We start from the raw sequence: 56,546 nt of genomic DNA, 5'->3' as shown, positions 1-56,546 counted from the left end.
CAACGCGGCCACCCGTGCGCTGAACGGGCGGATGGTCACACCGCGGGGGTATCGCCGATGAGAGTGGTCCTGTTCAGCGGCACCACCGAGGGGCGGGAGCTTTCCCGTCGGCTGGCAGAGCTTGGCCTTGAAGTCACCGTCAGCGTGGCCACCCCGCTGGGGCAGGAAGAGCAGGGGAGCGCCCCCGGCGTCACCGTCCGGTGCGGACGGCTCCTGCCCGATGAGATGGCCGCTCTCCTGAAGGGCGCTGCCCTCTGCATCGACGCCACCCACCCCTACGCAGTGGAGGCGACGAAGAACATCCGGGCGGCGGCAGAGTCGGCGGGGGTCGGGTATCTCCGCCTCCTCCGCCCGGCCAGCCCCCTGCCGGAGGGCTGTCTTGTCTTCGGGAGCGCCGGGCAGGCGGCGAAGGCGCTGGCGCAAAAGGAAGGAAACCTTCTGCTGGCCACCGGGGCCAAAGAGCTGACTCAGTTTGCGGCCATCCCGCCCCAGCGGCTCTATCCCCGCGTCCTGCCCACGCTGGAAAGCATCGCAGCCTGTGAGGCGGCGGGCATCCCTCACCGCAACATCATCGCCATGCAGGGGCCGTTCAGCTTCGCGCTCAATCAGGCGATGATGGAGCAGTTCCATATCCGCTGGCTGGTCACGAAAGACGGCGGCGCAGCGGGCGGATTCGACGAAAAAGCCGCTGCCGCTGCCGCCGCAGGGGCGCAGCTGGTGGTCATCCGCCGCCCGCCCGAGCAGGGCGAGACGGCAGAAGAGGTGCTGAAACGCTGCAAGGAGATGATAAGATGAACGTGACACTCATCGGCATGGGTTCCGGCCAGCCCGAGAGCCTGACCCTCCAGAGTCTGGCCGCGCTGCGGCAGGCCGACCTCATCCTTGGTGCGCGGCGTCTGCTGGCGGCTCTGCCCGCCGGCTGCACCGCCAACCGCGCCGCTGCCTACCGCGCCGACGAGGTGGCGGAGCTTCTGCACACCTCCGGCGCAGAGAACGCCGTGCTGGTCTACAGCGGCGATACCGGCTTTTACTCCGGCGCAGCCGCGCTGCTGGATAAGCTTTCGGCTCTCGGCATCCGCGCCCGGGTGCTGCCGGGACTTTCCAGCGTCCAGCTCCTTGCGGCGGCGCTGGGCCGCCCGTGGCAGGACTGGAACCTCGTCTCGGCCCATGGCCGCGCCTGCGACCCGGTGGCCGAGTGTATGCAGGGCAGGCCCGCCTTTTTCCTCACCGGCGGCAGTGAAGACCCTGCCACCCTCTGCGCCCAGCTGGCGGCGGAGGGCTTCGGCGAGGTGGAGGCCGTCGTGGGCCAGTGCCTCGGCACACCGGAAGAGAAGCTCTTCCGGGGCAGGGTGCAGGAGCTGGCGGCGGGCCGCTTCGACAGCCTGAGCGTCCTCCTCGTGGAGGCCGCAGAGGTGCAGCCCCGCCGTACGCCGGGCCTGCCGGATGAAGCGTTCGAGCGGGGCAGTGTCCCCATGACCAAGCAGGAGGTGCGGGCTGCTGTGCTGGCAAAGCTGGCCGTCCACCCGGAGGACATCCTGTGGGACGTGGGGGCCGGGACGGGCAGTGTCAGCGTGGAGCTGGCGCTGGCTGCGCCTCGGGGCAGGGTCTACGCGGTGGAGTGCGACCCGGAGGGCTGCGCCCTCATCCGGGCCAACCGCCAGAGATTCCTCGCCCGCAACCTGACCCTCGTGGAGGGGCTTGCCCCCGCCGCGCTGGCCGACCTGCCCGCGCCGGACGCCGTTTTTATCGGCGGCAGCAAGGGCAGCCTCGCCGCCATCGTGGACGCTGCGCTGGAAAAGAACCCCGCCGCCCGCATCTGCGCGTCGGCCATTGCCCTCGAGACCCTCTCGGCGGCGGTGGCTGCGCTGACGGCCCGGGGCCGGACGGTGCAGGTGAGCCAGATCGCCGTCAGCCGGGCCAGAGCCGTGGGCGGGCTGCACCTCATGATGGCCCAAAACCCCATCTACCTTATCACGGGAGAATGACCATGATCCAATTTCTGCTGGCGGCACCCCGCTCGGGCAGCGGCAAGACCACCATGACCTGCGCCCTCCTGATGGCGCTCAAGCGGCGGGGCTACACGCCCTGCGCCTTCAAGAGCGGGCCGGACTACATCGACCCCATGTTCCACCGGGCGGTGCTAGGGGTGGAGAGCCACAACCTCGACCTCTTTTTCTCCCCGCCCGAAACGGTGCGCGCCCTCTACGCGAAGGGAGCCTCCGGCCACGGCGCGGCGGTCTGTGAGGGGGCGATGGGCTTCTACGATGGCCTCGGCGGTGTGAGCGACAAGGCCAGCGCGTGGCATCTGGCCGACACGCTGGGCCTGCCGGTGCTGCTGGTGGTGGAGCCGAAGGGCCAGAGCCTGACGCTGGCCGCAGAGCTGCGGGGCCTCGACGGCTTCCGCACCCCCAGCCATCTTGCGGGCATCCTGCTCAACAACTGCACGGCCCGGATGCACGCCCTGCTGGCCCCCATGCTGGAAGCGGAAACGGGCCTGCCGGTGCTGGGCTTCCTGCCCAAGCTCCCGGAGGCCGTCATCGGGAGCCGCCATCTCGGCCTCTATACGGCGGCAGAGGTGGAGGACCTGCAAAAAAAGCTGGCCGCACTGGCCGCAGCGGCGGAGGAGCAGATCGACTGGCCCCGCCTGCTGGCCCTCTGCGAAAAAGAGCCGCCCGCCCTGTCCGGGCAGGCGGAGACACCCCCGGCCCGCGTCCGCATCGCTGTGGCGCAGGACGAAGCCTTCTGCTTCACCTACGCCGAGACGCTGGAAGCGCTCCGGGACGCCGGGGCAGAGCCGGTCTTTTTTAGCCCTCTCCGGGACGCAAGCCTGCCGGAGAAGGTCGGCGGGCTGTATCTGCCCGGCGGCTACCCGGAGCTTCACGCCAGAGCACTGAGCGAAAATACCGCGCTTCTGCGCGAGATAAAAAAGAGGGTCGAAGCCGGTCTGCCCACAGTGGCCGAGTGCGGCGGCTTCCTCTATCTGGGGCAGCGACTCACCGACACCGCCGGGCAGAGCTGGCCGATGGCCGGGGTCCTGCCGGGGACGGCGCAGGACGCCGGGCGGCTCATCCGGTTCGGCTATGCCGAGCTGAGGGCCGAAGAGGACAGTATGCTCTTCCGGGCCGGAGAGCATTTTCCCATCCATGAGTTCCATCACTGGGACTCCACCGCCAACGGCACGGCCCTCACGGCCCGCAAGCCGGTGGGGGGCACGGAATGGCGGTGCGGATTTGCAAACGAGCATTTCTATGCGGGTTTCCCGCATTTATACTGGGCGGGCACGCCCCTGCCGCAGCGTTTTGCCGCTGCGGCGGAAGCATATAGGAGAGACCATGACTGAGACAGAACTTGCCGCCCTCTGCGCGGCCATCACGCCGCCGGACGAAGCCGCCCGGGCGGCGGCACACGCCCACTGGGCCAGCCTCGCAAAACCGCTGGGCGGGCTGGGGGCACTGGAAACTGTGCTCGAAGACGCTGCGGCCCTTACCGGCAGCGCGAAGCTGGAGTTTTCCCACCGCGCGGTGCTGGTGCTCTGCGCCGACAACGGCGTGGTGGCGCAGGGCGTCAGCCAGACCGACAGCAGCGTGACCCGCGCCGTGGCCGAGAACCTCGCCGCCCGCCGCACCAGCGTCTGCCGGATGGCCCAGACAGCCCGGTGCGAGGTGGTGCCGGTGGATATGGGCATCGCGGGCGAGCCTGTGGCAGGCGTCCTCGACTGCCGCATCGCCCCGGGCACGGCGGACTTTACCCTCGGCCCGGCCATGAGCCGGGCGCAGGCTGTGGAAGCGGTCGGACGGGGCATCCGGCTGGTGCAGGAGCAGAAGAAAGCGGGCGTCGGCCTGCTGGCCACCGGGGAGATGGGCATTGGCAACACGACAACGTCCAGCGCCGTGGCCGCTGTCCTGCTGGGGCAGCCGGTGGAGCGGATGACGGGACGGGGGGCAGGCCTCTCGGATGCAGGCCTTACCCGGAAGGTCGATGCCATCCATCGCGGCATCGTCCGGAATCAGCCCGACCCCGCCGACCCGCTGGACGTGATGGCGAAGCTGGGCGGCTTTGACATCGCGGGGCTTTGCGGCATCTTTCTCGGCGGGGCCTTGGAAAGGGTCCCTGTGCTGGCCGACGGCTTCATCAGCGGAGTGGCGGCGCTCTGCGCCGTCCGGCTCTGCCCGGCGGCGGAAAAGGCGGTCTTTGCCAGCCATTGCTCTACCGAGCCGGCCGCGAAGCTGGTGCTGGATGCACTGAACAAAAAAGCCCTCATCACGGCAGGCCTCCATCTGGGCGAGGGCACCGGGGCGGTGGCCGCCATCCCGCTGTGGGACATGGCGCTGGCCGTCTACGATGACTGCTATTCCTTCGCAGAGGGCGGCATCGATGCCTACACGCCGCAGGGAGGCGCGGGATGCTGACGCTGGTCATCGGCGGCGCAGCCAGCGGAAAGAGCGCCTACGCCGAGAGCCTTGTCTTAAAGACCGGCCTGCCCCGGTACTACCTCGCCACCATGCAGGTCTGGGACGCCGAGTGCGCCGCCCGGGTGGAAAAGCACCGGAAGATGCGGGCCGAAAAGCAGTTCGAGACGCTGGAGTGCCCGCTCCACCTCGACCATCTGGCTCTGCCCGGCCGGGGGACCGTCCTCTTGGAAGACCTCGGCAACCTTGTGGCCAATGAGCTTTACGACCCCGGCGGGGCGGGAGAGCACACCGCAAAGGCCGTCCTGACCGGGCTGGAGCGCCTCGCCGCCGGGTGCAGCGACCTCATCGTCGTGTCGAACGAGGTGTTCAGCGGCGGGGCCGACTATGTAGGCGATACCGCGCAGTATCTGCGGGCGCTGGCGCAGGTAAACAACGCCTTCGCCGCCCGGGCGGACAACGTCTGCCGGGTGGTCTGCGGCCTGCCGGTGTATTACAAGGGGGGAGAGAAGCTGTGACCATTTTGCAGACCATCGCGGTAGCCTTTGCGATGTTTTCGGCCCTGCCGGTGCCGCAGTTTGGGTGGAACGAGAAGAATATGCGGTACGCCATGTGTGCCTTCCCCCTCATCGGGCTGGTGTGCGGCGGGCTGTGGTGCCTCTGCGGCGTCCTGCCCCTGCCGGATATGGCCCGGGCGGCGGCGTTCTGCCTCGTGCCGGTGGCTGTCACCGGCGGCATCCATCTGGACGGCTATGCCGACACCTCAGATGCCCTCTCGAGCTACGGCGACCGCGAAAAAAAGCTCGAGATCCTGAAGGATTCTCACTGCGGTGCCTTTGCCGTCATCCGGCTGTGCAGTTATTTTGTCGCCTACTTTGGCCTCTGCGGCAGTGTGCGGTTCACCCCTCGTGTGGGGCTGTGCTGGACGCTGGCGCTGGTGCTGGAACGGGCGCTGTCCGGCTTTGCCGTGGCGGCGTTCCCGCTGGCGAAGGATACCGGCCTTGCCCACACCTTCGCCACGGCGGCGGACAGGCAGACCGTCCGCCGTTTCCTCTGCGGGGCGTCGGCCCTGCTGGTGCTGGCGCTGACGGTGCTGGGGGGTGGTGCTCTGGCGGCAGCGGCGCTTCTGGCGATGAGCCGCTATTATTTTGTGGCGAAAAAGCAGTTTGGCGGCATCACCGGCGATCTGGCCGGGTGGTTTTTGCAGCGGGCCGAGCTGTGGATGCTGGCGGCGTTGGCTGTCAGCCAGTGGGGAGGAGTGCTGTAAATGATGTTCATTACAGGGCCGCTCTACAGCGGCAAGCGCACCTTTGCGCGGAAGTTCCGGGGCAGCGTCATCGCCGATGTGCAGGACGCCGCTGCGGAAATCCAGACCCCGGAGCAGCTCGAAGCGCTGGCCCGGGAGCTGGCGGAATACGATATTGTCATCGCCACCGAGGTCGGCGGCGGTGTTGTCCCGATGGATGCCGGAGCGCGTGCCGGGCGGGAGGCCGCCGGGCGGCTGGCCTGCCTGCTGGCCGCCCGCGCCGACTGCGTGGTGCAGATGTTCTGCGGCATCCCGACGGTATTGAAAGGAGAATTGCCCTCATGTTGATCTATTTACTGCGTCATGGCCTGACCGAATACAACGCCCAGAAGCGCTATCAGGGCCAGCGCGACATCCCGCTCTCGGCGGAGGGCCTGCGCCAGCTGCGCCGGGCCGACATCGACCCGAAGGTGGTCTATATCACCCCGCTGCAGCGGACGGCCCAGACGGCCCGGGTGCTCTTCCCGGACGCAAAACTCGTGGTCGTCAAAGACCTGCAGGAGATGTGCTTTGGCAGCTTCGAGGGGAAGAACTACGTCGAGATGGAGCACGACGCCGACTATCAGGCGTGGGTGAAGGCCAACTGCGAGAGCAAGTGCCCCGACGGCGAGCGGAAGGACGATTTCTCCGCCCGCATTTGCAATGCATTCTCCGGTTTGGTGGACAAGGCACTGGCCGACGGCGAGGAGCTGCTGGTCATCCTCGCCCACGGCGGCACCCAGATGGCGGCGATGGAGCGGTATGTCCTGCCCCGGCGCGGCTATTATGAGTGGTGCGGCCCCAACGCGGGCGGCTATGTGTTGGACGCCGCCGACTGGGCGGAAAAGCGCCAGCTCCGCCTTGTCAGGACCGTGCAGTACACGAAGGACGCGGAGGCGGACGCATGATGACCGTCTGGGCTGTGCTGGGGGGCTTCGTGCTGGACGCCATCTTCGGCGACCCGGCGTGGCTGCCCCACCCGGTGGTGTACATGGGCAAGGCCATCTCCCGGCTGGAAAAATTTCTCCGCGCCCGTCTGCCGAAGACGCCGCAGGGCGAGCTGCTGGGCGGTGCGGTGCTGGCGTTCTGCCTGCCGGTGGGGACGCTGCTGCTCACGGGCCTTGTCTGCTGGGGTGCGGCACGGCTCCACCCTCTGCTGGGGCTTGCCGTGCAGATGTTCTGGTGCGGGCAGGCGCTGGCCGCAAAGGGACTGGTGCAGGAGAGCACGAATGTCTATGCCGAGCTGAAAAAAGGCAGCCTGCCCGCCGCCCGGAAGGCCGTGAGCCGCATCGTGGGCCGTGACACGGAAGCGCTGACCGCCGAGGGTGTGACCCGAGCGGCGGTGGAGACCGTGGCCGAAAACGCCAGCGACGGCGTCATCGCGCCGCTGCTCTATATGCTGCTGGGCGGTGCGCCGCTGGCCCTGACCTACAAGGCCATCAACACGATGGACAGCATGGTGGGCTACAAGAACGAGAAATATCTCTATTTTGGCCGTGCGGCGGCAAAGCTGGACGATGTGGCGAACTATATCCCGAGCCGTCTGGCGGCGCTGCTCTGGATCATGGCGGCGGCGTTCACCCGCAATGACGCCAAGGGCGCGTGGCGTATCTGGCGGCGGGACCGCCGCAATCACGCCAGCCCCAACAGCGCCCAGACTGAGAGCGCCTGCGCCGGTGCGCTGGGCGTCCAGCTGGCCGGGCCGGCCTATTATTTCGGGGAATATTATCCGAAGCCCACCATCGGCGACCCGCTGCGGCCCATCGAGCCGGAGGATATTCTGCGGGCAGATCAGATGATGTATGCAGCCAGCGGGCTTGCGCTGGCGTTTGGATCTGCGATACGGGGGTTCTTGGGATGAAACAACTGGTCCACGGCGGTGACTGGATGGGCTACCGCGAACGCTTTGGCCGCGATGCGCTGGATTTTTCAGCGAACGTCAGCCCCCTCGGCCTGCCCGAGGGGGTGGCGCAGGCCATCCGGGAGGCTCTGGCAGAGGCCGACCGCTATCCCGACCCCCTCTGCCGCACCCTGCGCGCGGCGCTGAGCCGGGCCGAGGGCGTGCCGCCGGAGCAGATCCTCTGCGGCAACGGCGCGGCGGACCTCATCTTCCGGCTGGTCTGGGCCGCAAAGCCCCGCCGTGCGCTCGTGACGGCCCCTACCTTTGCCGAGTATGCCGCCGCGCTGGATACGGCGGGCTGTGAGGTAAAACGCTTTTTCCTCGGGGAAGCAGAGGACTTCGCGGTGACGGACGCCCTTGTGGACGCCGTGGACGAGAGCACCGACATGGTGTTCCTCTGCCAGCCCAACAACCCCACCGGACAGCTTGCTTCGCCCGGGCTGGTCGAAAAGCTGCTGCGTCGGTGCGAGGCGTGTGGCGCGATCCTTGCGGTGGACGAATGCTTCCTCGATTTCCTGCCCGACGCCGACCGGTGGACGGCGAAGCCTCTGCTGGAAAGCGGCAGCCTCGTCATCTTCAAGGCCTTTACCAAGCTCTACGGCATGGCAGGCGTCCGGCTGGGCTACTGCCTCTGCGGCGACGAGGCGCTTTTGGAGAAGATGCAGGCAGCGGGTCAGCCGTGGGCCGTGTCGAGTCTGGCGCAGGCAGCGGGCATCGCGGCTTTGAAGGAGACGGCCTATGTGGATGAGGTGCGGGCGCTGATCGCGCAGCAGCGTCCGGCCATGACGGCGGGGCTGCGGGCGCTGGGCCTGCGGGTCATCGACGGAAAAGCCAACTATCTGCTCTTCCGCGCCCCTGCCGACCTGAACGAACGACTCCGCCCGCTGGGTACACAGGTGCGCAGCTGCGCGAATTATCCGGGCCTCGGGCCGGAGTGGTACCGCACAGCGGTGCGCACGGCTCCCGAGAACGCCCGGCTGCTGGAGATCATGAGGGAGGTGCTGGAATGAGCAGAGCAAAATGCATCATGGTGCAGGGCACGATGAGCGGCGCGGGCAAAAGCCTGCTCTGCGCGGCGCTCTGCCGCATCTTTGCGCAGGACGGCCTGCGCGCCGTGCCCTTCAAGAGCCAGAACATGGCCCTGAACAGCTTCGTCACCAAGGACGGCCTTGAGATGGGCCGGGCGCAGGTGGTGCAGGCACAGGCGGCCGGCGTTGAGCCGGACGTGCGGATGAACCCGATCCTCCTGAAGCCCAGCAGCGACGTGGGCAGTCAGGTCATCGTCAACGGCGAAGTGCGGGGCCAGATGGCGGCGGCGGAGTATTTCCGCATGAAAAAAAAGCTGGTGCCGGACATCATGGCCGCATATGATAGTCTGGCTGAGGAGGCTGACGTCATCGTCATCGAGGGCGCAGGCAGCCCGGCGGAGATAAACCTGAAAAGCGAGGACATCGTGAACATGGGCCTCGCCGAGATGGTGGATGCGCCGGTGCTTCTGGTGGGCGACATCGACCGGGGCGGCGTGTTCGCCCAGCTTTACGGCACGGTGGAGCTGCTGGAAGAAAAGGAGCGGGCGCGCATCAAGGGGCTTGTCATCAACAAATTCCGGGGCGATGTGGAGATCCTCCGCCCCGGCCTTGCGATGCTGGAAGAGAAGACTCATCTGCCGGTGGTGGGGGTCGTGCCGTATCTGAAGGTGGACATCGAGGACGAGGACTCCCTGAGCCAGCGCCTCGAGAGCCGGGGCGGAAAAAAGCCGCTGGATGCAGCCATCCTCCGTCTGCCGCACCTGTCCAATTTTACGGACTTTATGCCGCTGGAGCAGCACCCGCTGCTGGGAGTGCGCTATGTGGCGAACGCCCACGAGCTGGGCACGCCCGACCTCATCCTGCTGCCGGGCACCAAGAACACGGTGGACGACCTGCTCTGGCTGCGGCAGTGCGGGCTGGAGGCAGCCCTGCTCAGACTGGCTGGAAAAGGTACGCCGGTGCTGGGGGTCTGCGGCGGCTACCAGATGCTGGGCCAGACCCTCGACGACTCCGAGGGGAGCGAGAGCGGCCGTCCGCAGACGCTGCGGGGGCTGGGCCTGCTGCCCACCCGGACGGTGTTCAGCCAGCACAAGCGCCGCGCACAGGTCCGGGCCGTCGTCACTGCTGCCCCCTTTGCAGGCGCGGAGCTGGAAGCCTACGAGATCCACACCGGCGTCACCGAGGCCGGGGGCGAGCCGTTCGCCCGCTACCCGGACGGCGGGCGGGAGGGCTGCGTGCAGGGCAATGTGTTCGGCACCTATCTCCACGGCCTGTTTGACACTGGCGCCCTCACCGAGGCGCTGGCGGGCTGGCTTTGCCGCCGCAGGGGCATCGACCCCTCCGACGCGGCCCTCATCCCGATGGAGGAGTACCGCCGCCAGCAGTTCGACAAGCTGGCCGACGGCGTCCGGGCGGCGCTGGACATGGACGCGGTGTATGCCGCGATGGGAATGGAGAAGCACTGAAATGGAGCAGGGACTTTTGCACCTCTACTGGGGCGATGGAAAGGGAAAGACCACCGCCGCCATGGGCCTTGCACTCCGTGCGCTGGGAGCCGGAAAGCGGGTGGTCATCGTCCAGTTCCTGAAAGGCGGGAACAGCGGGGAGATCCCGCTTCTGGCCCGGCTGGGGGCGGAGGTCTACCGGGGCAAGGCCGGGCAGAAATTCGTGTTCCAGATGACGCCGGAGGAAAAGGCCGCGACCCGTGAACTGCAAGATCAGAACCTTGCCGCTGCAATGGCCCGCCCTGCCGACCTGCTGGTGCTGGACGAGGCCGGAAGCGCCGAGGAACTGGAGATGGTGGACGTCGGCCAATTAAAAAAGGCCGTCTTGGAACGGCCTGCCGGATGTGAATGCGTCCTGACGGCCCACACGCCGCCCCAGTGGATGCTGGATGCCGCCGATTACTCCACCGAGATGAAATGCCACCGCCACCCCTACCAGAAGGGGATAAAAGCACGAAAGGGGATAGAATATTGACGCCGCAGCATCATCTTCCCGCCGACATCGAGCGGACGAGCATCCGCATCATCACCGAAGAGCTGGACATGATGGGCCTGACCCCGCCGCCCGAGCACGAAGCCGTGGTCAAGCGGGTCATCCACACCACCGCCGACTTCGACTATGCGCGGAATCTCCGCTTTACCCCCCACGCCGTGGAGCAGGCCGTCAAGGCCCTCCACGCCGGAGCGGTCATCGTGACCGATACGAACATGGCGCTGGCCGGCATCACAAAGCCCGGGCTGGCAAAGCTGGGCGGCATGGCCTGCTGCTACATGGCCGACCCGGAGGTGGCCGCTGCCGCCAAGGAGGCGGGCACCACCCGGGCCGTTGCGGCCATGAAAAAGGCGGCACAGGAGCACCCCGGGGCGATCCTGACCGTCGGCAACGCGCCCACAGCCCTGCTGACCATCGCAGAGCAGATCGAAAACGGCCTGCGGCCTGCGCTGGTCATCGGCGTCCCGGTGGGCTTCGTGAATGTGGTGGAGAGCAAAGAGCGGCTTTTTGCCGTCTGCGAAAAGCACGGCGTGCCCGCCATCGCGGCGATGGGCCGCAAGGGCGGCAGCAATGTAGCTGCAGCCATCTGCAACGCTCTCATCTACTCCGCCGCCGAGATGCTCGACCCCTCGGCCCGGGGCTGGAAGTGAGCGATAAGGTTTGGAGGAGCGCAATGAACCCTACAAGAAAGACCGATGAAAGCTTTTACCGGCTGTTTTCCGCATCTCACACCGTTTCAGAGCATCTGACCAAGCGGGAGGACAGCGAGCTGCGCGATAAATACGACCACAACGCGTTCTGCTATTACAGCCAGCCCTCGGCAGATGAAGTCCGGGCCGCGCTGGCCTACCAGAAAGAGCGGGGAGACACCTTCCTCAAGCTGGAAGGGTACGAGCCGCTGGCCGATGCATTCGGTATGGAGTGCGAAGAGACCCTGACGATGGTTCTGCCCCCGGAAACAGACATCCGCAGCTGGAAAACGAACCCGGACGTCTCGATCAAGGCCCCGGACGCAGACCAGCTGGAACAGCACGAACTGAAATACTACGGCCCGTTGTACGGGGATGATTACACGGTGCGGAGTAACCGGCGTCTTCGGGAAAAGCTGACCTATCTCGGGGCCTATCTGGGCGGGAAACTGGTGGGTGATTGCTATATTTTCGCATCCGATGGGTATGTCTGCATGGACGGCCTGCTGGTGGACGAGGATTTCCGGCACCAGTACATCGCCATGACCCTGATGAAGCATATTGCCGAAAAGGCGCAGGAGCGCGGAGAGATCCTGTATCTTCACGCTGACTCCGAGGATACACCGAAGGAACTGTATGCGAAGATGGGATTTCAGGCCGTTGACAAGCTGTACGAATATCTCTGCACCGATTTCTCGAAACTGAAAATATGAACGAATGCGCGCCGGATATGGCGATGGGCCTCCCAATACGGGAGGCCTTTCTGTTACACCGTCGCCAGCACGGCGAGGATGCTCTGCCAGCGCGGGTTCTCGACGGCAGGCGCACGGCGGATGGGCCGGGGCGTCTGCGCAGGCTGAGGACGCTGGGCCGACTGGGGCAGGGGAGAGAGGAAGGCGGCCTGCCACGCGGCAGCAAGCTGCATGGCCTCGGGGCAGCTCTGGAGGGTGCGGCGCTCGGCCCCGGCAAGATAGTCGCCCAGCCAGCAGAGGATGGCCGCGATGTTGAGCTGCTCTGCGGCGCGGGCGCTCCAATAGCTCCAGTGGGCGGGACGGCCTGCGAACCGCTCCACCGTGATGAGCGCCCCTTCCCGGACAGAGGAGGGAGCGGCTGTCCCACAACCACCGGCAGTATGGGCCAGCACATAAAGGATGTGCTCCATCCGGCGGCTGTCGAGGGCGTCGTCCCGGATGAAGGCAGAGAAATCCGTCTGGGCCAGCAGACCCTCGGCGGTGGCAGGGAAGCGCCCCGTCAGCTCGCCGGAAGCGTTGTGGCAGCTCTGCCACCCCTTTCGGATGAGCTGAAAGTTCAACTTCTGGCGTCCCATCGTGGAATAGAAGACCCGGGCCTTGCTGCTGACCGGCTCCTGCCGCAGCTCGAGATAGGCGTCCGCACCGCCGAGGTCTTGTACCTTGACACTGAGCACAAGGCGGTACTCGGGCTTCTGGCTGGACATGGCAAGATGCATCTCTTCAAAATAACGTGCGGCATCCATAGTGGTTCTCCTTCCTGTGGGCAGCGTGGGTGTTGTCGGAGGGGTACGGCCCTTTGTTGGTTGTAGTATATCATAAATCACGACAAAATACAACTATAAGTTTGCCGAAAAACCAGAAAACTTTCTATCTTTCCCACGAAACAAAACAAGATGGTTGTATGCGACAACAAAAATACGGGGCCGCTGGCAGCAGATACAACTGCACAGCGGCCCCGCAGGCTCTCTTTATAAATAAGAAGCTCAGTCGCCCAGCTCCCGGATCTCGTTCTGGATGAGCCGTCCGGCGGCGCGGGCCAGCTGGTCCATCCCCCGGATGCGGGCCATGTTCTTGCCGTAGATGCGGGAGGCATCGGCGGCGCTGGAGTCCTCGCCCATAAAGACGGCGGAGACCCGCAGGCCCTTGCGCTGGAGCGCCCGCACCTCGGCGGCGGCATCCTCCACGCCTGCGCTCCCGCCGTAATCGCGGCCCAGCGGGTCGTTGGGAGAGGGCGGGATGCGGCGGCTGTCGTTGGGGGAGGCGTCGGTCAGGAGGATGAGCAGGTGGCGTGCGGCAGGGCCGGGGTCGAAGTCGATGAGGTCGCCTGCGGCACGCAGAGCCAGACCGTCCCGGTTCCAGCCCGAGGCGAAATACTGGCAGATGCCCTGCAGGCTCTTTTCTTTAAAGCCCTTGAGCACCCGGAGGACGGTGTAGCCTCGCAGGCTGGAAAAGCAACTCACCCGCACCGGGATGCCGCAGGCCGCGAGGCTCTGGGCAAGGATAGACCCCTGCGCCGCGATGACCTCCTGACAGTGGAGGCGGGAGGCCGAGGCGTCCAGCAGGAGATCAACGGTGAAGGAGGGATGATTCTCCTCCTCTGCACAGCGGAACACCCGGCCATCGTCCATGACGGTGCGCCAGACCCGCCCGGGGTCGAGACTGCCGCTGCGGGCCACCCGGGCGTTGGGCTGCTGGTGGACGAGGATGCAGTTGCGGATCTGTTCGGAGAGCCGGAGCACGACGCTGCGGTGAAGCTCAAGGTTTTTCGCGTAATAGGCCCGGTTCCGCTCGGCCTGAAGCTGGGCCTGCTCGGCCAGATGCTTTGCCTCGGGGGTGGGGGCCTGTTCCGGGCTGGGCACGCCGGAGGCGAACCAGAGATGACAGCCCAGATGCTCGCCGGTGCAAAGCTCCTGCTCGGCCTTCCGCAGCCGCTCGGGCGGGTAGAGCGACCGGCCAAAGCAGCTCTCGATGTAGGCCCGGTCCTCCTCGGCGCGCTGGCGCAGGGTGATGTGGGCCAGCCGCTTGTCCGCATGGACACCGCCGCCGGAGGCATCCACCGCGCCGGAGTGCTCCACCGTCACCCGGTCGGTCTTTATCATCTGGGTGGGCATGGTGCGGGTCATGAGGGACGCCAGCAGGCCGTCCAAGTGGAGGTGCAGCCCGGCTTTCTGGTGCACCGTCCCGTCGAACAGCTCGAACCTGGCGTAGACGGCCAGCAGCGCGGCTTTCAGCTCCTCGGGGCGAGGGGGCGTTTCGGGGCTGAGGGCAGCGCTGAGGCTCTTTTCGTAGGGGGTCATGACGGGCGGCGTCCGGCCCTGCACGGCCCGCCAGCGTGCAGCCTGCATGGAGTAGACCAGCTGGTTTTTCGCCATCCACTCCTGCCGCGAGAGCTTGTACTGGATGCCGAAAAAATAGTCCGCGTGGGCGCGGCGGAGGGCCGAAAGCACCGGGCGGCCGGGCAGCTCGAGGGCGTAAGCCGCGCTTTCGAGGTAGAGCCAGCTCAGATCGTCCAGCATGGTCTGCCGGAGGTCGCCCTCCCATGTGTCGAAGAGGCTGCGCACCAGCGCGTCGCCGTAGTATTTGTGCACCAGCCCCACGATGCAGTTCATGTAAAAATCAATGGTGCCGTCGGTGTTGCGGGCAAGGAACAACGGCTCGAAGCCGTAGGCTCCTGCCGCCGCCCACACCTGATTGGCGGCACGCCGCTCTTCGGCGGTGTAGCTCTGCGCTTCCATCGGAATGCTCCTTTAGCCGAAGAGCTTTGCGGCGGTGAGCTGGGCCGGGATGCGGGCGGCGATGGCGTCCCGGATGAGGCCCTGCTCGTAGGAGTCGAAGGCCTTGTTGGTGATGCCCATGTCCAGCGCAGCCCCGGCGGCGACGCCCCGGCGCATCAGGCGCAGAGCGTCCAGCATCCCGCGCAGGTCGAGGGCTTTGGTGGAGATCTCCGCGCTGTCGCACTTTTTCTGCAAGTCGAGGAAGAGGAGGGCAAACTGCCGGACGTATTTGCCGTTCAGGTCGGGGAACTGGGTGCGCAGGAGCTTTTCAAGGTTCTCTTCGGTGATGGTGGGCATCTGGATGACCACGAAACGGGAGGTCAGCGCCTCGTTCAGCTCCCGGGTGCCTGCATAGCCGTAGTTCATGGTGGCGATGAAGCGGGTCTCCTCGGCCAGCGGGATGCGGTCGTAGCCCGGCACATCAATGGCCCGGCGAAAATCCAGCACGGCGTGGAGGACGGCCAGCGCCTCGTTTTTGGCCATATTGATCTCATCCAGCACGCCGAAGCCGCCGCTCTGGGCGCAGCGGTAGACCGGGCCGGGCCGGAACTTTACCTGTCCGCCCTCGAAGGTGTCCATGCCGATGAGGGAGGCTGCATCCATGTTGACGTGGAACGAGATGTCCCACGCGGGACGCCCGAAGGCGGCGGCAAGGTTCTCTGCCAGCACGTTCTTGCCAGTGGCCTTGCCGCCCGCCAGCAGCAGGTTCTCGCCGCAGAGCAGAGCGGCCAGCGCCTGCTCCCACACCTCTCTGCCGTAGTAGACGAAAGCAGGGGCCGGGATGCGGGGACGCAGGGCCTCGGCCAGCGGGTGGGCGGCGCGGTATTCTTCCACAGCCCGCAGCAGGTCGGGGGAGACCCCCTCCTGCCGCAGCGTATCCATCAGACCAGATGTTTCAGACATCAATGACATCTCCTTGCGGTTGGCAGTGCCAAACCGAAATTTCACCCTTATCATAGCACAACCCGTGCGGTTTGTGTAGTATTTTTGCAGTTAAGAACAGCAAAGAAATATTGCAGCCGAAAGTTTGGCTTGACACATCAGGTCTAGGTGCTATACTTAGCTAAAATCGTTGAAGTGTGCGGCTTTGGGAGGAATTTATGATGAAGTGCAAAAAAATCATAGCATCTTTTTTACTGATTGCTATGCTGGTTGCGCCGCTGTCAGCATACGCGGATACTGTATACTCTGATGAAGAGGTGCTGGCGAGAGGAAAACTGTATTATTCTTATCTAGAACAGGTCTTCGGGAATATTGTAAAGGAAAATGAGGGCGCTTCGGAAGTGACCCTGACGGGTGCGGTTGGCTTTTGCAATACAGATTATTTGCAGCAAAGTGAGTTCGATGCAAAGGCTCAGCAGGGAAAAATCAGCGGTCCGACTATCTATGTTGAATATAGAATAGGAAACGAAGAAACCGCCTATTATATAAGTGATTTGCTTCCGGTGGGTTCGCCGACAACGGTTCTGGCGAAGAGTAATTATACGGATGCTGTAGAAGAAATGGCAGATTCAAAGACCAGGGCAGAAATTCTGGGAAATGGTTTTGTGAAAATCGGTGGAGAATACAGGCTTCGCATCGACCTTGCAGATTATGCAGCTCAAGGCTACCCGACAACAAAAACGCAGGTGGAAGCGATTCGAGCTGCAAAGGCGGCGACCATCACGGAATCTCCGGAACGGTATTACGCGAATCTGGAAAAACTTCTGATGACAAGAGGTTCGAATACAGAAATCAATGAAGTAATCGTTTGTGTAAAAGGAATATACACAGATGATGAACTCGCTGCGATCGATTATACCGACACGGATAAGATTCAGTATTGGATGGACTACTATACCATCAACATGAACAACCAAAGACTCCGGGTGAAAAAGGCGTATTCCGTGCTGGGAGACCTGACAGTAATAGGAAATGCAGGAGAATATAACCAGATGGCCCTGATTGCAAATGGCAGGGATGTGGGGTATACGGAAATTGCTCCGGGAATGTACCGCAATGCGGAAGGCTGGACGGTGTTCCGCGTCGATTTGAATGACTACGCAGCAAAGGGTTATGTCTATTGAGCGCAGAGCAATATCATATAAAAATCGGATGCATAAGAATTGCATCCGATTTTTATATGCTGGAATGAAACGAATTCAACAAACTCTCATCCGGGGCACGGAGATTTCACGGTTCGGAGAAATTGACAGAGCGTGTGGAATGAGATAAAATATCTTTCGTTGTGTTAAAATCAGGAAGCCGTTTTCGTAAGCATTGCACACCGCTTACAAAAACAGCTTCCAAAGAAAGGCGTAAACTATCATGCTCGAAACCATCACAGCCGTCAATCAGGCGGTCAACAGCTTCATTTGGGGCATCCCGGCGATGGTCTGCATCATTGGCGTGGGCCTGCTGCTCAGCGTGCGGACCGGCTTTTTGCAGATCCGGAAATTCCCCTATGCCATCCGCACCACCATCGGACGCATCTTCCGCAGGAAGGATGCCTCCGACGGCGCAATGACGCCGTTTCAGGCGGTCTGCACTGCGCTGGCTGCGACCGTCGGCACCGGCAACATCGCCGGCGTGGCGGGCGCGATCGCCATCGGCGGGCCGGGCGCGGTGTTCTGGATGTGGTGCTCGGCTCTGCTGGGGATGTGCACCAAGTTCGCCGAGGTGACGCTGGCGGTGCACTTCCGCGAGCGGAACAAGAACGGTGAGCTTGTGGGCGGCCCCATGTACTATATCAAGAACGGCCTCGGCAGCCGGTGGCAGTTCCTCGCGGTCCTCTACTCCCTGTTCGGCGTGCTGACCGTCTTCGGCACCGGCAACGCCACGCAGGTGAACACCATCGTCACCGCCATCGACTCGGCCCTGCTGGCCACCGGCAGCGGCCTGAACGGCATCCTGCCCACCCTCAACCTCATCGTGGGCATCGTGGTGGCCATGATGGTGGCAATGGTGCTGCTGGGCGGCGTCAAGCGCATCGGCAGCGTCACTGAGAAGCTGGTGCCCTTTATGGCGCTGTTCTACATTGTACTGGCGCTGGGCGTCGTGGCGCTCAACTACCGCCGCTTCCCGGCGGTCCTTGCCTCCATCGTCGGCGGTGCATTCGACCCGCAGGCCGTCACCGGCGGTGCCATCGGCAGCGTCTTTCTCAGTATGCAGAAGGGCGTCTCCCGCGGCATCTTCTCCAACGAGGCCGGCCTCGGCACAGGCTCCATCGCCCACGCCTGCGCCGACACCCACAAGCCGGTCAAGCAGGGAATGTTCGGCATCTTCGAGGTCTTTGCCGATACCATCGTTATCTGCACCCTGACCGCCATGGTCATCCTGTGCAGCGGCGTGCCGGTGGGCTACGGCAGCGCGGCAGGCGCGGAACTGACCATCTCCGGCTTCACGGCCACCTACGGCGGCTGGTCGTCCATCTTCACGGCAGTGGCGCTCTGCTGCTTCGCGTTCTCCACCATCATCGGCTGGGGCCTGTACGGCTCCCGGTGCATCGAGTTCCTGTTCCACACCGACAAGGTGGTCGGGCCGTTCCTCGTGGTCTACTCCTTCGTGTCCATTCTGGGCGCGACAGTGGACCTCGGGCTGCTGTGGAGCATCGCCGACACCTTCAACGGCCTGATGAGCATCCCGAACCTCATCGCCCTGCTTTTGCTCTCCGGCACGGTGGCAAAGCTCACGAAGGAGTTCTTCGCGGGCGAAGGGGCACAGAAATAAAGAGTTACTTAGAGCGGAACACGGCAGATGCATTTTAATGTGCATCTGCCGTGTTTTTTGTATATTGTGATAAAATACGGAGTCTGCCTTTGTGAAACAGGACGAAATATGGCTTTTGAGAGCCGAACAACTTGACAAATGGATACAGGGGGGGGTAGAATCGGAAACAGCAGAAACGCTCTTCTGCAAATTCTCAAAATCTGAGGAGGAAACGATATGAAAATCATGAAAAAATTGATGGCTTTGGCTCTGGCCAGCGCCCTCGCCCTGACCCTGCTCACCGGCTGCGGCGGAGGCGGTGGTGGCGGCTCTATTAAAGTAAATGGCCAGACCGTGACAATCAATAAGTCCCGTGTTCAGGACTTTGAGAATGGCTTTACTGCAAAGATGGAGACATTGGGCTACAAGAGGCTGACTTACAGTGCTGAACTGACCGATGAACTCGAAAAGGATGTAAAACAAGCAGCTAAACAATATAATGATGACAGCTATATTGCTCTGGCATGGAGAATCTATGAGGGCGACCCGAACTGGGGCGAAATCGTTCAAGATGTCACTGGTAAGTTAAAAGAGGTGGCTGACAAGAATCGTGTGGACTATTCTGATCGAAGCTATGGCTATCTTGTAATAACGAACGAGGATACCGGTGCACATGAGTTGATGGTCGTGATTTCCAACGAAGAAACACGGGCAGTTGTCTAAACGTCGAAGAATTTAAAAATCGAATACATACAGAAGTCGCCCTCCGGAATCACACCGGAGGGCGCTTTTTGCGGTCTGCAAGCTTGGGACTTTGTTCACTTTTCCTGCAAAAATGCAAAAAAGTATAAAAATTTCATGAAAATCATAAGAAATGACATTGAAAATGTTTTAACAAAGTGGTAAAGTAGAAGCAAAGAGAGTCGTGCCTGCCGCCCGGCGGGACGCAAAATTGGGAGGTTTATTACCAATGGCTGATCGTATCGTTCTGAACACCATTTCCTACCATGGCCACGGTGCCATCGAGAACATCGTGCCCGAGCTGACAGCCCGCGGCTACAAGAAGGCTTTCGTCTGCTCCGACCCCGACCTCATCAAGTTCGGCGTCACCAAGAAGGTCACGGACCTGCTGGATGCTGCAAACTTCGCCTACGCCGTCTACAGCGAGATCAAGCCCAACCCCACCATCGCCAATGTGCAGGACGGCGTGGCCGCCTTCAAGGCCGCTGAGGCAGACTGCATCGTGACCATCGGCGGCGGTTCTTCGATGGACACCGCAAAGGCCATCGGCATCATCATCAACAACCCCGAGTTCGCTGATGTCCGCTCTCTGGAGGGCGTTGCTCCCACCAAGAAGCACGCGGTCTTCACCATCGCAGTGCCCACCACTGCCGGTACCGCAGCTGAAGTCACCATCAACTACGTCATCACCGACGTGGAGAAGAAGCGCAAGTTCGTCTGCGTCGATACCAACGATATTCCGGAGATCGCCGTCGTCGATCCCGATATGATGTCCTCTATGCCCAAGGGCCTGACCGCCGCCACCGGTATGGACGCTCTGACCCACGCCATCGAGGGCTACATCACCAAGGGCCACTGCGTCATCTCCGATATGTTCCATCTCGAGGCCATCAAGCTCATCAGCGAGAACCTGCGCGGCGCTGTCCAGAACACCCCCGAGGGCCGCGAGGGCATGGCGCTGGGCCAGTACATCGCCGGTATGGGCTTCTCCAACGTGGGTCTGGGCATCGTCCACTCCATGGCACACGGTCTGTCCGCTCTGTACGACACCCCCCACGGCGTGGCCTGCGCTATCCTGCTGCCCGTCGGTCTGGAGTACAACAAGACCGTCGCCGGTGAGCGTTACCGCGCCGTCGGTAAGGCGATGGGCGTTGTGGGCATCGACGAGATGAACGACGCCGAGGCAGCAGATGCCACCATCGCCGCCGTCAAGCAGCTGTCTGCGGATGTGGGCATCCCCGCAAATCTCCACGGCATCCTGAAGGAGGAGGACATCCAGTTCCTCGCCGAGTCCGCTTATGCCGACGCCTGCCGTCCCGGCAACCCCCGCGACACCAGCGTGGAGGAGATCATGGAGCTGTACAAGAGCCAGCTGTAAGCTGCGCCTGAGCGCTTTACCCTTATAAAATATAGGCCGCTGCTAAGTACAACCTCTCAGTCTCGCTGTCGCTCGACAGCTCCCCTTGTAGGGGAGCCTCTGGCGAAGAGATGAGGCTTTCCGCCCTGCCAAGGCCTCCCCTCGATAGGGGAGGTGGCTGCGCCAAAGGCGCAGACGGAGAGGTTGTCTTTCGGCGGCCTTTTTGCGTGAAAATTCTGCCTTCCTCTTGCGCGGGAAGCAAAAACTGCGTACAATATCCCTGTAACCATTCATATGGGAAAGGAAACACGCAATGGAGCTGAATTTTTATACCCTCTGTGTCATTTATCTGGTCTATTCATTCCTCGGCTGGGTGGCCGAAACGGTGGCAGCGACGGTGAAAGGACGTGCCTTCGTCAACCGTGGCGTGGCGTCCGGCCCATTCTGCTTCGTCTACGGCACGGCGGCTGTGCTGATGGCCGTGGGCTTCGCCGACCTTCGTTCGGCCCCGCTGGCCCTCTTTCTCGGCTGTGCGGCGGACGCCACCGTGGTGGAGTGGGTGACGGCCAAGCTGCTGGAGCGGGTGCACCGCCGCCGCTGGTGGGACTACTCGGACAAGAAGTTCAATCTGGACGGCTATGTCTGCCTGCAATATTCGGTGCTCTGGGGTCTGCTGGGCATGGCCAGCGTCCTATGGGGCAACGGCCTGCTGCTGCGCCTCTGCGCCCTTCTGCCGGGATGGCTGCTGCATGTGGGCGTCTGGGTCATGATGACGATCGCTGTCCTCGACCAGCTGGGTACGGCGCTGGCCGTCAACCAGTACGCCGCCAGCCACCCGAAGTTGGAACAGTTCAACCTTGAGCTGGAAAAGCACTCGGACAAGCTGCGCCAGCGGCTCATCGCCCATGTGGAAAAGCGTATCCAGAAGGCCTATCCGACTGCTGTCCGGCCCGAGCCGACGGTGCAGGCCGAGAAGGCTCTGAGCTTCGGCGACCTCGTCTGGCTCTTCGTCATCGGCGCGTTCCTCGGCGATGTGGTGGAGACGCTCTTCTGCCGGGTGACGGCGGGGGTCTGGATGAGCCGCTCGAGCCTTGTGTGGGGCCCCTTCAGCGTGGTGTGGGGGCTGGCGCTGGTCATGGCGGCTGTCCTGCTGCGGGGCAGCGAGGAGCGGAGCGACCGCTCCATCTTCCTCTTCGGCTTTGTGCTGGGCGGCGTGTATGAGTATCTTTGCAGCGCTGTGGGCGAGCTGCTCTTCGGCGTCATCTTCTGGGATTACAGCGGCTTCAAGTTCAATCTGGGGGGCCGTGTCAACCTGCTCTACTGCTTTTTCTGGGGCATCGCGGCGGTGGTCTGGATCCGGTACGGCTACCCCCTCATCGCAAAGCTGATGGCAAAGCTCAAAAAGCACATCCTGCCGTGGATGACGGTGGTGCTGACGGTGTTCATGGCCGTGAACATGGGGCTTTCCGGTCTGGCGCTGGCCCGCTACGACGCCCGCACCAGCGGTCTCGCCCCGGCAAACCGGCTGGACGTCTTCCTCGACGAGCACTTCGACAATGCCCGGATGGAGCGGGTATACCCCAACGCAAAAAAGACGTAAAATTTGCAGGGGACTCTTTTCTCTCTGCCGGAAGTGTAGTAAAATAAGGGCAGAAATGTTCTCACGAAGAACGAAGGGAGGACCTGTATGAAATTCTTTATCGATACCGCAAATGTGGACGAGATCCGCAAGGCCAATGATATGGGCGTCATTTCGGGCGTCACCACCAACCCCAGCCTCATCGCAAAGGAGCACAAGGACTACGCCAAGACGCTGGCGGAGATCGCCTCCATCGTGGACGGCCCCATCTCCGGTGAGGTGAAGGCCACCACCACCGACGCGGAGACGATGGTGAAGGAGGGAGAGGCCATCTATGCCCTCGACCCCAAGCACATGGTCGTCAAGATCCCCATGACCGTGGAGGGCCTCAAGGCCATCAAGGCCCTGAGCGCCAAGGGCATCCCCACCAATTGCACCCTTATCTTCTCGGCCAATCAGGCCCTGCTGGCCGCACGGGCCGGCGCGGCCTACGTCAGCCCCTTCCTTGGCCGTCTTGACGACATCAGCCAGCCGGGCATCGACCTTGTCCGCACCATCAGCGAGATCTTCGCCAACTACCCGGACATCCATACGCAGATCATTGCGGCCTCTGTCCGCAACCCCATCCATATTACCGAGTGTGCGCTGGCCGGTGCGGACATCGCCACCGTGCCCTACAAGGTCATCGAGCAGATGACCAGGCACCCCCTCACCGATCAGGGCATCGAGAAGTTCAAGGCGGACTATACCGCCGTCTTCGGCGCATAAGAGCAAAACAAAAAAGCGGCAGACCGTCGGGCCTGCCGCTTTTGCTGTATCCGGGATGATCAGAAGATCTTCACTTCGTCCTTGTCCATAAAGGCGGCACCCGCAAAGCCGGCTGCCTCCAGCTGGCCCAGCTGCTTGCCGAGCTTCTTGCCCTGCGGCAGGACGGTGACGTTGTACGTCTCGCGGAGGGCGGCGGCCCGGCTCAGGACGGCGGTGAAGTCGGCGTCCCTGCCGTAGAGCAGGGCGATCTTCTGCTTTGCGCCGGGGATCTGGTAGCCCTGCTCGAGCAGGATGCCGCAGACCCGCTCGAAGCCGATGGAGAAGCCGACGGCGGGCACCTGCGTGCCAAGGAACTTGCCCACCATGTTGTCGTAGCGTCCGCCGCCGGCGACTGCGCCGCTGAACTGTGGGCAGGTGATCTCGAAGACCATGCCGGTGTAGTAGCCCTGACCGCGCACGAGGCTGGGGCAGTAGGCCACCTGATAGCGGCCTGCGGCCATGGCGTTGGCGGTGGCGAGGACATACTTCAGGTCGTCGGCGATGGCGGGGTCGGCGCAGCGGGAGGCCACGGCGTCCAGCGTCACCTCACCGGCGGCGATGAAGTCGGCCAGTGCGTTGACAGCGCTCTCGGGCAGCTGCTTTTCCAGCAGTTCGGCCTTGACGCCGTCGGCACCGATCTTATCCATCTTGTCGAAGGTGATGCAGACGGAGTCCAGCGTGTCGGCGGCAAAGCCCATGCTCTCCAGCATCCCGCGGAGGATGCGGCGGTCGTTGATGTTGACGGTGAAGCCGTCGAAGCCGATGCCCAGCAGGGCGCGGGTGGTCACGTCGATCAGCTCGACCTCGGCGTTGGGGCTTTCGTCGCCCAGAATGTCGATGTCGCACTGGACGAACTCACGCAGGCGGCCCTTCTGGGGGCGCTCGGCGCGGAAGACGCGGTCGGTCTGGATGACCTTGAAGGGGTGGGGGAGCTTGTCCTTGTTGGCGGCGTAGAAGCGGCTCAGGGGCAGGGTCAGGTCATAGCGCAGGCCCATATCCGAAAGCTCTTTCGGGTCGCCGGAGTTCAGGGCAGCGGTGAGCTTGTCGCCCCGCTTGAGCACCTTGAAGATGAGGTTCAGGTTGTCGCCGCCGTCGGACTTGTCGAGGTTCTCCATATCCTCCAGCATGGGGGTGGAGATGCGCTCGAAGCCGGATGCGCGGTAAGTCTCGAGGATCTTGCCCTGAATGTAGTCGCGCAGGGTCTGCTCGTTGGGCAGAAGGTCACGCATCCCTTTTAAGGCCTGAGTTTTCATAGTGTATGTCCTCTCTTTATAGCCCTCTCAGTCGCTGACGCGACAGCTCCCCCAAAGGGGGAGCCACTGGCGTGTCGGCAAGGCCTGCGCGGGACGCACAAGCTTACTTGAACCAGAAACGGGAGTGCCCTGCGGTCAGGACACACGACAGCGCAACATGAGAGATGATTTTTATCGCAAGTCAAGAAATTAGTGCAACAGTCAAACAGCATATTTGCGATATGCAATTCAACGCTGTTGCTGTTGCATTAAAAAGTTGAATTGCTATATAATACCCTTCTAATTATAAAGAATACTGTCTTTTTGTCAATCAAAAAGGACACACTATTCTTTGAGGTGATGCAAAGAATGCAGAAAACAAGACCTTGGGCCATCCTGGCGGCAGGGGCGGCGATACAGGTGCTGACCGGCCTGCCCGCTGCGTGGGGCGTGTTCCAGAAGCCGGTCATGGAGGAATACGGACTCAGTGAGCAGGGGGCGGGCTATGCGTTCGGGGTGCTCATCGCGGCCTTCGGCGTCGGATGCGTCATCGGGGGATTTTTGCAGGACAAGCGGGGGCCTCGCTTTGCGGCCCTCTGGGGGACGGGGCTGCTCTGCGGCGGATTCTTTGGGGCGGCGGCCCTCCCGGCCGGGAAGGGGAGCTTCTTTTTTGGGGTGTTCAGCATCCCGGCGGGCCTCGGCACTGCCTTCCTCTATCCGTCCATCCAGTCCTGCGCCCAGAAGTGGTATCGGGGGCGGAAGGGCCTTGCCACCGGCGTCATCGGGGGCGCGGTGGGCCTGAGCGGCGCCTTCCTCACCGTCTTCGTCCGCACGGCGCTGCGGGGCTTCGGGCCGGTGCAGGGGATACGAGGGGCCTTCTGGGCGCTGGGGGCGCTGACCCTTCCGGTCTGCCTTGCGGGGAGCGCTCTCCTCACCGACCCTCCGCCGGAAAAGCCCCGGCCCGGCGGGCAGGGAAAGGGGGACGCCGCACCATCCCTCGACCTCTCGCCCCGGCAGATGCTGGGCACACACCAGTACTGGCTCTGCGCCGGAGCGGTCTGCTTTTCCACCCCGGCGGTGCTGCTGTTCAGCCCCATCATCCTGAAGCTGGGCATGGAGCGGGGGCTGGACGAGAGCGCCGCCCTCTGGGCCGTGGTGCTGGGCAGCGTGGGCAGCGCGGCCGGGCGGCTGCTGATGCCCCTGCTCAGCGACAAAATTGGTCGGCGGCCGACCGACCTCATCCTCTTCAGCGCGTCGCTGGGGCTTTCGGTGGTGTTCTGGTCAGCCCGTGGATGGGCCGTCGTAGGGGTGTACGCAGGGCTGACCTTCTGCTACTCGGCGCTGGCGGCAGTGCTGCCCGCCCTCTCCACCGACCTGTTCGGCCTGCCCCACGCCGGAGTGAACTATGGCTTTCTGGCGCTGGGACAGAGCGTGGGAAGCCTTTTGTTCCCGTTTATCGCCAATTTCTGGGGCTTCGGGCCGGGGAGGCACGTCCTCGCCATCGCGGGTGCGGCGGCAGGCTTTGCCTGTATCTGGGCCGTCACGCCGGTGCAGCCAGAGCGCCCGAAGAAGCCGAACTGAGAAACGCTCTTTCGAGGAAAAACGAAAATAACAAAAAGATTGCGAAAAATTTGTCAGAAATAGCTTGCAAATTGCGCCGTCGTCCTCTATAATAAAACTGTGCGTGGTAGTACCGGGAGGAGCGCTGAAAAGAGAGCGGCGCAGCCCGGTCAATGCAAGGCGGCAGGGGAGAGAAGCCCCGGCCGTGTGACATCAATTTGTCAAAAGGAGAGTATGATTATGACCTATTCGCAGCAAGTACAGAATATGTGCCCGATCACCAAAGGTCCTAAGCATGGTCCGGCTCCCATCCCCGAGGAGGGCGCATGGGTCAAGGCCTATGAGATCAAGGACATCAGCGGCTACACCCACGGTGTGGGCTGGTGTGCACCTCAGCAGGGCACCTGCAAGCTGTCTCTGAACATCAAGAACGGCGTCATCGAGGAAGCTCTGGTGGAGACCATCGGCTGCTCCGGCATGACCCACTCCGCTGCTATGGCAGGCGAGATCCTGCCCGGCAAGACCATTCTGGAAGCTCTGAACACCGACCTCGTCTGCGACGCCATCAACGTGGCAATGCGCGAGCTGTTCCTCCAGATCGTCTACGGCCGCAGCCAGACCGCTTTCTCTGAGGACGGTCTGCCCATCGGCGCAGGTCTGGACGACCTGGGCAAGGGCCTGCGCTCTATGACCGGCACCATCTTCTCCACCAAGGAGAAGGGCGTCCGCTATCTGGAGCTGACCGAGGGCTATATCAATAAGCTGGCTCTCGATTCCAACGATGAGGTCATCGGCTATCAGTTCGTCAAGCTGGGCAAGATGATGGAGGACATCCGTCACGGCAAGACCCCCAACGAGGCTTACGAGAAGAACGTGGGTACCTACGGCCGCTTCAGCAAGGATCAGGGCGCTGTCAAGTACATCGACCCGCGTGAGGAATAAGAGAGGAGGAACAACTCATGGCAACTTTTGAATCTATGGATCGCCGCATGCCGAAGATCGAGGCATGCCTGAAGGCCAACGGCCTCGAGTCTCTGGACGCCTGCAACGAGATGCTCCTCGCTAAGGGCATCGACTGCGACAAGATCGTCCGCGGTGTGCAGCCCATCTGCTTTGATAACGCTGTCTGGGCCTACACTCTGGGCACCGCCATCGCTGTCAAGCGCGGCCTGACCGATGCTGCCGAGTGCGCAGCCGCCATCGGCGAAGGTCTGGAAGCTTTCACTATCCCCGGCTCTGTCGCTGAGCAGCGTCAGGTCGGTCTGGGCCACGGCAATCTGGGCGCTCGTCTGCTGAGCGAGGACACCACCTGCTTCGCTTTCCTCGCAGGCCACGAGTCCTTCGCCGCTGCTGAGGGTGCCATCGGCATCGCCCGCACCGCAAACAAGGTCCGCAAGACCCCCCTGCGCGTCATCCTGAACGGTCTGGGCAAGGATGCCGCTTACATCATCTCCCGCATCAACGGCTTCACCTATGTGCAGACCGAGTACGACATCCCCACCCAGACCCTGAAGGTCGTCAAGGAGATCCCCTTCTCCGAGGGTGAGCGCGCAGCCGTCAAGTGCTACGGCGCAAACGATGTCATGGAGGGCGTTGCCATCATGAAGAAGGAGGACGTCCAGTGCTCCATCACCGGCAACTCCACCAACCCCGTCCGCTTCCAGCATCTGGTCGCCGGCACCTATAAAAAGTGGGCCAACGAGAACGGCAAGAAGTACTTCTCCGTCGCTTCTGGCGGCGGCACGGGCCGTACCCTGCACCCCGATAACGTCGCAGCCGGCCCCGCCAGCTACGGCCTGACCGACTCGCTGGGCCGCGTCCACGGCGATGCTCAGTTCGCAGGTTCTTCTTCTGTGCCTGCACACGTCGAGATGATGGGCCTCATCGGCATGGGCAACAACCCGATGGTCGGCGCTACCGTCGCCTGCGCTGTCGCTGCTGCACAGGCCAACGCCTGAACCACTTTCTAAGTTCGGCAGAGGGGGCTGCTTGTAAAAGGGCAGCCCCCTTTTTATGCTGATATATGTTCACACCAACAAACCACGAAGCAAACAAGGAAGGAAAAACATGAAGAAAGCTCAGATCAAGAAGAGCGTGTCTGCACTGGCGATGGCGGCTGTCATCGCAGTCAGCCTGTTCGGCTATGGCTGCGGCACGAAGTCTACCTCCGCAGGGGTGTCCGGCGATTTCACCGGCACTGCCAAGGGCATGGGCGGCGACGTTACCGTTACCCTGACGCTGGAAGACGGCAAGATCACCGACTGCATCGCTGAGGGCAAGGATGAGACCCCCGGCATCGGTACGCTGGCACTGGAGCAGCTGCCCGCTCAGATCGCTGAGACCGGCAGCATCGCCGTGGACGGCGTGTCCACCGCGACCATCACCTCTGACGCCATCAAGGAGGCAGCAGCCGCTGCTCTGACTGCCGCCGGCCTGAATGCTGACGACTATAAGATCGAGGTCAAGGCCGACGAGACCAAGGCCGAGGACTCCACCGTTGACGCTGACGTTGTCATCGTGGGTGCAGGCGGCGCAGGCATGACCGCTGCCATCACCGCTGCCGGGGAGGGCAAGAGCGTCGTCATCCTCGAGAGCCAGCCTATGGTGGGCGGCAACTCTGTGCGCGCTACCGGCGGCATGAACGCCGGCAAGACGGTGTATCAGGATGAGAACGAGTTCGGCGAGTCTGCCGGTGTCGAGAAGACCCTGAAGACCGCTGCTGAAAAGTATGCTGACAACGAGACCATCACCGCTCTGGCAAAGACCGTCTCCGAGCAGTGGGCTGCCTATCAGGCCAACCCCACCGGCTACTTCGACTCGGTCGAGCTGATGGAGCTGGATACCATGATCGGCGGCAAGGGCATCAACGACCCTGCTCTGGTCGAGACTCTGTGTGCAAACTCTGCTGACGCCATCGACTGGCTGGACGAGCACGGCATCACCCTGCACAACGTCTCCAGCTTCGGCGGCGCCTCCGTCAAGCGCATCCATCGCCCTGTGAACGACGAGGGCAAGGTCGTCTCCGTCGGTTCCTACATGATCCCCCTGCTGGAGGAGAACTGCAAGAAGGCTGGCGTTCAGATCCTGCTGAACACCACCGCCAACGAGATCCTGACCGATGCCAACGGCGCTGCCGTGGGCGTCAAGGCCACCGGTTCTACCGGCGAGACCGTCACCATCAACGCCAAGGCTGTGGTGCTGACCACCGGCGGCTTCGGCGCAAACCTCGATATGGTCGTCAAGTACAAGCCTGAGCTGAAGGGCTTCATGACCACCAACGCCGCTGGCATCCAGGGTCAGGGCATCGAGATGGCAGAGGCCATCGGCGCTGCTACCGTGGACATGGACCAGATCCAGATCCACCCCACCGTTGAGGCCAACACCGCTGCCCTCATCACCGAGGGTCTGCGCGGCGACGGCGCGGTCCTCATCAACGCCGAGGGCAAGCGCTTCATCGACGAGGTCGGCACCCGCGACGTCGTCTCTGCTGCTGAGATCGCTCAGACTGGCAGCTACAGCTGGCTGGTCGTCGATCAGGCGATGGCCGACAACTCCAGCGTCATTCAGGGCTACATCAAGAAGGGCTACACCGTCACCGGTGCTACCTACGAGGAGCTGGGCAAGGCCATGGGCGTCGATGAGGCTGCTCTCGCTGAGACCATGAACAACTGGAACGGCTATGTGGAGGCAAAGAACGACCCCGACTTTGGCCGTACCAGCTTCGCCAACCCCCTGAACACCGCTCCCTACTATGCCATCAAGGTCACTGCAGGCGTCCACCACACCATGGGCGGTCTGAAGATCAACCCCAACACCGAGGTGCTGAACGAGAACGGCGAGGTCATCCCGGGCCTGTTCGCAGCCGGTGAGGTGACTGGCGGCGTCCACGGTGCAAACCGTCTGGGCGGCAACGCTGTGGCCGACTTTACCGTCTTTGGCCGCATCGCCGGTGCTGCTGCCAGCGACTACGCTGCATGAGCATCCGCAAGCAGCCTGAACCGGCCAAAGGCGGAAAGCGCCTGAGCTGGAAGGCGAACCTCCTCTTCGCCGCCGTCGTTTTGACGGCCGCAGCCCTGCTGTTCTGGCTGCTGCGTCCCCGCAGCAAGGCCGAACCGCTGGAAGCAGTCGTGGATTTCGGCGACGGCATCACCGAGGTGCTGCCACTGGACAAGGACTACGATTACCTGTACGAGGTGGGCGGCTATGTCGTCCATCTACAGGTGAAAGACGGCGCGGTTGCGTTTCAGGACAGCCAGTGTCCGGACCATGTCTGTGAGCAGTTTGGCTGGCTGAGCGAGGAGGGCGCATGGGCGGCTTGTGTCCCTGCCGGGGTGTATGTGAAGCTGGCCCCGCAGAGCGAGGCCGACACAGCATCCTGACCGGTCAAAAGGAATGAAGACACCCGCAAGACTCTGCAAAGAGCCTTGCAGGTGTCTTTTTTTGCGCAAAAATGACCGGATATTTTGTAAATAATGGGTGAAATGAAATTTGGACGCTTGTGTATTTCGGCAAAATGCGATACACTACCAATAACAGATTTTTTGTGCAAAGGGGATCGTATGCCCGTTTGCCTACCATAGGAGGAAAAGCATGATCTGGAAAAAGAAAAAGGATGCAGCAAACCAGTCCGCTGGGGAGGCGTCGGAGGCAAAGACCTCGTCCGGCGCAGCCGCATTCGCCAAGAAAAACTGGAAATGGCTTGCCCCGCTGGCTGTCGTGCTGGTAGTGGCCGTCGTGCTGGTCGTGGGCGGCGGCAGCAGGGGCGCTGCGAGCCGTGATGTGACCTACACCGAGACGACCCCCACCCGTCAGGATGTCTCCAACTCCCTGAGCGGCACCGGCACCCTGAACCCGGCCAATACCTATACCGTCAAGTCGCTGGTGGACGGCAAGATCCTCACCAGCAATATTGAGGAGGGCGACAAGGTGGGGGAGGGCGATGTGCTCTACACCATCGACAGCTCGGACGCTTCCACCAATCTGGAAAAGGCCAGCATCGCCCTGCAGCAGGCCCAGCGCAGCTACGACAAGACCGTAGACCGCCAGTTCGTCCACGCTGAGGTGGACGGTACCGTCAGCAGCCTCAAGGTCGCCAAGGGCGACGAGGTGAGCAGCGGTCAGGAGGTGGCGGTCATCCGCGACAGCTCCAAGATGATGCTGAGCCTGCAGTTCCCCGCAGCCGACGCCGCCAACTTCTCGGTGGGCCAGAGCGCCGACGTGGTGCTGGATGGCACCTTCGAGAGCCTGAAGGGCACCATCACCGCCGTCACCGGTACCGATGAGCTGAGCACCGGAAACCTGCTGGTGCGCACCGTCACCATCCGCGTCAACAATGCAGGCGGTCTGACCACCGCACAGGCAGCGACTGCCAACGTCAACGGTGTCAGCTCCATCGCCTCCGCGACCTTTGCCTATCAGGCAGAGCGCACCCTGACCGCTCCCGCTGCCGGTACGGTCTCCTCCATCAATGTGCAGGAGGGCGACGACGTCACCAAGGGCGACATCCTCATCGAGCTGTCGGGCGACGACCTGACCGAATCCATCCAGTCTGCTTCTGAGACCCTGCGCAGCGCCGAGATCTCGATGCAGAACCAACAGGATACCATGTCCAACTACATCATCACCTCGCCCATCAGCGGCACCATCATCGAGAAGGACGCACAGCAGGGCGAGGCCCTCACCTCCGGCAGCACCCTCTGCGTCATCTATGACCTGAACTATCTGGAAATGGTCATCAACGTGGACGAGCTGCAGATCAGCTCCCTCTCCGTGGGCCAGAAGGTCCAGCTGACCGCCGACGCCGTCACCGACAAGACCTATGTGGGCACCGTGACCCGCGTGTCCATGAAGGGCAGCTCCAGCGGCGGCACCACCACCTATCCCATCACCATCCGCATCGATGAGACCGACGGCCTGCGCCCCGGCATGAACGCCAATGCAGAGATCGTCGTGGCAGAGGCCAGCAACGCCCTCGTTGTGCCCAACGCCGCTGTCATCCGCGGCGGCTATGTGCTGGTGACGAAAAAATCGCCCAGCGCCGCCAACGCTGTGGAGGACATGGACGCTCCGGAGGGCTATGTCTACGTCAAGGTCGAGACCGGCGTCAGCGACGACAGCTACACCCAGATCAAGAGCGGTCTGCAGGAGGACGACACGGTGGCCTACGATACCAGCTCTGTGTCGGATGACTATTACAGCGACAGCGACAGTATCTGGTAAGGAGGTGGCCCATGAGCGCTCTTATCGAATTTGATCAGGTGTGTAAGTATTATCAGATGGGCGACACGCTGGTGAAGGCTGCCGACCACATCTCGATGAAGATCGAGAAGGGGGAGTTCGTGGCCATCGTGGGCCAGTCCGGCTCGGGCAAGTCTACCTGCATGAACATCATCGGCTGTCTGGATGTGCCCACCCACGGCGTCTACCGGCTCAATGGCCGGGACGTGGGCAAGATGAACCGGGACGAGCTGGCGGATGTCCGCAACGAGATGCTGGGCTTCATCTTCCAGCAGTACAACCTTCTGCCCCGGCTGAACCTTCTGGAAAACGTGGAGGTGCCGCTGGTCTACGCCAACATCTCCCGCGCCGAGCGCCACAAGCTGGCCAAGGATGTGCTGGAAAAGGTGGGACTGGGCGACAAGCTCAAGAACCTGCCCAACCAGCTCTCCGGCGGCCAGCAGCAGCGCGTTTCCATCGCCCGTGCTCTGGTGCGCAACCCGGCGGTCATCCTTGCCGACGAGCCGACCGGTGCTCTGGACTCCCACACCGGCCGCGAGGTCATCGGGATGCTTCAGCAGCTCCATAAAGAGGGCCATACTGTGGTGCTCATCACCCACGACAATTCCATCGCCGTGCAGGCGGAGCGAATCATCCGTCTGGAGGACGGACAGGTGGTGTATGACGGTGACGCCCACGCGCCCGAGGCCATCGTGCAGCCCACCATGTCCGCCGAACCGGCACAGGAGGCAACCAAATGATCCTTGAGACTTTCCGCCAGGCGCTGCAAAACGTCTGGAGCAATAAGCTGCGCACCTTCCTGACCATGCTGGGCATCATCATCGGCGTTATGGCGGTCATCGTCATCGTCGGTCTGGGCAACGGCATGACCAGAAGTATGCGGGACAGCTTTTCCGCAATGGGCACCAGCACCCTCTCCATCCAGATATGGGGCTATGGTTCCCGCACTGCGACGGTGGATGATCTGTACAACATCGTCAAAAAGAACCCCGAACTGCTTTCCTCCATCTCACCGGAGCTGGATTTCAGCGACAACACCCCCAAGGTGGGCACGACGCGCTACCGTTACGGTACGGTGTACGGCGTGGATGAGAACTACATCGAGTCGAAGGGCTACACCCTCGCCAAGGGCCGGAACATCCAGTATATGGACATCGCAGACAACAAGCAGATCTGCGTCATCGGCGATTACATCAACCGTACGGCCTACGGCGGCAATGCGGTGGGCCAGACCATCAAGCTCGGCGCGTACAAGTTCCGCATCGTGGGCGTGCTGAAGGCCAAGATCTCCAATCCCGACCAGCAGGAGGGCAGCGACGACGATGCCGTCTATCTGCCCTACACCACGGCCATGCGCCTTTCCAACGAAAGCTCGCCGGACTCCTACTCCGCCATCATGGTGGACGAGAGTCGGGCCAACGAGGCCAAGGCTGCGGTGGAGCAGGGGCTGTATGACATCTTCAAGAGCGACAGTGCCTACTATGTCTACAGCGCCAGCGAGTGGCTGGAAGAGATGAACAAGATGATCAACATGGTCATCGTCATCCTCACCGGCATCGCCAGCATCTCGCTGCTGGTGGGCGGCATCGGCATCATGAACATCATGCTGGTGTCTGTCACCGAGCGCACCCGCGAGATCGGCATCCGCAAGGCGATGGGCGCGAAGGAAAGGACCATTCTGGCCCAGTTCGTCACCGAGGCAGCCACCACTTCGGCCCTCGGCGGCACGCTGGGCATCATCCTCGGCTATATCGTGTCGGCCATCGCCAATCAGGTGCTTCCCATGTTCACCGACGGCATGGACGTCACGGTCAGCCCGTCCTTCAACTCCATCGCGGCGGCCTTCGGCATCTCGGTGTTCATCGGTGTGCTGTTCGGCTATCTGCCCGCAAAGCGTGCAGCGCGGCTCAACCCCATCGACGCGCTGCGGTATGATTGATCTCCCCGGAATGCGAAAGGCTCTCCCTTTGGGAGAACTGTCACCGAAGGTGACTGAGAGGGCAAGGATGCTTGCCTTGGTCAGGCGGCTTGCCCTCTCCGTCTCGCATTCGCTCGCCACCTCTCCCAAAGGGAGAGGCTTCGCGCTGATTTCTATAGCAGTTTGCGCTTTTAATGCACAAGCAACATCCGCAAACTGCATATCGCAAATATGCTATTTTGATAGGCACTATTTCTAAAAATTGCGATACAAGGAGTAACCACCATGAAAAAACGTCTTCTCGCATTTCTGCTGGCGCTCAGCATCGCGGTGTCGATGCTGGCTGCGCCGGCGTCGGCTGCGGGCAATAACACCGCCGTCCAGTTTGCCATCACGCTGGGTGCTATGGATGCGGACCAGTCCGGCGCTCTGAACGCAGCCGTGACCCGCGGCGCATTCGCCAAGATGCTCACATCCTACTCCACCTTCCGGGAGAGCGTCTCCTCTCAGGGGGCCGTGGGCACCCTTTACACCGACCTGCCCGGCACCTCGGCATGGGCACCCTATGTCCGCATCGCAGTGCAGCAGGGCTGGATGAACGGCTACACCGACGGCAGCTTCCGCCCGGACAACGCCGTCACGCTGGAAGAAGCCTGCACTGCCGTCCTCAAGCTGATGGGCTATAAGATGACCGACCTGAGCGGCGCGTTCCCTAACGCCCAGCTCAACAAGGCCAGCGAGATCGGCCTGCGCAGCGGTCTTGACCGTCGTCAGGGCGAGGCGATGAACTACGAGGACTGCGCCATCCTGCTCTACAACGCCCTCACCGCCAACAACGCCAGCGGCTCGGCCTACGGCACGACGCTGGGCTTTACGGTGAGCGACGGTCAGGTGGACGGCTCCACCGTCCTGCTCAGCAGCCTGCAGGGTCCCTTTGTCGCCTCGGAGAGCACGGTGCTGCCCTTCGTGCCCGCCAGCGTCTACCGCAACGATAAGGTGTCCGACTCTGCCGAGCTGAACAAGTACGACGTCTATTACTACAGCGAGAGCCTCAAGACCCTGTGGGTCTACACCCGCCGCGCCGCAGGCCGCATCACCGAGGTGTCGCCCTCGGCCAGTGCGCCCACGTCCATCACGGTGGCAGGCACCTCCTATACGCTGGGCAGCACGGCCATCGCTTCGCAGGTGTCTTCCCTCAACGGCGGCGGCGTGGGCCAGATCGTGACGCTGCTGCTGGGTATGAACAATGTGGCCGCAGGCATCGTCACCGGCGAGGAGGCCGATGAGGTCTTTTACGGCGTGGTGCAGTCGGCTTCCCGCAACCTCATCGACGAGGACAACAGCGCCGATGTGCTCCAGACCGTCAAGGTCATGTGCACGGATGGCATCGCCCGCACCGTGAATGTGGACAAAAGTCTGAACTTTCCCACCGGCTGGCTGGTGGAGGTGAAGGTCAACGCCGACGGCGAGAGCGTGGAGAAGATCTCGGAGTGCTCCGTCAATGGCGTCGTGAACGAGAACGCCACCGCACTGGGCGATATGGCCCTTGCAGACGACGTGCAGATACTGGATACGAGTACAGGGGGTGTGGCTGGGACGGTTCGTCCCAGCCGCCTATCGGGGGTAAAGTTAGATGCTTCCGATGTCCGCTACTATACCACCAATCCGCAGGGCCAGATCGATAAGCTCATCCTGAACGACGTTACCGGTGACCTGTGGTATTACGGTGTGTTGGATGACGTGAAAAATGTTGCTACCAACTACAGCACCCTCCTCAGCGCCATCAAGGCTGAGCCGGGCGACGGCACCATCGACACCGATGCGGTCGTCGGTCAGGTGAAGAGCATCATGGTGCCCACCACCACCGAGATCCTCTGGGGCGTCATCTCCGGCGACATCCTCAGCACGGCGTGGGAGCGCCTCACCAGCAATACCGGTGCCCTGCTGAGCCTCGGCTTCCAGCAGATCGCCCAGATCACGGGCACGCCCTTCAGTCAGATCTTCAACTTCATCGGCAGCGGCGCGACCTACATCGGCTACGTCGGCGGCCAGCAGGTCAGCCTGAGCACCCCCATCAAGTATCCGGTTCTGGCAGGCGGCATTGCGGTCTGTCAGGAGACCACCGGCTCAGTCCGCAACATGGTGCAGCTGATGCCCATGAAGATCGACAAGGTGGGCGCAGCCAGCGTCCTCTCCTCCAATGGGGAGCGGTTCGAGATGGCCGACGACGCGCAGGTCTATCTGTGGTACAAGGGCCAGTATTACTACACCAAGCTCACCTCGGTGAACTCCGATGACTACTACCTCACCGGCTGGTACGACAACTTCGGCTGCGCCGCCGGCAAGAAGGTGCGCATCATCGTCGCGGTCAAGAAGGATTGATGCCGGGCTATTACAGCCGCCCCGCGCGGCTGGGCCGTCAGGTGCGCCAACTGCTTCTCCCGCGGCGGTGTCCCTACTGCCGCGAGGTATTGGGGACGCTGCTGCGCTGTGAGGCGTGTATGACCCGTCTGGAGGAGCTGCGCCGTAGCCCGACTATGCGGCTGGCCCGGGCCAGCCACTATCTGGGCAGGCTGGAAGGGGCCGCCGCGCCCTACCGGTATGAGGGCGTCGTCCGGGACGCTATCCTCCGCGCCAAATACGAGGGGGAGAGCTGGACGGCGGTGGAGCTGGGCCTGGAGATGACAGCCCGGCTGTTCGGCGCAAAGGTCGAGATGCACTTTGCCGAGCCGGTGCCCGGCCCTGTGGCGGGCGCTGCGGTCGGGTATGACTGCATCATCCCGGTGCCTGCCAGCAGCCGTCGGCGCGGCTACAACGTGCCGGAACGGATGGCCCGGCCGCTGTCTCATGCACTGGGGCTTCCGCTGCTGCCGAAGGCGCTCTGCCGCGCCCGGGCCGGACGCCATCAGGCCGGGCTTTCGCTGGAGGAACGTCTGGTGAATGTGGCAGGCGCGTTTCGTGCGCAGGAGCCGGAGCTTGTGGAAGGGAAGCGGGTGCTGCTGGTGGATGACGTCATCACTACCGGTGCGACAGCCGCAGCCTGTGCGCAGGCCCTCTTGGATGCAGGCGCACACAGCGTCTTTGCGGTGGCACTGGCTGCGTCAGGCGGAGAAATGGACGCAACATCGAATGCTTCCGAAGCATGAGCGAAAAATCCAGAAAAAATTGAAGAAAATTGCAAAAAGTGCTTGACAAAACGGCCTGCAACGGGTATACTAATGGAGCTGTGAGCGATGAGCCACAACAAATATCCGGGTGTAGCGCAGTTTTGGTAGCGCGCTTGAATGGGGTTCAAGAGGCCGTGAGTTCGATTCTCGCCACTCGGACCAAACAAAAATAATCCGAACTTGTTTCCGATAGGAGATGGGTTCGGATTATTTGTTTTCTTCGGAAAATTTAACGCAGGTGTCCGTGGAAGATGAAATCCGAAATCATAGATTGACCGACATAAGCTACGACATGATTTCAGGAGGAAACGAACATGAAGTACGATGCAAGAGCTTGCCATTTCAACATGGACACCGGGTGCGTGGAGCTGCTGCTCCGGGATGGGAGAATGATCTCCATCGACTGCACCGGGGTCGAGAATGCACTGGATGTGACTATGGCACAGAGGTCGGAGTTGGATTATCTCATCTACAATGACCCACTGGGCTATGCAGATTTGATCTTGAACGGTGATTTAGAAGAGTATTTAGGAACAGTGATATCTGTTCATGGATTTGGAGATTGAAAAAGGGTGCCACTTTGCTGGCTTGCAAAGTGGCACCCTTTTTCTGTCAAGTAAGGATTGCGAGAAAAAATTAACAATCAACTTAAAGATAAACGCACAGCCTAAAAATATTAACGAATTGTAAAGAATATTTTGGAATTTGACAAAGCACCTGAATGGTGATATATTGTTAAATGAAAGTAGCACTCTGACACGACGAGTGCTAGAACTGTAAGGCTATAAGGAGGCCTTTTATGCCAAATGTACTTGAACGCCAGCAGGATATTCTATCAATAATTTCAGAATTAGACATCTCGCCTACGATGTACTCTAATGCAGTTGAAAAGTATAAGGCAATCACGGCTTATCTTGAAAGCTATGGAATAGAGGCAGAAATGTATCCGCAGGGTTCTTTCGCATTTGGAACTGTAGTTAGACCGACTAGCAAGAGCACGGATGCGAATTATGATTTGGACTTTATCTGTCAGATCAAAGGCGACAGGAGTAGTCACACGCCTAGTGAATTAAGAAAAATTCTTCTTGACGCACTAAAAGCCAGTGGAATATATGAAGGAAAACTAGAAATTTGGGATGAGTGCTTCACAATCGAGTATGCTGATGTGGGAAAGATCGGCTTTACAATTGATATTGTTCCTGCAACAGATGAGAGTGAGGAGAAAAAACAGTCGCTTTTGGCTAAAAGCTCTTACCCGAATTTGATAAATACAGCTGTTGCAATTCCAAAACATAATGGAAACCATAATTACACATGGATTACTAATAACCCTAGAGGTTTTCGACAGTGATTTGATGAAATTAACAAACCGTTTTTGGAGGCGGGACGAAATAATTACAGGAATGAATTGTTCAAAAGACATTCGAGATTCTACGCTTCTGTTGAGGAAATCCCACATGCACTAGACAGATCGGCACTTCAACGGGTTATTCAACTTCTGAAATATCATCGAAATGTATACTACGATAAACTGCCGGGTGGCGATGATATTAAACCGATTTCTGCAATCATAAATGTTTTGGTTACAGAAATTTCTAAAGCATACAATCCAGAATGTTCTGTTTTTGAATTATTAGAGTATGTCCTTAAAGAACTTGAGATTTACGCACAGCATCTGGCGAAGAATCAAAAAGAATTCGTAGCATTATACGGAGCCAGAAATGTAATCTCACATAATAATGGGGTTTGGTATATTGCAAATCCAGCAAATCCTGAGGATAACTTAGCGAATAGGTGGAATGAAAACCCTCGAATTCCTAAAACCTTTTTTATGTGGATAAAAGTTGTAACAAGTGATTTGATTGATTCGTTGCAGCAGGATGATAAACATTTTAGAACTACTCTTGATAATGGGTTTGGCTCAAAAGCTGTTACTGCGGCATTAGGGGAAAAATATATGACGACAGAAGCTCCCAGACTGATTATTAAAGAATCGGCTCCTAGCCATACTGTAAAATATGATTTTTTCTCAAGCAGTTGCGCTGCAACAAGTCCAAAGCCTTTTGCAGTGTTATAAAGAATTAAAAGTTGTGACAGTTGAAGCTTCGCAAATTAAACTTTCTGGAAATATTGAGATAAACAGAGAGTGGAATGACGTTCGACTTAATAAGGACTATTCAATAACAATTATTATTCCGATTGAGTCAAATCAAGTACCATATGTTATTGATGCAGGTAATCAGATTGATTCTTCGTATCCACATCGTTATAAAGATGGAGGCTTGTGTCTTGAAATTGATACTGTAATAAAACTGAAATTCTTGAATGGCATGACATTGTCTGAATGGATGCTTAATTATGTAGAAACTTACTTTTTTTCATATGAGTATTTCAAACGCTATGGAGTGTTTCCATTTGGAGAAAGAGTCCATGGAATAATCGGCCTGCTCGATTACTATGGAGAAAAGCTAAATGAGACAGATTTGACTAAAACATATTATCTTATGCGTTATATAGCCACGAAGCCATATAGAGGTCATTTTAAGTGCCTCTGCGGTTCTCAGAAACATCTTAGGGATTGCCATGGAAAGTACGTGATAGCCTACTATAATAACTTTGACGCATATGAATTTTTAAAGCAGGATTTATCTTTGATTGAATACACACTCTATAAAGTGCGGAAAGGCAAAGAATGAGTAGCAAAGAAATTCAAGTTAGACAAAATCAAGAACTTCAATTAAAAATACAGTATGCGGCCCGTGAATGTTATAACACAGCTGAAAAATTGAATTACTGGGTATGGGGACTGTGTATACTTTCGTTTGTGATCGGCTTTCTTCCCAATGAGTCAGGCTCAGTCCTTTTGAGTGTTGGCTCTATATTGTATGATGTCTTGGCATTTTTATTGAATATTGCTCTTGTTAAAAAGAATTCTAATGCTGCTATGTTGAGAAAGCATTTTGATGATTTGGGTCAATAGTTCTGCAAACTCCGCATCCAACTCCTTGACCTTCGGCAATTTTTGTAGTCCCGCCTCGTCAAAGGCCGCTTTCGCCGCCTTGTGCAGGGTGATTTCCTCCCGGTGGGTTTCCAAAAACTTTTTACTGTACCCTGACTTGCGGTAGGCATCATAGACCTCACGGGTCTTGGCATAGTTGATGATGTGGGTTTTCAGCACGGCAATTTCCGTCAGCCTTGCTTCTGCTGCCTTGATGGAATCGCCCATGGCATGATAGTGTTCCGTTGCCGCCGCTGCACGTTCTCGCAGTTCCTCGGCACTGCTGATCTTCTGTTCCTGTAAAAACAGCAGGGTCTTGGACATCTCTTTCAGGTTGAACTTGTTCGCCCACTTTTTGTAGCCGACACTCTTGCCCTCTGTCATTTTCCCTTGAATATCTACTAGAAGCTGGAACGATTGCTCCTGCGGTGGTTTCTTCTGGTACGGCTTGTGCTTTGCCTTTCCCTCCAGCACTGCCTTGATCTCGTCCTCGCCATAGCCGGTGCCCAGAGTGCGGAAACGGATAAAACGCTTCTGCCCCTTGCCCTTCACCGCCGTGTGCTTGCCACGCTTCACCTCGTAGCCCTGCTGTATCAGCTTTTGAAGAAAAACTTCAAAGTCCTTCGGCTGCTCTGCAAGGATGGTGTCGATGATTCCGCACAGGCGGTCACGGTTGCTTTCTCTCGGCGGGTAAACGATGCGCTTCTGCCGTTCCCGATAAGGCTTGTACTCGATGGTGGAGAGCTGATGTTCCAAGCAGATTAGATCGCTCAACCGCTGTACTGCAAAGGTGGAAAGCCAGAAATTTTTGAACTTCCGGGTCCCATCCAAGGCAGTGGAATTATCCACCCGGAAGGCTCGCCCCTCCATGTGGATGGTAGCACCCAGCGGCAGATAGTCCTTCCGGCGCAGATACTTCGTCTGGTGATGAGTGCCGTCCTCGTTCAGCCCAGCAAGGTAAATATTTTCGCCACACTGCCACAGTTGCTTGGCACGGTGCGCCCACTGGTCGCTAGGGAAGCCGGTGACCGGGACGGTGCCCAATTCCGTTTCCTTTTCCAGCAGCTTTCCACCTACAAGTTCGCAGATCTTCCGGGCATCCTCGCCGTAAAACTCAAACTGACCGCCCTGTTCAAAACCTACCAGCGCATCCGGGTGCTGCTCCTTCAGGGCGTTGTACTCGGAGGCGGCATCCAACGGCAACAGTGCCGGGCGTTCCTCTGCTTTGCTGTGGTAGTGCTCCAGTTCTTCGTCCGTAACGCTGACGAGTTCGGAGAAATCCAGAGCCTCCAGCTCGGTTTCGGTCAGTTCTTCCAGACTTTCGTACGCCGCTCGTCGATCAGCACCTCGCCCAGATACCGCTCCACACGGTATCCCACCAAATCCACATTAACTTGAATGGGAATCTCCTCATCGGTGGCGTTGGTGTAGGCAACGCCGATCTTGGACAGGTCAGAAAAGTCTGGCTCGGAATCGTATTCTTCCTGACAAAACTCCAGAATCAGATTTTGGGCGCGGGTCAGGGCACCATCTGGCTTTACGCTGACAGGCGCAGGGGGCGTGTAATGCTCCTTTTCCTTGTCGGTCAGGTAGCGGTCGGACTGGATCATCAGGTCGATATACTGTTCCACCTGTGCCCATTTCAGGGTGATTTTCTGGTGCTCAGGGTAATGGTCAAATTCCAGCCCCTTCCAGTCGTGGTTGACAAAGCCGCTGCTGCCGTCCAGAAAATTGTGGGAGTGCCCACCGATGCCGTACTCCTTTGCCAACGCTTTGGCACGGAGGCTGCGGTCAGGCTGGGTCTGGTACAGTGCCATAATGCGCTGTTTACCGCCCATAAATCCTGAACCGTGCCACCGCAGTTCTTTTTCAATTTCAGCCTGCGACAAAACAAAAGCGGAGGGCGTTTTTTCGCTCTCCGCTTGGTCGATTTTTTCAATTTGCTGGGCTTCCGTAGGGATGGCAACATCCAGAAAACTTAGCTGTAAATCAGCTCCGTCAGTACCAGTTCCTCGGCCTGCGCTTTCAGGCTGTTCATGTGCTGCACCCACGCCATCTGATTCTGCTCTTTGTCCGGGGCCGGGTTCTTCGCCAGCAGTTCGGTCATCATCTGCTCCTTCATCGCTACTGCGGTCTGCTCCAGTTCGGACAGAGTTGGGTACAGGCTCCCCGACAGGAGCATCGTGTTGTACAGCACCGGGCGATGGTCTTTCAAGTACGTCCGGCGCAGCCTGCCGTACTTGCCCAGCGGCTTCCGGGGCTGGTTCAGGGTCAGGTTCGGGAACTGGTAGTCCCCGACGGTCGAGTAGGTCACGTTCCTGCTGTTCGTATTCCATGCAGACGGTCATTCGGTTCTCAAGGTTCGATGAAGGCTTGTAGAAAGCATATCATAATGAAGCAGAAATTTTTAGGAAGCATTCCTTCCGGTTTTCAGTGGATTTTAGGAGAATCCCAAGGAAAAACCGGAAGTAATAGTTCCGGTTTTGCGCAATATTGAATGAATCAACGACGATTTTCCAAAAACGAATTTTTCTCCAAGAAATTTGCTTATTCAGCGTCTGTTAAGATACGCAGTCGGCACAGTTTATGTGCTGAATATCGGGTTTTGGCGAAGCCCAACAATCGTTTTTGAAGTCGGATTTGAAAAATCTGATTCAAAACTTGTGAGTTGGCACCAACTCGCCCTGCTTGCTGCGGTTGCAAACTCGAAAATTTTTTTGCAGAAAAATAACCGCCCGCTTCAAGTTGAACTTGAAAACGGACGGTCTCGATTGCAAAATGATTTTCAAATTTGGGAAGCACGTTGAAAGGTTTCATAGCACCCGCAAGCAATGCAGACGTATATACATCTGCTTATTTTGCTTTGCAAAATACTTGTTGGGGAGCACCCAAACCCTTGAACTGCATCCCGTGGATGCAGGCTGTTTTAAGCAAATAAAAAGGAAAACTGTTTTACTTTTTGCGGAATTCTCCATATAGCCACTCTGCCAGAGCTGACATAATAGCCTTGTACTTGCTGGTATCCTCAAACAAGGAAGAGAAGGTGTCCTGCGCTTCGAGATAGCTGTCCTGTGCGGCAGTATCAAAAGCCTTGGGGAAGATGCTCTCGGTAAAGATCTGCGGGTCGGAGCTGCGCGCCAGCTTTGCCAGCTTCGGGTCGGCCAGCAGACGGTCATGCAGGGCAGTAAGCAGCACCCGGTCGGCATTGGTGAACTCACCCTTGAACTTCTCGTTGATCTTCAAAATGATCTCGTCCAGCGGCTCCTTGGGGTCGTGGCCGAGAGCACCCTTCTGGGTGACCGGCTCGTAGACGCCCTTTGTGTGTTCCAGCTCAATAGCACCGGCAAAGGTCTTTTGCAGCTTGTAATACTCCAGCTGCAATTTGCCCTCCAGATCCAGCGGAGAGACCTCGTCCGGCGGCAGCAGTTTGAGCAGGTAAGCGCAGAATACGTTCTCCTTGTGCAGCTCTTCGTCGAACATCCGCGCCACCTGTGAAACGTAGCCATACCACTTGACAAGGCTGCGCAGCAGGCGGCGGAACTGGTACCGCTCGGCCTGCGTTTTCTGGTTGTAGCGGTCTGCCACCGGCTTCAAGACGCTGCTCATGCGGCCCACGGCATTTTTGTCCTGCTTGGTGCTGCGGAAATACTCCTTAGCAAAGGCTTCCACGTCTGCGTCGGAATAGACCGCAAAGCTCCGCAGCTCCTTCTGGGTCTTGTAAATGAGGTCGGTGTTGACCTCCTGCTCCAGAAAGGTTTCCTGATAAAACGGCTGGAAGGCTTCCCGGATGTCCTCTGCCTTGTTCACAAAATCCAGCACAAAGGTGTCGGTTTTGCCGGGGCAGGTACGGTTTAAGCGGGAGAGGGTCTGCACTGCCTTGACGCCCTTCAGCTTTTTGTCCACGATCATGGTGTGGAGCAGCGGTTCGTCAAAGCCTGTCTGGTATTTTTCTGCCACGATGAGCACATTGAAGTTGTTATGAAACTCCTTTTTGGTCTGGCTCTCCGCAATGTGGCTGCCGTCGGCGCGGACGTTCAGGGACTGCTCCGTGTACTCCACACCGCCATCCGGTACGGCACCGGAAAACGCCGCTAAGATCTGCACATCGTCATAGCCTTGCTCCGCAATGTAGCGCTTGACCTCGTGGAAGTACCGCACTGCTGCCAATCGGGAGGAGGTGACCACCATCATCTTGCCCCGCCCGCCGATCTTGTGGCTGGTGGTCTCCCGGAAGGTTTCTACAATGATCTTTGCCTTCTGGCTGATGTTGTAGGGGTGCAGCTCTTCATACTTACGGATGAGCTTCGCCGCCCGGCTGGCGGGCAGGTCGGGGTTGTCCGGGATAGTCTTGGCGATCTTGAAGCAGGTGGAATAGGTCATGTAGTTTTGCAGCACATCCAGAATGAACCCTTCTTCAATGGCCTGCCGCATACTGTAAATGTGGAAGGGGTGGTGACTGCCGTCCGGGTACTCGGTGCCGAACAGTTCCAGCGTGGCGGCTTTTGGGGTGGCGGTAAAGGCAAAGAAGGACAGGTTCTTGTGCCGCCCGTGGGAGGTCAACTCCTTCACCAGTGCATCCTCCGGGTCGATCTCGTCCTCCGCTTTGCCTTCCAGCTCGGCATATTCCCGCAGCGCATCCTCGGTGTCGGCAAGGGCGGCTTTCAGCTTCAAAGCAGAGGTGCCGGTCTGGGAGGAGTGCGCTTCGTCGATGATAACGGCATAGTTCTTCCCGGCGGTCTTGTTTACCTCAGTGTAGATGACCGGGAACTTTTGCAGCGTGGTGATGATGATGCGTGCGCCGTTGTTGATGGCATCCCGCAGGTCGCCGGAGTTTTTGTCCTCGCCGATGGCCTCCACCGCACCCAGCGTATGGTCGAAGCCGGAGATGGTCTCCTGCAGCTGTGCGTCCAGCACGGTGCGGTCAGTCACCACGATGACGCTGGCAAACACCGGCTTGTTCTCGGTGTTGAACAGGGAAGCCAGCCGGTACGCCGTCCAAGCAATGGAGTTGGACTTGCCCGACCCGGCGCTGTGCTGGATGAGATAGTGCTGCCCGGCACCCTTCTGCCGCACATCTGCCACCAGCTTGCGCACCACGTCCAGCTGGTGGTACCGGGGAAAGATCAGGGTCTTGCCGTCCTGCAGGCTCATGAACTTTTGCAGGATGTCCATCATGCTGTCCTTCTGGAACACTTCTTCCCAGAGGTAGGCGGTAAGGTAGCCGTTGGGGTTGGGCGGGTTGCCTGCACCGCCGTCCCGCCCGGCACCGTTAGAGCCCTGATTGAAGGGCAGAAAGCGGGTATCCTTGCCTGCCAGCCGGGTGGCCATCCAGACCTCGGTCAGGTCTACGCAAAAATAGCCCAGAATGCGCTTATTGAACTGGAAACACACCTCCCGGGGGTCCCGGTCGTGCATCCATTGCTGCTTGGCGTTCTCCACGGTCTGCCCGGTGAACTGGTTCTTCAGCTCAAAGGCGAACACCGGGATGCCGTTTACCGCCAGCACCATGTCCACTGAGTTGTGGGTGGTGTCGGAGTAGAACCACTGCCGGTTGCAGGTGATCTCGTTTTGGGCGTAGCGCTGGGCGTCCTTCTGGTTCAGCGCGGACTCCGGCTGAAAATAGCACACCCGGAACCGCCGTCCCCGGTGCTTGAACCCATACCGCAGCACCGAAAGCAGTCCGTCCGCATCGCAGGCATTATTAAAGGCCGTGCAGAACTTCCGCACCGGGTTTACCGTGTTCTGCTTTTCAAAAAATGCCCACTCATTGGGCTGGGTCTTTTGCACAAAGCGGATCAGGGTATCCACAAACAGCCCCAGCTTGGGGTCGTAGCAATCCCCGTTTCGGGTGTAGCCCCCGGCAGGGGAGAGCAGCGCCGCCGCAATGTCCGATTCAAACTGCTTTTCGGTGGTGATGAGGGGCATGGTTAGACCTCCTTACCGTTGTTTTATAAAATCGTATATGTAATTAGAAGACAGATTGAGTATAATTGTGAGAATAATACCGACTAAAAGGAAATTACGGAATTTTTTAAGCCGATGATCTTGTTTCACATTTTCTCCAAATGCAATTTCATTTTTAGGAAATAAATAGGATCTGAATGCTACAAATAGATTCATAATTACTAAGAAAAAAAGAACAGTATAATTAAAAGGAAGAACGTGCTCAATTAAAGCTGAAAATAAAAATCCATCGACTAATGTGATAACAGGAAGGAATGGAAGACCAACAAAGTAGGTATAAGGCAGTTGTTGTGCCTTTAGCAAGGGTGTGAGCTTTTCTTTTAAATAATGATAATTTCTTTCATCATTGCTGAAATCATAAGCGATGCTATTAGTTCTAAAAGAGTAGAATGAATCACTATCGAACTGAATTGTAATAGTGTTTGAATGGATAGAGTCTGATGGAAGATATGCGTATAAGGTGAATTGACTTATTCGATAGACAATGGTGACAACACTATCATAAAACTCAGCGGGGCTGTCGAAAGTATAGGTTTCTGAACCAGCGTGTACTTTTATCTCAAAAGTTGCTTGCTTAGAAGCGGTTTGTATAATTGAAATAACCTGATCAATAAAAGGCTTGTCAACTTTATAGCCAAAACGTGTTGGAATAGAATCGGATATTATTTGTTTCATTTTTACCTCTTTTCTTTCGGAAAAATCTCCATAGAGAAATTATTCCTTTTAATATCCAATATTTAATGATTTGATGCCGACAGAGTAATTAAATAATATATCGGTAGGAATAATTTGAGAGAAATCTTTTATGGAACCAATATCAAGGGTTAAAGTTGAGTTGGTGAGGATGCTCATGTGTTTCTCCGAAAGTTGCGCAATAGGTTTGCTAAGGCCCTCTTCAAAAAGTTTCACAGCGGGCGTGTCTTTCATAATGCATACACGAAATTCCTGCTGATTCTTGAAGGAATCACGTTTTATGAATTCAAAAAGATGGTCGATATGAGTAGGATGTGCGGGAGGAATATATTTGGCTAACTCTGCACGAAGTTGATTTTCGGAAAAATAAGAAACATCACCATATACAGTTGTTGATTCATTATAGTGCGATTGCAAGGCATCGATAAATCGGTCGGTGTTAACTACAAGGGCATAGCTACAGTTAAGAAGCTTTAAATCTTGTGCAGATGCGGGAGGAATGATTAAAAAGTCATTATAGATATGCTGGTAATGAAAAAAGCACGTTATGAAAGAATTGAAGCGCATAAAATGCCCACTGCTAGGAATGACTTTATCTTCATAAGGATGAGGAATATATTCAAAAGAAGGAAGACTCCCATCAAACTGGTCAGAGCGAACAGTGTCGGTTTTATCATATTGTTGATAATAGGCAATGTTACGCATGAATAAATGTCCTTGTTGAAGCTCTTCCAGATATTCTTTTTGAGAAAATCGTACGATAGGCAACATGTTCATTTTACACCTCCCTCTTTCCCGTTACAACCTCATAAATCAAACTTTTCTTATAGCTTTCCATTTCCTTCACCAACTGTTCTTTTTTCGCAATCAGCCCGTCAATCTCAGCGCATTTGGCGTCAAGGTAGTCAGCAATTTCTTTTTGCTCTTCAAGTGGTGGCAACAAAACAGGCATGGATTTAAGAAGGCTCTGCCCAAGACTAGCCCGTGTTACAAGATTCATTTCCTTAACAAGATAAAACCGTAAGTGAGAGCTTCTAAAATAATACTTTGCATACGGTGTATGCAATTTGTCTGAAAATGGACGTACTCGGATGAGAAAACCAGCAAACGTGGCATTGGGAATATCCTTTTCACAAACACAAGAAAATCCAACTTCTTCGATCGTTTCGGAAGTCCGGGTAAAGAAAATGTCTCCCTCCTTTACAGAGTATCGCTCTTGTTCTTCTGGAGTGGACTCGACTAATCCAGATACGGCAAAAGGCAGAGAGTAATTTTTATAAACATCGCTATAACTTACAAATGGAAAACCTTTTCCAAAAAATTCGCTGCTCTTACTTATACCGTTCTGCGTATCTCCAACATTGCGGAGTTTACCAAGAACCCACTTAGCTGGAATTTGACCAATATAGTCAACCCCGCTATCCTTCATCTCTCGCTCACCACGCACGCCTTTGGTAACAGCCTGCGTAATAACTGCCTGCTTGAGCTTTTTGTATTCCTCGATGCTGGAACGAGTTTTGGAGAGCATTGCATCAATTTCAGAACATTTTTCATCAAGAAAGCTCACAAGCTTGTGCTGTTCGACTATCGGAGGAACAAGATAGAGTAAATCGGCCAGTTTATTCCATTTCAAATCACATGAACGAACGCGAATGCCAGTTGAAAGAGCAAGAAAAACATTGTTGTAGGCCATGGATCTTAGGTAATACATGAGGTACTTTTTGTCTTGTGATGAATCAAGAACAACAAGGACAGGAGAGGATTTTCCGCGAGAATCTGATATGCCAATAGAGCCTGCAAATCCATCCATCCCATGTACAACAAGATCACCTGGCTCGATACCTTGATAACCAATTTCTTTGAGAGAAACCGTAAAACCATCTTCTCTGCGATTACTGCGCAAGGTTACTTCGCCATCACGGAAACAAGTAATAACGCCGTCAGTAGGAAAAACTGCTCGTTGCAGAAGTGTTAAAATATGTTTTCCACGCGCTATGCTCCACCCCTCGGGAATCTCCCCAATCCATTCAATACCGCTGTCTTTCATTTTCCGTGCCATGGTCAGTCCTCCTTATGGAACAGCTCTGCCAGCCCGGCGGAGATATCCTGTTCCAGTGCGGTGATGCGTGCTACAATATCCTCCACGGCTTCCGGTGCCTGATACTCGTAGAAATAGCGGGTCATGGGGATCTCGTAGCCCACCTTGGTCTTGCTGTGGTCGATCCATGCGTCGGGGGCGTAGGGCAGGACTTCCCGGGCAAAGTAGGCGTCAATATCCTGCACCAGCGGCACGTTTTCAGTGTCACGCAGGCTGGTGTCCGGCACAGGCTTGCCGCGCTTCAGAATGATGTTGCCAGCCTCGTCCCGCTGGGGGCGTTCCACAACGATCTTGTTGTAGCCGAACTCCACGCTCTCGAACACCTTGCTCTCGCAGTAGATGCCGTTTTTGTCGCCGTACACCTTGCCGTTGGCAAACTCGCCGTAGGCGGTGACAATCAGCTCCCGGCAGGCATCGGTGATGTCGTTGCGCTTGGTGCCGATGCTCTTGCGGCGTGGCTCGAAGCAGTGGCTGGCGTCAATAAGCTGTACCTTGCCCGCACGGTGGGCGGGCTTATCCTTGCTGAGCACCCAGATGTAGGTGGAGATGCCGGTGTTCATGAACATATCGGTGGAAAGCTGGATGATGCAGTCCAGCCAGTCGTTTTCCAGAATATACTGCCGGATGTTGCTGGGGCCGCTGCCGGCATCGCCGCTGAACAGGGGAGAGCCGTTCTGGATAATGGCCATCTTGCCTTTGTTTGCCAGCTTGGCAAGGCCGTTCAGCACAAAAAGCTGCTGACCATCGCTGATCTTGGGCAGACCGGGCGCAAAACGCCCCATCTCGCCCCGGGCGGCCTCGGCTTCCACCGCCTTCTGCTCCCGCTTCCAGTCGATGCCGAAGGGCGGGTTGGAGATGATGTACTGGAAGGTGAACCCGGGGAACTGATCCTCCGACAGAGTGTCACCGAACCGCATATTGTTAGGGTCGCCGCCCCGGATCATCATGTCCGCCTTGGCGATGGCAAAGGTGGAGGGGTTGAATTCCTGCCCGAAGCATGTCACCTCAATGTCGCTGTTCAGCTCGTGGATGCGCTCCTCCATGCAGCTCAGCATCTGGCTGGTGCCCATGGCCATATCGTAAACGGTCATGCTGCTGGTATCGAGGTCGGCTTCGGACAGCAGCAGGTCGGTCATCAGATAGATGATATCCCGGCTGGTGAAGTGGGCTCCGGCTTCCTCGCCAAAGCTCTCGGAGAACCGCCGCACCAGGTCCTCAAAGATATAGCCGCAGTCCACGGCGCTGATCTTGTCCGGGCCAAGATAGCCCTTCTCGGAGCCGAACTCCTTGATAACGAGGTAGAGGGTATTGCTCTCCACCATCCGCTTGATGATGTTGTCAAAGTCGAACTTTGCCAGCACGTCCTGTGCGTTGGCAGAGAAGCCGGACAGGTAATCCCGGAAGTTGGACTCAATGTTGTCCGGGTCTGCCAGCAGGGTCTCGAAGGTGAACCGGCTGGTGTTATAGAACTGGTAGCCGGAGGCCTTCTGCAAAAAGCCGTCGATGACCTGCAGCTTTTTCACCTTCTCGTAGGTGTCCAGCACTGCCTGATGGGTGGGCAGCAGACAGTCGTGGAACCGTTTCACCACGGTCATGGGCAGAATGACCAGACCGTACTCGTGGGGCTTGAACGGCCCGCGCAGCATATCGGCCACGTTCCAGATCATGGCGGCTTTTTCGGCAATGTTGGCACCTACGGCGGTGATCTTATCGTTTGGCATACGTTGCTCCTTGTTTTTTGTGATAGGTGGACATCCTGATTTTACAACAATGGGTGTCCTATAAATCGGACGGCAGGATGCTTTTCCTGAAAAATGATTCTTGCATCTATTGTACCACGATAAAAGTGGAAACACCATATTCCGGCAAAAGAAAAAGCCCGCCTGAAAACCAGACGGACATACTGTAAATCAAATCATCTGAAAATGCTTTAATGCTTCCACAATCGCATCCTCTTTTTCCTTCGGACACTTGGGCTGCTTTGTATTTTCGGACTTCGCCTTGTGGTGGTTCTCTCGTACCTCCAGACCGCATTTCTGTTTGACCTGCGAGATATACAGGGAAGATACTTTCAGCCCGGTCTGTTCCAACACACGGGCCTTGATTTCGGGATAGGTCACACCTTTCTGCAATCCGGAGGTGTCCATGCCCTCCAAAGAGAACTCTACACGTACTTTTTTGGAGTCGATCTCGCCCTTGGAAAGTGCAATGACACATTCGGGATGACTTTCGTTGTCCAAACACAGATCGATGTCTTTTTCAACGATAGGAAGTCTGAATTTGATGGATTTGAGCCACTGACCGTTGGGTTGACGCTCTGGGTAGATCTGAATTTCAGAGATCAGATGTTCCATCAGCTTTTTACGTTCAATGGGATTCATCACATTGTAGAGCTTTTCAAAGCAGATGAGAACTTTGTAAATGTTATCGCCCGTGATTTTATCCGCTTCGATAGCCTGCTTCTTTGCCCGGGCATCCATCAGGTTGTTTTCTGCTTCCTCGATTTTATCGTACATCCTGTAAAGCCGCTCGTCAAGGTCAGATTTGCGGATGATGTAATGGCGGTCATCCGGGTCAAGTGTGTCGATCTCCTCCGTGATTTTGGACTTGACGGAGTAATACTGCCGCAGCATTTTTTCGGCGGCGGCAATTTCCTGTTCAATGGCAGTGGTGTCTACTTTGCTGTTGATCTTCTCCTGCATCATGGCGGCAAACTTTGGATTGCTGACCAGTTTGATGATAACCTCCACCACTGCGTTGTCCAGAACTTCTTCCTGAATTTGCTTGTTGAAATCGCATTTTTGCCCACGTTGCATCTTGCGATGCTTGCAACTGTAGTAAGAGAAAGATTTATAGGGTGTGCCATCTTTCTTTCGCTTGGTGCATTTGTTGCTGTACATTCCAGCACCGCAAACGGGGCACTTGACAAGGGCGGATAACAAGTGTGCCTGTTCCGTTTTGCTGCGGTTGACTGGTTCGTATCGTTTGGACTGCGCCAACAGCTTGACCTGTGCGGCGTTCCACAATTCTTCCGATACGATGCCCTCGTGCAGGCCGTCCACCAGCAAATAATTCTCCTGTGGAACCTGATGATATTCGTTCCGGGTGCCGTGAATCTTTTCGAGTTTGCGGCGGCCAAAGGCGATTTTTCCGCAGTAGACGGGGTTCTTCAGGATGGCCCGAATCAATGTTGCGCTGAAAAGGGGAGAGGTGCCATTTTGACGAGCAAGTTTCTGAAAGCCGTGGGTCTCCAGATATTTGGAAAGACCATTTGCACCTGTGTCGGTGTTTACATATTGCTCAAAAATCGTGCGAATGGCAGGGGCTTCATCCTCATTGATTTGCAGCACACCGTCAACCAAACGATAGCCATAAGGCGCAAAACCGCCGTTCCAGCGACCTTCCCGTGCCTTCTGGATGCGGCCTTCCATGGTTTGGACACGGATGTTCTCACGCTCAATTTCAGCGACAGCAGACAAAACGGAAATCATCAGCTTGCCAGCGTCTTTAGAAGAATCAATGCCGTCCTCCACGCAAATCAGGTTCACACCAAAATCCTGCATTACCTGCAAGGTAGACAGTACATCGGCAGCGTTGCGGCCAAAACGGGAGAGCTTGAACACCAGCACATAGGCAACACCATCCTTGCCGGATTTGATGTCCTCCATCATCCGGCAGAAAGAAGCACGGCCTTCAATGGATTTACCCGATTTGCCTGCATCCTCGTATTCGCCGACGATCTGGTAGTCGTTGAAGTCTGCATAGGCTTTCATGCGAGCTTTCTGCGCATCCAGTGAATAGCCATCAATCTGTATGGCCGTGGAAACACGGGTGTAAGTGTAAACCTTTGTCTTTTCCTGTGACATAAAAACCTCACAAAACAGTTATTTCTTGTCTGCTTTCTGCTCCAGAAACTTAATGGAATCCAGATAATCCTGCTCCACATCACTGAGGGTTTTAGCCTTATATTTCCGATATTCGGTAGTAGCTTTGTCCACTGCCTGCTTGTGGGTCACACTGCCATTGCCAACAAGCAGCTGCTCGCCGCTCATAGTCAGAATACGGTCAAGGTGGTTTGCCCAATCCTGCATTGTCATGGGCTGTTCACGTTCTGCCTGACGCTCAGCAAAATCCAGATAACCGGAAACCAACTGCCCCATAGCACGAAGCTCTTTCTCGTTCAGATAGTTTTTGGCAATAGTAGCTTCTCGTAAAGTGGGCTGGTTTCCTGCAAAAGTAGTCAGACCCATAAATTCCTTTTCGGCATCTGCACGGTTGTAAATGACCTCGGCGGCAGTTTGACCGTGGATGGCATAATGAATTTTATTCTGGACTTTTTTGAAGAACTGGACGGAGATTTCTGCTTTTGGGTCGTAGTCAATGCTGGTTGCATAGATTTCCAGAACCTGACGATAAAACACTTTTTCGGAAGCACGGATGTCACGGATGCGTTCTAACAGCTCTTTGAAATATCCACCGCCGCCCAGATTTTTCAGGCGTTCGTCATCCAGCGCAAATCCCTTGCGCATATATTCCTTCAGGATGCCAGTTGCCCAGATACGGAACTGTGTGCCTCGTTTGGATTTGACACGATAACCAACAGAAATAATGACGTCAAGATTGTAGAATTCGACCTGATAGGTCTTTCCGTCTGCGGCAGTTGTTGCAAATTTTGCAACAACTGAATCTCGTTCAAGCTCACCCTCTGCAAAAATGTTTTTGATGTGACGGGAAATTGTGGATTTGTCACGTTGGAACAACTCAGCCATCTGGTCAATGGAAAGCCAGACAGTGTCACCGTCAAAGGTAGTATCGATTTTGGTCAGGCCATCTTCTGTGGTGTAAATGAGGATGGAATTTTTAGGAGAGTCATCTGGACGATTCATTTTAAGCACCTCGTTCCGTGTATGTAATACAGTGGAAGGGGAGACCTTACCACTGTGTTGGGACAAATATTACAAGAATATTATATCATGCTGCAAGAGCGGTATCAACAGTATCTTGTCGATTTTCGTTATTGGTTGAGGATACGGCGTTGTCTATTTCCAAGACCGATGCGTACTTCTCGATCACATCGGCTAGAAAGGTTGCGAATGCGCTCCATTCATCGAGTGTGGGCGTAGAGCATTCCGAAGGGGTGGGATTGTTTTCTATAGGATGAAAATTATTCAATAGGCAACTCCATTTCCTTGTAGCAAAACTTAGGACGTCCTGCGGATTCCTTCAGAAATGTTTCTGATCTATCCGATTAAACTTTTTAAGCGTTCCAGCTTTTCCTGTGCGTTCTCCTCCCGGAAACTGACCCCAATGCAGGAAATCGGAACGCACATTTCCAGCAGGCGGTCATAGATGCGGGCATGAGCGGTATCCTGTGGGTGTCGTATCTCGTCCAGCGTCAGGTTGGTAGTGACGATCAGCGGCTTCCGGCTGCGGTATCGGCTGTCCACGATGTTGTAGATCTGCTCCAGTGCGTACTCGGTGCCTCTTTCCATGCCGAAATCGTCAATGACGAGCAGGGGATAGCGGCAGAGCTTGTCCACAATATCATTGCGCCCGGAAAAGCTGTTGTTCAGCTCGTTCAGGATCCGGGCAAAGTTCGTCATACGCACAGGCACCTCCTGCTCCATCAGAGCGTTTGCAATGCACCCGGCAAGGAAACTTTTGCCGGTGCCCACACCGCCCCAGAGAAGCAATCCAAGGTTCTCTGCACGCATGGTCTGCCACTGTTCCACATAGCGATGTGCATGGTGCATCTGCGGGCTGCGGCCATTGTCGTTTTCAAAGGTCCAGTCCAGCATTGCCGGGTCAGAAAACCCCTCAGCTTTTAGCCGCCGCACAAGATTGTTGTGCTTTTGCTGGTTGATAAGGGCTTCCTGTTTTGTCCTCTCGATGCGCTGGCAGCTGCATTCGATTGGGTGCTTGTTCTTGCCCATCAGGGCAATGCCTTTTGCAAAGAACGCTTCCCTTGGCGTGTGACATTTTCCGCAGTAAAGCAGACCGTCCTCGCCATAATAATCTTCGATATTTTCGGGAATGCTGGATGGGAGTTGTTCCAAAATTTTTTCTATCGTCTTTATAGGCTTTCTCCTTCCTTGAATGTGTAGTCCGGGATGCCCGGTGCTTGCTTCTGTTCTGACCGCTGCCGTTTCGCCCAGATGCGCAGGGTAGCGGCATGATCGGCGTACTTTTTGCCGGTGGACTGGATATAAGCTGAAAGCTGTTCGATCAGGCTGTCCAGCCCGGAGAAATCGGCATTAAGCTGCTTGTACTCTTTTTCAGTCAGAAAGACATTGCGATATTCTCCAATCCATATGAAATTATCAAGCAACTACAAATCATGAATGTTCATCGTTGGTACAACATCGCCAATTCGACAGTCTACGCTACACTAAAAGTCTTAGAGAAAAAAGAATATATTTATGGCAGCGTTGAAAAGGATGGAAATATGCCCGACAAGACGATTTACTCGCTTACAGACAAAGGGAAACAAGAATTTGTGGCAACATTACAGCAATCAATTTTGTCCTTCGACTATGATACCAACATTTTCTCGATTGCCGCATTTTTTATTGATGCGTTAGATGATCCGCAAAGTCTGCTTTCACAGCGTTTGAAAATATTAAATAGCTATCTTGAGGGAATTGAGCAGCAGATAACAGTCATAAAAGACGACATACCTTCCATTGCAAAAGCTAATATTGAACGAACTAAATATATTGTTGAAGCAGAAATTGCAGGTACTGAGAGTTTGATTCATGCAATATTGTAATGACCAACTGTTGAAAGCTGCTTGGTATCTGATAAACTAGGTGCGCAGCCCCGGATTATGAATTATAAAATGTAGACAGAACGGACATAGCAACATTTCGCCAATCGCTCATGAACTATAAAATGTATATGGGTGATGCAGAATGGCGAAAATTGAGGACTGTCCCGGCTTTGAAATGTTCGGAGCGGATGTCAAGGCAGCTCGAAAGGCAAAACAACTTTCCCGCAGTGCGCTGGCTGACATGATACATTGTGACAGCCGGTATCTTGCGAACATCGAAAACGAAGGCACGCTGCCCAGCTTGCCGGTGGTGATTCAGCTGATAAAAATATGTGGTCTGCCCGTGGAGCGGTACTTCAACCCGGAACTCATGCGGGAAGAAAGTGTGGAGCGTCAGAGGGTCAGCCACAAGCTGCAGCTTTGCCCGGAAGAATACTTACCTATCGTAGAAGGTGCCATTGACGGTGCCTTACGAATCCATGAACAGGAAAAAGAGCCCGTGTGTGTCTGATTGTCATGCACGGTCATTGAGAGGATGCAAAAGCGTCCTCTTATTTTTTTTGCATTTTGCGGGCAAAACGGGGGTGTTGTGGTGTCATAGTAGTAGGGAAAGGTAACGTAGCAAGCATAGGGAGTGTAGCCACTCCCGGCAGAAATGCTTGCTGGGGAGTACCCCAGACCCCCAAGAAACGAGGTGAAACTATGACGAACCGAACCCGAAAAATTGTTATGCGTGTTCCAGTGACGCCGGAGGAACGGGAACTTATCCGGCAGAAGATGGCTCTGCTGCACACACGGAATTTTTCTGCCTACGCCCGGAAGATGCTGATAGATGGTTATGTTGTCCACATCGACACCACCGACATCCGGGCGCAGACCGCCGAATTGCAGAAGATTGGTGTCA

55 protein-coding genes, 1 tRNA gene and 1 pseudogene (1 of these 57 running past the window's edge) are annotated in these 56,546 nt (G+C 57.7%); 41 read left to right on the top strand and 16 right to left on the bottom strand.

Annotated elements, in window-relative coordinates:
- The 15 genes in view from cobJ to LKD23_RS00215 are tightly spaced (at most 23 nt apart) and all read left to right on the top strand, a layout consistent with a single transcriptional unit that may run on beyond the window.
- Positions 1-61: the 3' end of a precorrin-3B C(17)-methyltransferase gene (gene cobJ / locus LKD23_RS00285; protein ID WP_227619812.1), read on the top strand. 683 nt of this gene lie to the left of the window's left edge; 61 of the gene's 744 nt are visible here — the last part of the coding sequence; its start codon lies beyond the left edge, outside the window; the stop codon is at positions 59-61.
- Entirely contained in the window at positions 58-795 is a 738-nt protein-coding gene (gene cobK, locus LKD23_RS00280; RefSeq protein WP_227619811.1) for a precorrin-6A reductase, read from the top strand. The genes cobJ and cobK overlap by 4 nt, the downstream gene beginning before the upstream one ends.
- Positions 792-1,985 (top strand): precorrin-6y C5,15-methyltransferase (decarboxylating) subunit CbiE, encoded by a 1,194-nt coding sequence (gene cbiE / locus LKD23_RS00275; RefSeq protein WP_227619810.1) that lies wholly within the window; start codon positions 792-794, stop codon positions 1,983-1,985. The genes cobK and cbiE overlap by 4 nt, the downstream gene beginning before the upstream one ends.
- Positions 1,986-1,987: 2 nt before the next feature.
- Positions 1,988-3,340: a cobyrinic acid a,c-diamide synthase CobB gene (locus LKD23_RS00270; protein ID WP_227619809.1), complete on the top strand. Its 1,353-nt coding sequence runs from the start codon at positions 1,988-1,990 to the stop codon at positions 3,338-3,340.
- Positions 3,333-4,409, top strand: coding sequence for a nicotinate-nucleotide--dimethylbenzimidazole phosphoribosyltransferase (gene cobT, locus LKD23_RS00265; protein ID WP_227619808.1), 1,077 nt, complete (start codon positions 3,333-3,335; stop codon positions 4,407-4,409). The genes LKD23_RS00270 and cobT overlap by 8 nt, the downstream gene beginning before the upstream one ends.
- Positions 4,403-4,927: a bifunctional adenosylcobinamide kinase/adenosylcobinamide-phosphate guanylyltransferase gene (locus tag LKD23_RS00260; RefSeq protein WP_227619807.1), complete on the top strand. Its 525-nt coding sequence runs from the start codon at positions 4,403-4,405 to the stop codon at positions 4,925-4,927. The genes cobT and LKD23_RS00260 overlap by 7 nt, the downstream gene beginning before the upstream one ends.
- On the top strand, positions 4,924-5,676 hold the full coding sequence (locus LKD23_RS00255) for an adenosylcobinamide-GDP ribazoletransferase (RefSeq protein ID WP_227619806.1): 753 nt from the start codon (positions 4,924-4,926) through the stop codon (positions 5,674-5,676). Before LKD23_RS00260 ends, LKD23_RS00255 begins: the two co-directional genes overlap by 4 nt.
- Positions 5,677-6,003: a bifunctional adenosylcobinamide kinase/adenosylcobinamide-phosphate guanylyltransferase gene (locus LKD23_RS00250; protein ID WP_227619805.1), complete on the top strand. Its 327-nt coding sequence runs from the start codon at positions 5,677-5,679 to the stop codon at positions 6,001-6,003. It abuts the gene before it with no gap.
- On the top strand, positions 5,997-6,602 hold the full coding sequence (locus LKD23_RS00245; protein WP_227619804.1) for a histidine phosphatase family protein: 606 nt from the start codon (positions 5,997-5,999) through the stop codon (positions 6,600-6,602). Before LKD23_RS00250 ends, LKD23_RS00245 begins: the two co-directional genes overlap by 7 nt.
- On the top strand, positions 6,602-7,555 hold the full coding sequence (gene cbiB / locus LKD23_RS00240) for an adenosylcobinamide-phosphate synthase CbiB (protein WP_227619953.1): 954 nt from the start codon (positions 6,602-6,604) through the stop codon (positions 7,553-7,555). The genes LKD23_RS00245 and cbiB overlap by 1 nt, the downstream gene beginning before the upstream one ends.
- Entirely contained in the window at positions 7,552-8,604 is a 1,053-nt protein-coding gene (locus LKD23_RS00235) for a pyridoxal phosphate-dependent aminotransferase (RefSeq protein WP_227619803.1), read from the top strand. The genes cbiB and LKD23_RS00235 overlap by 4 nt, the downstream gene beginning before the upstream one ends.
- Positions 8,601-10,088: a cobyric acid synthase gene (locus LKD23_RS00230; RefSeq protein WP_227619802.1), complete on the top strand. Its 1,488-nt coding sequence runs from the start codon at positions 8,601-8,603 to the stop codon at positions 10,086-10,088. Before LKD23_RS00235 ends, LKD23_RS00230 begins: the two co-directional genes overlap by 4 nt.
- Position 10,089: 1 nt before the next feature.
- A complete protein-coding gene (locus tag LKD23_RS00225; RefSeq protein ID WP_227619801.1) occupies positions 10,090-10,602 on the top strand; it encodes a cob(I)yrinic acid a,c-diamide adenosyltransferase in 513 nt (170 codons plus the stop codon).
- Positions 10,599-11,270, top strand: coding sequence for a precorrin-8X methylmutase (locus tag LKD23_RS00220; RefSeq protein WP_227619800.1), 672 nt, complete (start codon positions 10,599-10,601; stop codon positions 11,268-11,270). Before LKD23_RS00225 ends, LKD23_RS00220 begins: the two co-directional genes overlap by 4 nt.
- 23 nt (positions 11,271-11,293) lie before the next feature.
- Entirely contained in the window at positions 11,294-12,022 is a 729-nt protein-coding gene (locus LKD23_RS00215) for a GNAT family N-acetyltransferase (protein WP_227619799.1), read from the top strand.
- Between the two features lie 53 nt (positions 12,023-12,075).
- Here the strand turns inward: LKD23_RS00215 and LKD23_RS00210 are convergent, their stop codons facing one another.
- The 3 genes from LKD23_RS00210 to LKD23_RS00200 all read right to left on the bottom strand — a co-directional run bounded on the left by LKD23_RS00210 (position 12,076) and on the right by LKD23_RS00200 (position 15,738).
- Positions 12,076-12,804 (bottom strand): hypothetical protein, encoded by a 729-nt coding sequence (locus tag LKD23_RS00210; RefSeq protein ID WP_227619798.1) that lies wholly within the window; start codon positions 12,802-12,804, stop codon positions 12,076-12,078.
- Positions 12,805-13,044: 240 nt separating this feature from the next.
- A complete protein-coding gene (locus LKD23_RS00205; protein WP_227619797.1) occupies positions 13,045-14,796 on the bottom strand; it encodes a vWA domain-containing protein in 1,752 nt (583 codons plus the stop codon).
- Between the two features lie 12 nt (positions 14,797-14,808).
- Positions 14,809-15,738: an AAA family ATPase gene (locus LKD23_RS00200; RefSeq protein ID WP_227619796.1), complete on the bottom strand. Its 930-nt coding sequence runs from the start codon at positions 15,736-15,738 to the stop codon at positions 14,809-14,811.
- A gap of 197 nt (positions 15,739-15,935) precedes the next feature.
- On the opposite strand from LKD23_RS00200, the gene LKD23_RS00195 reads away from it, so the two are divergent.
- The 6 genes from LKD23_RS00195 to fsa all read left to right on the top strand — a co-directional run bounded on the left by LKD23_RS00195 (position 15,936) and on the right by fsa (position 22,967).
- On the top strand, positions 15,936-16,901 hold the full coding sequence (locus LKD23_RS00195; protein ID WP_227619795.1) for a hypothetical protein: 966 nt from the start codon (positions 15,936-15,938) through the stop codon (positions 16,899-16,901).
- Positions 16,902-17,142: 241 nt separating this feature from the next.
- Positions 17,143-18,543 (top strand): alanine/glycine:cation symporter family protein, encoded by a 1,401-nt coding sequence (locus LKD23_RS00190; protein WP_227619794.1) that lies wholly within the window; start codon positions 17,143-17,145, stop codon positions 18,541-18,543.
- Between the two features lie 216 nt (positions 18,544-18,759).
- Entirely contained in the window at positions 18,760-19,245 is a 486-nt protein-coding gene (locus tag LKD23_RS00185) for a hypothetical protein (protein ID WP_227619793.1), read from the top strand.
- A 247-nt stretch (positions 19,246-19,492) separates the two neighbouring features.
- Positions 19,493-20,641, top strand: a complete 1,149-nt coding sequence (fucO, locus tag LKD23_RS00180; protein WP_227619792.1) for a lactaldehyde reductase — start codon at positions 19,493-19,495, stop codon at positions 20,639-20,641.
- Positions 20,642-20,933: 292 nt separating this feature from the next.
- The gene (locus LKD23_RS00175; RefSeq protein WP_227619791.1) at positions 20,934-22,220 is read left to right on the top strand and encodes a putative ABC transporter permease; all 1,287 of its coding nucleotides are present in this window, start codon (positions 20,934-20,936) and stop codon (positions 22,218-22,220) included.
- Between the two features lie 87 nt (positions 22,221-22,307).
- The gene (gene fsa, locus LKD23_RS00170) at positions 22,308-22,967 is read left to right on the top strand and encodes a fructose-6-phosphate aldolase (protein ID WP_227619790.1); all 660 of its coding nucleotides are present in this window, start codon (positions 22,308-22,310) and stop codon (positions 22,965-22,967) included.
- A gap of 59 nt (positions 22,968-23,026) precedes the next feature.
- Here the strand turns inward: fsa and hisS are convergent, their stop codons facing one another.
- On the bottom strand, positions 23,027-24,259 hold the full coding sequence (gene hisS, locus LKD23_RS00165; protein ID WP_227619789.1) for a histidine--tRNA ligase: 1,233 nt from the start codon (positions 24,257-24,259) through the stop codon (positions 23,027-23,029).
- 348 nt (positions 24,260-24,607) lie between these two features.
- Between hisS and LKD23_RS00160 the strand changes: the two genes are divergently transcribed.
- The 16 genes from LKD23_RS00160 (at position 24,608) to LKD23_RS12920 (ending at position 40,100) form a co-directional block, all read left to right on the top strand.
- On the top strand, positions 24,608-25,819 hold the full coding sequence (locus LKD23_RS00160; protein ID WP_227619788.1) for an MFS transporter: 1,212 nt from the start codon (positions 24,608-24,610) through the stop codon (positions 25,817-25,819).
- A 219-nt stretch (positions 25,820-26,038) separates the two neighbouring features.
- The gene (locus tag LKD23_RS00155) at positions 26,039-26,740 is read left to right on the top strand and encodes an iron-sulfur cluster assembly scaffold protein (protein ID WP_227619787.1); all 702 of its coding nucleotides are present in this window, start codon (positions 26,039-26,041) and stop codon (positions 26,738-26,740) included.
- Between the two features lie 17 nt (positions 26,741-26,757).
- Complete coding sequence (locus LKD23_RS00150; protein WP_227619786.1) at positions 26,758-27,756, top strand: GGGtGRT protein; 999 nt, start codon at positions 26,758-26,760, stop codon at positions 27,754-27,756.
- A gap of 109 nt (positions 27,757-27,865) precedes the next feature.
- Positions 27,866-29,776, top strand: coding sequence for a flavocytochrome c (locus LKD23_RS00145; protein WP_227619785.1), 1,911 nt, complete (start codon positions 27,866-27,868; stop codon positions 29,774-29,776).
- Positions 29,773-30,177 carry a NusG domain II-containing protein gene (locus LKD23_RS00140; RefSeq protein WP_227619784.1) on the top strand — a complete coding sequence of 135 codons (405 nt, stop codon included), beginning with the start codon at positions 29,773-29,775 and terminating at the stop codon, positions 30,175-30,177. The genes LKD23_RS00145 and LKD23_RS00140 overlap by 4 nt, the downstream gene beginning before the upstream one ends.
- 211 nt (positions 30,178-30,388) lie before the next feature.
- Positions 30,389-32,017, top strand: a complete 1,629-nt coding sequence (locus LKD23_RS00135; protein ID WP_227619783.1) for an RND family efflux transporter — start codon at positions 30,389-30,391, stop codon at positions 32,015-32,017.
- Positions 32,018-32,028: 11 nt separating this feature from the next.
- Complete coding sequence (locus LKD23_RS00130; protein ID WP_227619782.1) at positions 32,029-32,775, top strand: ABC transporter ATP-binding protein; 747 nt, start codon at positions 32,029-32,031, stop codon at positions 32,773-32,775.
- Positions 32,772-33,974 (top strand): ABC transporter permease, encoded by a 1,203-nt coding sequence (locus LKD23_RS00125; RefSeq protein ID WP_227619781.1) that lies wholly within the window; start codon positions 32,772-32,774, stop codon positions 33,972-33,974. The genes LKD23_RS00130 and LKD23_RS00125 overlap by 4 nt, the downstream gene beginning before the upstream one ends.
- Positions 33,975-34,238: 264 nt before the next feature.
- The gene (locus LKD23_RS00120; protein ID WP_227619780.1) at positions 34,239-36,335 is read left to right on the top strand and encodes an S-layer homology domain-containing protein; all 2,097 of its coding nucleotides are present in this window, start codon (positions 34,239-34,241) and stop codon (positions 36,333-36,335) included.
- Positions 36,335-37,099 carry a ComF family protein gene (locus LKD23_RS00115; RefSeq protein ID WP_227619779.1) on the top strand — a complete coding sequence of 255 codons (765 nt, stop codon included), beginning with the start codon at positions 36,335-36,337 and terminating at the stop codon, positions 37,097-37,099. Before LKD23_RS00120 ends, LKD23_RS00115 begins: the two co-directional genes overlap by 1 nt.
- A gap of 105 nt (positions 37,100-37,204) precedes the next feature.
- A tRNA-Pro gene (locus LKD23_RS00110) sits at positions 37,205-37,282 on the top strand.
- A gap of 152 nt (positions 37,283-37,434) precedes the next feature.
- Positions 37,435-37,686 (top strand): DUF6061 family protein, encoded by a 252-nt coding sequence (locus tag LKD23_RS00105; protein WP_178625852.1) that lies wholly within the window; start codon positions 37,435-37,437, stop codon positions 37,684-37,686.
- A 233-nt stretch (positions 37,687-37,919) separates the two neighbouring features.
- Positions 37,920-38,471, top strand: coding sequence for a nucleotidyltransferase domain-containing protein (locus LKD23_RS00100; protein ID WP_227619778.1), 552 nt, complete (start codon positions 37,920-37,922; stop codon positions 38,469-38,471).
- A 57-nt stretch (positions 38,472-38,528) separates the two neighbouring features.
- Positions 38,529-39,197, top strand: coding sequence for a hypothetical protein (locus LKD23_RS00095; protein ID WP_227619777.1), 669 nt, complete (start codon positions 38,529-38,531; stop codon positions 39,195-39,197).
- Positions 39,139-39,816 (top strand): hypothetical protein, encoded by a 678-nt coding sequence (locus LKD23_RS00090; RefSeq protein WP_227619776.1) that lies wholly within the window; start codon positions 39,139-39,141, stop codon positions 39,814-39,816. Before LKD23_RS00095 ends, LKD23_RS00090 begins: the two co-directional genes overlap by 59 nt.
- Positions 39,813-40,100 carry an S-4TM family putative pore-forming effector gene (locus LKD23_RS12920; RefSeq protein ID WP_227619775.1) on the top strand — a complete coding sequence of 96 codons (288 nt, stop codon included), beginning with the start codon at positions 39,813-39,815 and terminating at the stop codon, positions 40,098-40,100. The genes LKD23_RS00090 and LKD23_RS12920 overlap by 4 nt, the downstream gene beginning before the upstream one ends.
- Here LKD23_RS12920 and LKD23_RS00080 read toward each other — a convergent pair.
- The 3 genes and pseudogenes from LKD23_RS00080 to LKD23_RS00070 form a co-directional block, all read right to left on the bottom strand.
- Positions 40,094-41,321, bottom strand: a pseudogene (locus tag LKD23_RS00080) (MutS N-terminal domain-containing protein); the annotation flags it as partial. The gene LKD23_RS12920 and the pseudogene LKD23_RS00080 overlap by 7 nt on opposite strands.
- A 101-nt stretch (positions 41,322-41,422) precedes the next feature.
- Complete coding sequence (locus LKD23_RS00075; protein ID WP_227619773.1) at positions 41,423-41,956, bottom strand: hypothetical protein; 534 nt, start codon at positions 41,954-41,956, stop codon at positions 41,423-41,425.
- Positions 41,957-42,096: 140 nt separating this feature from the next.
- On the bottom strand, positions 42,097-42,432 hold the full coding sequence (locus LKD23_RS00070; protein ID WP_227619772.1) for a TnpV protein: 336 nt from the start codon (positions 42,430-42,432) through the stop codon (positions 42,097-42,099).
- 229 nt (positions 42,433-42,661) lie between these two features.
- Here LKD23_RS00070 and LKD23_RS00065 point away from each other — a divergent pair, with 229 nt between their 5' ends.
- Positions 42,662-42,925 carry a hypothetical protein gene (locus LKD23_RS00065; RefSeq protein ID WP_227619771.1) on the top strand — a complete coding sequence of 88 codons (264 nt, stop codon included), beginning with the start codon at positions 42,662-42,664 and terminating at the stop codon, positions 42,923-42,925.
- A gap of 145 nt (positions 42,926-43,070) precedes the next feature.
- Here LKD23_RS00065 and LKD23_RS00060 read toward each other — a convergent pair whose 3' ends face one another.
- The 9 genes from LKD23_RS00060 to LKD23_RS00020 all read right to left on the bottom strand — a co-directional run bounded on the left by LKD23_RS00060 (position 43,071) and on the right by LKD23_RS00020 (position 55,201).
- Positions 43,071-46,043 (bottom strand): type I restriction endonuclease subunit R, encoded by a 2,973-nt coding sequence (locus LKD23_RS00060; protein ID WP_227619770.1) that lies wholly within the window; start codon positions 46,041-46,043, stop codon positions 43,071-43,073.
- Between the two features lie 12 nt (positions 46,044-46,055).
- Positions 46,056-46,757 (bottom strand): hypothetical protein, encoded by a 702-nt coding sequence (locus LKD23_RS00055; protein WP_227619769.1) that lies wholly within the window; start codon positions 46,755-46,757, stop codon positions 46,056-46,058.
- A 48-nt stretch (positions 46,758-46,805) separates the two neighbouring features.
- Entirely contained in the window at positions 46,806-47,552 is a 747-nt protein-coding gene (locus tag LKD23_RS00050) for a hypothetical protein (RefSeq protein ID WP_227619768.1), read from the bottom strand.
- Between the two features lies 1 nt (position 47,553).
- Entirely contained in the window at positions 47,554-48,834 is a 1,281-nt protein-coding gene (locus tag LKD23_RS00045) for a restriction endonuclease subunit S (protein ID WP_227619767.1), read from the bottom strand.
- A 2-nt stretch (positions 48,835-48,836) separates the two neighbouring features.
- Positions 48,837-50,594: a type I restriction-modification system subunit M gene (locus tag LKD23_RS00040; protein WP_227619766.1), complete on the bottom strand. Its 1,758-nt coding sequence runs from the start codon at positions 50,592-50,594 to the stop codon at positions 48,837-48,839.
- A gap of 189 nt (positions 50,595-50,783) precedes the next feature.
- On the bottom strand, positions 50,784-52,739 hold the full coding sequence (locus LKD23_RS00035) for a recombinase family protein (protein WP_349138502.1): 1,956 nt from the start codon (positions 52,737-52,739) through the stop codon (positions 50,784-50,786).
- Positions 52,740-52,757: 18 nt separating this feature from the next.
- The gene (locus tag LKD23_RS00030; RefSeq protein WP_156068147.1) at positions 52,758-53,759 is read right to left on the bottom strand and encodes a virulence RhuM family protein; all 1,002 of its coding nucleotides are present in this window, start codon (positions 53,757-53,759) and stop codon (positions 52,758-52,760) included.
- 354 nt (positions 53,760-54,113) lie between these two features.
- Positions 54,114-54,950: an ATP-binding protein gene (locus LKD23_RS00025; protein WP_227619951.1), complete on the bottom strand. Its 837-nt coding sequence runs from the start codon at positions 54,948-54,950 to the stop codon at positions 54,114-54,116.
- Positions 54,947-55,201, bottom strand: a complete 255-nt coding sequence (locus LKD23_RS00020) for a hypothetical protein (RefSeq protein WP_227619765.1) — start codon at positions 55,199-55,201, stop codon at positions 54,947-54,949. The genes LKD23_RS00025 and LKD23_RS00020 overlap by 4 nt, the downstream gene beginning before the upstream one ends.
- A gap of 9 nt (positions 55,202-55,210) precedes the next feature.
- Between LKD23_RS00020 and LKD23_RS00015 the strand changes: the two genes are divergently transcribed.
- The 3 genes from LKD23_RS00015 to LKD23_RS00005 form a co-directional block, all read left to right on the top strand.
- Positions 55,211-55,642 carry a PadR family transcriptional regulator gene (locus LKD23_RS00015; RefSeq protein ID WP_255667979.1) on the top strand — a complete coding sequence of 144 codons (432 nt, stop codon included), beginning with the start codon at positions 55,211-55,213 and terminating at the stop codon, positions 55,640-55,642.
- 142 nt (positions 55,643-55,784) lie between these two features.
- Positions 55,785-56,153, top strand: a complete 369-nt coding sequence (locus LKD23_RS00010) for a helix-turn-helix transcriptional regulator (protein WP_227619764.1) — start codon at positions 55,785-55,787, stop codon at positions 56,151-56,153.
- A 191-nt stretch (positions 56,154-56,344) separates the two neighbouring features.
- Positions 56,345-56,546 (top strand): plasmid mobilization protein (locus LKD23_RS00005; protein WP_431834213.1); only part of this gene is annotated, 202 nt, incomplete at its 3' end.

The sequence above is a fragment of the Faecalibacterium butyricigenerans genome, assembly GCF_020687345.1.
Taxonomy (GTDB): domain Bacteria; phylum Bacillota; class Clostridia; order Oscillospirales; family Ruminococcaceae; genus Faecalibacterium; species Faecalibacterium butyricigenerans.
The sequence above is the reverse complement of the archived record's forward strand: the minus strand, read 5'-3'. Positions and strand labels throughout refer to the sequence as shown.

Excerpts from the sequence above, each read along its gene's own strand:
- cobK (WP_227619811.1), top strand. The coding sequence starts at position 58 with ATGAGAGTGGTCCTGTTCAGCGGCACCACCGAGGGGCGGGAGCTTTCC.
- cbiE (WP_227619810.1), top strand. The coding sequence starts at position 792 with ATGAACGTGACACTCATCGGCATGGGTTCCGGCCAGCCCGAGAGCCTG.
- LKD23_RS00270 (WP_227619809.1), top strand. The coding sequence starts at position 1,988 with ATGATCCAATTTCTGCTGGCGGCACCCCGCTCGGGCAGCGGCAAGACC.
- cobT (WP_227619808.1), top strand. The coding sequence starts at position 3,333 with ATGACTGAGACAGAACTTGCCGCCCTCTGCGCGGCCATCACGCCGCCG.
- LKD23_RS00260 (WP_227619807.1), top strand. The coding sequence starts at position 4,403 with ATGCTGACGCTGGTCATCGGCGGCGCAGCCAGCGGAAAGAGCGCCTAC.
- LKD23_RS00250 (WP_227619805.1), top strand. The coding sequence starts at position 5,677 with ATGATGTTCATTACAGGGCCGCTCTACAGCGGCAAGCGCACCTTTGCG.
- LKD23_RS00245 (WP_227619804.1), top strand. The coding sequence starts at position 5,997 with ATGTTGATCTATTTACTGCGTCATGGCCTGACCGAATACAACGCCCAG.
- cbiB (WP_227619953.1), top strand. The coding sequence starts at position 6,602 with ATGACCGTCTGGGCTGTGCTGGGGGGCTTCGTGCTGGACGCCATCTTC.
- LKD23_RS00235 (WP_227619803.1), top strand. The coding sequence starts at position 7,552 with ATGAAACAACTGGTCCACGGCGGTGACTGGATGGGCTACCGCGAACGC.
- LKD23_RS00230 (WP_227619802.1), top strand. The coding sequence starts at position 8,601 with ATGAGCAGAGCAAAATGCATCATGGTGCAGGGCACGATGAGCGGCGCG.
- LKD23_RS00225 (WP_227619801.1), top strand. The coding sequence starts at position 10,090 with ATGGAGCAGGGACTTTTGCACCTCTACTGGGGCGATGGAAAGGGAAAG.
- LKD23_RS00215 (WP_227619799.1), top strand. The coding sequence starts at position 11,294 with ATGAACCCTACAAGAAAGACCGATGAAAGCTTTTACCGGCTGTTTTCC.
- LKD23_RS00210 (WP_227619798.1), bottom strand. The coding sequence starts at position 12,804 with ATGGATGCCGCACGTTATTTTGAAGAGATGCATCTTGCCATGTCCAGC.
- LKD23_RS00205 (WP_227619797.1), bottom strand. The coding sequence starts at position 14,796 with ATGGAAGCGCAGAGCTACACCGCCGAAGAGCGGCGTGCCGCCAATCAG.
- LKD23_RS00200 (WP_227619796.1), bottom strand. The coding sequence starts at position 15,738 with ATGTCTGAAACATCTGGTCTGATGGATACGCTGCGGCAGGAGGGGGTC.
- LKD23_RS00195 (WP_227619795.1), top strand. The coding sequence starts at position 15,936 with ATGATGAAGTGCAAAAAAATCATAGCATCTTTTTTACTGATTGCTATG.
- LKD23_RS00190 (WP_227619794.1), top strand. The coding sequence starts at position 17,143 with ATGCTCGAAACCATCACAGCCGTCAATCAGGCGGTCAACAGCTTCATT.
- LKD23_RS00185 (WP_227619793.1), top strand. The coding sequence starts at position 18,760 with ATGAAAATCATGAAAAAATTGATGGCTTTGGCTCTGGCCAGCGCCCTC.
- fucO (WP_227619792.1), top strand. The coding sequence starts at position 19,493 with ATGGCTGATCGTATCGTTCTGAACACCATTTCCTACCATGGCCACGGT.
- LKD23_RS00175 (WP_227619791.1), top strand. The coding sequence starts at position 20,934 with ATGGAGCTGAATTTTTATACCCTCTGTGTCATTTATCTGGTCTATTCA.
- fsa (WP_227619790.1), top strand. The coding sequence starts at position 22,308 with ATGAAATTCTTTATCGATACCGCAAATGTGGACGAGATCCGCAAGGCC.
- hisS (WP_227619789.1), bottom strand. The coding sequence starts at position 24,259 with ATGAAAACTCAGGCCTTAAAAGGGATGCGTGACCTTCTGCCCAACGAG.
- LKD23_RS00160 (WP_227619788.1), top strand. The coding sequence starts at position 24,608 with ATGCAGAAAACAAGACCTTGGGCCATCCTGGCGGCAGGGGCGGCGATA.
- LKD23_RS00155 (WP_227619787.1), top strand. The coding sequence starts at position 26,039 with ATGACCTATTCGCAGCAAGTACAGAATATGTGCCCGATCACCAAAGGT.
- LKD23_RS00150 (WP_227619786.1), top strand. The coding sequence starts at position 26,758 with ATGGCAACTTTTGAATCTATGGATCGCCGCATGCCGAAGATCGAGGCA.
- LKD23_RS00145 (WP_227619785.1), top strand. The coding sequence starts at position 27,866 with ATGAAGAAAGCTCAGATCAAGAAGAGCGTGTCTGCACTGGCGATGGCG.
- LKD23_RS00140 (WP_227619784.1), top strand. The coding sequence starts at position 29,773 with ATGAGCATCCGCAAGCAGCCTGAACCGGCCAAAGGCGGAAAGCGCCTG.
- LKD23_RS00135 (WP_227619783.1), top strand. The coding sequence starts at position 30,389 with ATGATCTGGAAAAAGAAAAAGGATGCAGCAAACCAGTCCGCTGGGGAG.
- LKD23_RS00130 (WP_227619782.1), top strand. The coding sequence starts at position 32,029 with ATGAGCGCTCTTATCGAATTTGATCAGGTGTGTAAGTATTATCAGATG.
- LKD23_RS00125 (WP_227619781.1), top strand. The coding sequence starts at position 32,772 with ATGATCCTTGAGACTTTCCGCCAGGCGCTGCAAAACGTCTGGAGCAAT.
- LKD23_RS00120 (WP_227619780.1), top strand. The coding sequence starts at position 34,239 with ATGAAAAAACGTCTTCTCGCATTTCTGCTGGCGCTCAGCATCGCGGTG.
- LKD23_RS00115 (WP_227619779.1), top strand. The coding sequence starts at position 36,335 with ATGCCGGGCTATTACAGCCGCCCCGCGCGGCTGGGCCGTCAGGTGCGC.
- LKD23_RS00105 (WP_178625852.1), top strand. The coding sequence starts at position 37,435 with ATGAAGTACGATGCAAGAGCTTGCCATTTCAACATGGACACCGGGTGC.
- LKD23_RS00100 (WP_227619778.1), top strand. The coding sequence starts at position 37,920 with ATGCCAAATGTACTTGAACGCCAGCAGGATATTCTATCAATAATTTCA.
- LKD23_RS00090 (WP_227619776.1), top strand. The coding sequence starts at position 39,139 with ATGATTTTTTCTCAAGCAGTTGCGCTGCAACAAGTCCAAAGCCTTTTG.
- LKD23_RS12920 (WP_227619775.1), top strand. The coding sequence starts at position 39,813 with ATGAGTAGCAAAGAAATTCAAGTTAGACAAAATCAAGAACTTCAATTA.
- LKD23_RS00075 (WP_227619773.1), bottom strand. The coding sequence starts at position 41,956 with ATGGGCGGTAAACAGCGCATTATGGCACTGTACCAGACCCAGCCTGAC.
- LKD23_RS00060 (WP_227619770.1), bottom strand. The coding sequence starts at position 46,043 with ATGCCCCTCATCACCACCGAAAAGCAGTTTGAATCGGACATTGCGGCG.
- LKD23_RS00055 (WP_227619769.1), bottom strand. The coding sequence starts at position 46,757 with ATGAAACAAATAATATCCGATTCTATTCCAACACGTTTTGGCTATAAA.
- LKD23_RS00050 (WP_227619768.1), bottom strand. The coding sequence starts at position 47,552 with ATGAACATGTTGCCTATCGTACGATTTTCTCAAAAAGAATATCTGGAA.
- LKD23_RS00045 (WP_227619767.1), bottom strand. The coding sequence starts at position 48,834 with ATGGCACGGAAAATGAAAGACAGCGGTATTGAATGGATTGGGGAGATT.
- LKD23_RS00040 (WP_227619766.1), bottom strand. The coding sequence starts at position 50,594 with ATGCCAAACGATAAGATCACCGCCGTAGGTGCCAACATTGCCGAAAAA.
- LKD23_RS00035 (WP_349138502.1), bottom strand. The coding sequence starts at position 52,739 with ATGTCACAGGAAAAGACAAAGGTTTACACTTACACCCGTGTTTCCACG.
- LKD23_RS00030 (WP_156068147.1), bottom strand. The coding sequence starts at position 53,759 with ATGAATCGTCCAGATGACTCTCCTAAAAATTCCATCCTCATTTACACC.
- LKD23_RS00015 (WP_255667979.1), top strand. The coding sequence starts at position 55,211 with ATGAATGTTCATCGTTGGTACAACATCGCCAATTCGACAGTCTACGCT.
- LKD23_RS00010 (WP_227619764.1), top strand. The coding sequence starts at position 55,785 with ATGGCGAAAATTGAGGACTGTCCCGGCTTTGAAATGTTCGGAGCGGAT.